A 54,520-nucleotide genomic window follows, 5' to 3' on the forward strand; every position below is an offset into this window, starting at 1 on the left:
ACGCTGGTTGTAGTCCGTCCCTCGAGGGCGGGGTCGTTTCGCGCTTCGCGCGAAAGCCCCCTTGGCGGGTGTCCCCAAGGGGATAGCGCCAAAAATTACAGCGCCCCCGCCCTACCTCTGCGCGAAAATCTCCAGTTGAAATAAATGAAACGGGGGTATGACGATTTCATCGGAAAGATGGAAACCAGTATCTCCAACTCCTTACGTTATCCATTTGAGATTCGATATGTGGTCGTATTTCGGTAGCAATTGTTTGTATCTCTCTGAATAATTCGAATCGCCCATCAAAACCATTCTCTTCTAACCATTCTTCTTCTGCTTCTTCAACTGAGTCCCAAATTTCGGTATAGTATTCTGACGGCCATGCTCGGAAATCACGTTTATCTGTGCGATTATTATCAACTGCAAATTTCTTGAGGTTTTCCTCAAGGTCTTCTGCCGTTTTTGACTTTAGAAGCACTGGTGCATATTGATTTACAAAGTTGTCAGCAAATATGTTTGAAGACCTACTTGGAACAGTGGGGAGTACAATCATTGAGTTATTATTTGTTTGTAAAAATACCTGGGTACCTTCCTTCTCCCCCTTTTGCCGGATTGATTTCCTCAAATAGTCCACCAATTTGTCATAGTCCGAGATATAGTCAGAATATTCTTTAAGATTCTTTCTTGTGTTTTCGTTCACACCATATTTTTTATGTGGATCTAAGTCTTCCCATTCCGACTTAAATTCGCCAGATTCGTATGGTAATTCCCCATCCACCACACGTACTATTTCGTCGTATATTGGATCAAAAACATCTTGTCGCAACGCTTGTTGACGCTCTTTGATTAGGTCAATATAGCTGCTTAAAATAGCTGTTAGAATCCCCCCACCAAGGAAGGCTAAACCTATTCTAAGAATCCCAACATATTCTGTATATTCCATATTATCGAACTATCTTATAAGTTGTTACATTTTGCTGATTATAGTCACAAGCATGACTCGCCGCATCTGTCCCTCATCATTCCCTAACCACCCTAGGATTGCACGCCGATAGAATCCGATTCCCGAATATGCACACGAGTCGCGACACCTCGTGTGCATCTCTCGAGTCGATCCATCGTTTGAACCATCGTTCGTCTCCGAGTGACCGATAGGTTCCGCTACTTTCGGGCCGGAAACGGGTCATTCAGTGCGTCGAACCCCAGTGGATTCTGGGGTCGTGTGTGCAACTATTCGAATGTGACCTGTATTGCCAACGGGTGTTCGTAATCAAATTCGAATATACAGTTGTACCTCGAACTCTGAGCCACGGCAATCTATTTATGTGCTGTGATATATGTTTACGCGCATGAGTATCGATCGTCTCCGCGATGACCTACTGGTCGCTGTGGCATTAGCGGAGTTTTCGTACCGCCATCAGGACATCGACTCCGAATTGGCGAGACAGGCGTGGGTTCTCGCGGCTGAAACGCTGGACACGTACGACCTGGATTCGTATCAGAGCATCGACGCCCTGAGAGCGGTAGCCGAACTCGAGCCTGCTGGTGTCTCCGAGCCACCGATCGACGTGGAGTGACACGATGTGTCTGTTCTCGTGGCCGCTCGGAGTCGGTGAGACTGAGAGCCGCGTCGATCTCGCTTAGAATCCGTCCTGCGTGTCGTCCAACAGTTCGTATTCGCCACCGGCCGGCCCGCATCCCGAGCCGGTATGAACCGCCCGACGACTGCAGGCACTGTCGTTATCACCGACACTCGGCTACCCTCGGCTGAGAAACATGAGCGACGCATCCGAAACCGAACGCCGGACCCGCACCGACTACAACTCGCTCAACACCGACGTGATGCAGTGGGTCAGCGCCCTCGCGGCGCTGCTTGGCCTGTATCTGGTCGCGTCGCCGTTCCTGCTCGAGTCGACGGACGCGGCGGTCTGGAACGATACGCTGGTCGGGACGGCGATCTTCCTGACGGCCGGCTACAACTTCTACCGGCTGTCGAAGGACCGACTGGCCAGCGTCGGGGTGGCGTCGCTAACGGTCCTGCTGGGGCTGTGGGCGCTCGTCTCGCCCTCGTTTATCGACATGGGCGGCAACGCGCTGGCGACCGGGACGGCGATCTCGGGGCTGCTCGTCGCGGCCCTCGCGGCGTACAACGCCTACGCCAACAATAAGGCCGACACGCCGGAGCGTGCGCGAGCCCGGGCCTGAGACGGTTCGTCTAACGGTTGTCGGGTGTAACCGCGCCCGTCCTGTGGGTGTCTCGGCAATGACTTCCGACGGTTCACGTGATCCGGTCGGTAACCGCCGTGGCTCCGCCGGATACCAGCGCTGCTCGAGTCCCCGTCGCGAGGAACCGCCGCTGCTCTCATATGCGTGGCTGTCAGTAGTACCGAATATGAGTACCCACCAAGCGGACGATGCGGCGGTACTGGTCGAACGAACGGCGGGACTGACCGCGGTCTTGGGGGCGTTCGTCATGGTTTCGACGGCGGTCTTTACCATCACCGACACGCTTGGTATCCACAACGTCCTCGTCGGTGCGCTCGTCGCCCTGCTGGCCTCGGTTCACGCCTACCGGACCGGCGAGCAGCGGTCGCCGAGCATCGTCCTCGCCGCGGTGCTGACGCTGCTCGGCGTCTGGATCGCGGCCGCTCCCTACGTGATCGATTCGTCACAGGCGCTTGCCGTCGGGATCAACGGACTGGCCGGCGTTTTCATCGCGATCCTGTCGCTGATCGGGATCTACGGGAGCGTCCGAACGACGAGCGCGTCGGCCGCGAGTGCGTAGCGTCGTCGCTGTCCCCACGGTCCGCCGTCGAGGTCAATGGGCCGACACTGATTTTTCGCCCGCTCGAGCGAGCGCCGACGCAGGCAGCCCGTTTCAGGCGACGAAGAAGACGGCGATGGCGACGAGGATGAACGCGGCCTTCAGCCCGACGTTGACGACGATCACTTTCGTCCCGAACGACGCGCCCCAGATCCCGAACTGGAACGGGATCGAGCGCTTGACGGTGCCGATCGTCAGCGACACCAGACCCCCGACCAGCAGCGTGATCACCGCCTGATCGGGCGTCAGGACGTCCCCGATCAGCGGCGCGACCGTGATCGCGCCGGTCGTCGGATCGACCAGCGAGACGAGGATCACCGGGACCGCCGCGCCCGGTAGGCCGAGCAGGCCGGCGATCGGGTCGACGGCCGCGGCCGGCTCGGTGATCCCGACCTCGGCAAGGGCTTCGAGGATCCGATCGGAGTACTCGAGCGCGAGAAAGACCAGCGAGTAGACGACGGCCAGCCGGGGCACGATCGAGCGGAGTCGCTCGAGCGTACTCGTGCCGGCGGCGCGGAACTTGTCGCGGGTCGTCCGGACCTCTTCCTCGGGCGTCTCGGGGTCGAGTGCGTGGGGGTCGTACTCGTAGCCACGGAGGAGGACGGCACCGGCAAGCAGGCCAACGAGCGAGATGCCCAGCGAGATTCCCGCACGCGCGCCGACGTACATGAGCCCGACCTGGACCCCCAGGATGGGGACGAGGACCGGGCCGTAGTAGGTGAAGATGTGCTGGACGAAGCCGAAGAACGTGTTGATGACGACGGCGATCAGCGTCGCGCGGTCGTCCAACAGCCCCTCCTCGCGGAACTCCGCGAGCATGCCGTAGCCCGCGGTCACCGAGACGGTGTTCGTGAGGACGGCGGTGCCCACCTCCGGCGGGAGGTTCGCCGGCTCCGTGAGATAGCGCCCGACCCGGGCGACGACCGTGACGAGACCGTACTCCACCGCGAGGTTCGCCAGCCCGACGCCCGCCCCGATCAACAGCGTGATCGTCACCACGCGCGGGAGCGCTTCCTCGAGGAGGACCGAGACGACTGTCTGCACGGCGGCCAGTTCGAAGCCCGGGAGCAAAGGGCCGTCGGATCGCGCGACGCTCTCCTGTCAACGAGCGTTTCTTTCGGATCGCTTTTCCCGCTGCCGGTCGTCCGACGATCCATGAGTGACGACGACGTTCGCGTGACCGCATTGTGTGGCAGCCTCCGTGACGGAAGCCACACCCGGACCGCGCTCGAGCGGGCGCTTGCAGCCGCCGAGGGGGCCGGCGCGAGTACCGAGTTGCTGGACCTCCGTGAGTACGAACTGCCGGTCTTCGATGCGGATCGGGACCGGGAAGACGCTGGCGACGCAGCGACACTGGCCGCGCGGGTCCGGGATGCGGACACGGTCCTGTTGGGGTCACCGATGTATCACGGCTCGTACTCGTCGCCGCTGAAAACGGCGCTCGACTACTGCGGGTTCGACGAGTTCGAGGACACGACGGTCGGCCTGCTCGCGGTGTCGGGCGGTGCCTTCCCCGTGACGGCCCTCGAGCATATGCGGTCGGTCTGTCGGGCGCTGAACGCGTGGGTGATCCCCCACGAGGCGGCGATTCCGAACGCCTACGACGCGTTCGACGGCGGCGAGTTCGTCGATCCGAAACTGGCCACGCGGGTCGAGACGCTGGGACGGCGGGCCGTCCAGTACGCGACGATCGAGCCGGATCCGGACTCCTTCGAGAGCGACCAGAACGTCGGTGCGGAGGGGAAGTGATCAGGAACCCAGGAGCCGCTGGAACCGGCGCTGGTGGGCGAGAACGGCCGCGAAGCCGAACGCCACCGCGCCGAGGTGGACGGCCTCGAGGCGGACGACGACCGTCGTGATCCCGAGCGAAATCGGCCCCGAGGAGAGGGTCCAGCCGGTAAACCAGGCGGAGGCCAACAGCGCGGCAGCCCCGAGCGCCAACAGCAGGCCCGGGCCGACGAGCCAGCCCGTCCGGTAGCGTGCGTAGCGATCGCAGACGCGTCGCTCGAGGCGACACTGTGCGGTGAGGACCGCGGTCAGGACGACCGTCGCGACGGCGACGCCGGCCACGTCGCCGACCAGTTCGGCCACGAGCAGCCAGCAGATCCAGCCGCCGGTGAGCAACAGCGGCGCGGCGAGTCGGTGCGGTTGCAGGAGATCGCCGAGGTCGCCGATCGTCGCGTCGACGACGACCGTCCTGAGGAGTGCGCCACAGAACAACACCCCGAGCCCCGCGAGCGCGGTCGTCGTCGTCCGCGAGCCGACGACTAACCCGAACCAGAGCCCGACCCCGAGCGTTTCCACGGCCGCGGCCGAGAGCGCGGCCGTCACCCCAACCACGCGTCGTCGCGTCGTCCGGCCGAGGACCTCCGTCCGGCGGATAACGCTCATGTCCGGTCGTCTTTCGGGGGAGCCCTTTCGTTATGGAACCCGTTCGACGCGGCGACCCGCGGGAAAGCGGCCGACGCAGTTTTATAGGTCGGGAAGGGTCGGCTTTCCCGCCCCTCGAGGGAGGCCGGATCGACGCGCGAGGATCGTACCGCCCTCGCTGGCCGTCGGGGCCGTCGTCCGTCTCCCTGCCCGGTCGAGACGCGGCCGCGCGATCGATGGGTGGGTCGGCGGCGGCGTTCGTGAGCCGTCTCGCCGGGTGGGAGTCTCGGCTCGCGTCCCGAGCCGATCGTGGTGGGTCGTCCGTCGCGGCCGCGCCCGCAACGCCGGTGGTCGGGCCGACGGTAGACGTCGGTTGTCCCCTCGCTCCGAACGGTTAGCCGGTGTCTAACGCGGGCGGACCGTATCCGAATCGAGGGAAACGGTGGATAGAACTATGTACGGCGGTGTGGTCGTGGCGGATTATGCCCGAGACGGAGCAACAGGACAGGACGCTATCGGAACTCGTCGTCAAGGAAGCGATCACCAAGGGGATGGACTCGCCGCTGCGCGAGTCGATCCTCGAGGCCGTCGAGGAGTCGGAGGGTGGACGCTCCGGCGGGCGGCTGCCGCTCGCGGGGGCCCTGTTCGGCCTCGGTGCGGCGCTTGGCTTTCTGGCGGGACGGAACTCACCGGAACTCGAGGAGTCGCCGATCGAGGACATCGAGGAACCCGAGATCATCGAGGACGTGATGGAGACGACGGCCGGAACGAGCGAAACGGGCGAGGAAACGACCGAGACGGACGAAACCGGGGGCGGCTCCTCGGTGCTGCCGCGGCTCCTGCTTGGCGTTGGACTGCTTGCTGGGGCCGCGATCCTCCGTCGTCGACTCGCCGGCGACGAGGAGGCCGAATGGGAGCCGATCGAGGAGTTCGAACCCGCCACTGGTGGCGAGGGCGACGAACCCGAGGAAGCCGAGGCCGAGTCGGGGGCGGACGAAGAGACCGAAGAGTAAGCGCGAGTCGCCTCCGGTCCCTTTTCGTCGCAGTCAGTTCGTGCCCGCAACCGGGCCGTCAACATCGCCGCAGTGGCCCGCGGTCGCGGCGGTGACGAAGGAGCTAAGGGTGCGACGCTGACAGTGTGTAGCCAATGGAAACGACCCACCGCGTGTTCGTCGGCGACGCCCGCGATCTCTCCGCGGTCGACGACGCGTCCGTCGAACTCGTCGTCACGTCTCCTCCCTATCCGATGATCGAGATGTGGGACGACCTCTTTACCGATCTCGATCCGGCCATCGGGGACGCGTTAGACGCCGGCGACGGGCGGGCGGCGTTCGAGGCGATGCACGCCCAGCTCGACCGGGTCTGGGACGAACTCGAGCGGGTGTTGGTCGACGGTGGGATCGCCTGTATCAACGTGGGTGACGCGACCCGATCGGTCGACGACAGCTTCCGGGTCTACCCGAACCACGCTCGCGTCCTCTCGGCGTTCGAGGAGCGGGGGTTCGATCCGCTGCCGGACGTCCTCTGGCGCAAGCCGGCAAACAGCGCGGCCAAGTTCATGGGCAGCGGGATGATCCCGCCAAACGCCTACGTCACGCTGGAACACGAGTACATCCTGGTCTTCCGGAAGGGCGGGCAACGCCGGTCGTTCGAACCGGGTGCCGACCGCCGGTACGAGGCCGCCTACTTCTGGGAGGAGCGCAACCGCTGGTTCTCCGACGTCTGGACGGAAGTCACCGGCGAGCTACAGGCCCTCGAGGACGACGAACTCCGGGAGCGGTCCGCGGCCTACCCCCTCGAGATCCCCTACCGGCTGATCTGTATGTATTCGGCCTACGAAGACACCGTTCTCGACCCCTTCTGGGGGACCGGGACGACGACGCTGGCGGCGATGTGTGCCGGCCGCAACTCCATCGGCGCGGAACTCGAGGCGGCGTTTCTCGAGACCTTCGACGACCACCTCGCGGAACTTCCGGCGTTGTCCCGGTCGGTCGGCCGGACGCGACTCGAACGTCACCGCGAGTTCGTCGAGCGCCGCCGCGAAGCGGGCGAGTCCCTCGAGTACGAGGCCGAACACTACGAGACGCCGGTCGTGACGGCGATGGAACGGGAGATTCGGTTGTGGGCGGTTTGCGAGGTCGTAGACACCGCCGATGGGTACCGGGCCGAACACGCCCCGCTCTCCCTCGAGTAGGCGAGCTGACCGGCGCGAGCGAGCCGACGCCGCAACCGACACGAGATTTTTACGCGCTGCGCTCCCAGCAGACGTATGACACGCGGTTTCACGGCGACCGAACCGACGCCGGTTCGCGCGCTCGTCGTCGGTTCGTCCGAGTGGGCCCGGTCGACGGCGGAGTTCGCCGACGAACGGCTGACGGTGACAGGGCCGGTCACGGGGGTCGACGACCTCGCCGACGATCGACTCGAGGCGGCCGACTGCGTCCTGACCGACGACCCGACCGTCGTCGACGACCTCGCCGGGTCGTGTCCGGTCGTCTACGCCCTCGACCCGACGGGAGACGAGTCGATCGACGACGTCCGTCGAGGGGCGACCGACGTGATCGCCGCGACGACCGCCCGGAACCCGGCGCTGCTGGCTCATCGGCTCGAGCGGGCGGTCGCCACCGACGCGCGGGCAGCGACGGCGGACGGACCGCCCGTTCGTGGGCCGGAGTGGTACCGGATCATTCTCGAGTACTCCTCGGAAGTGGTACTCACGATCGAGGCCGACGGGGAGATATCCTACGCCAGCCCGGCGGTCGAAGTCGCCGGTGGCTACGATCCCACCGCCCTCCGTGGCGATCACTATCTCGATCACGTCCACGAGGACGATACGGCGGCGGTCGCGGCCGAGTTCGAGGCGGTCCGCGAGGCCGACTTGGGCACCTCCCGGTCCGTCGAGTACACGTGCCAGCACGCCGACGGCGCGTGGTACGTCCACGAGGCCGTCCTCACCAACCGGCTCGGGGACGGCGTCGTCGACGGCGTCGTCGCGTCGATCCGGGATATCACCGAGTACCACCGCATCGAGCGGGAACTGAGCGAGTCGTTCAAACGCGTCACCGACGCCTTCTACGCCCTCGATTCGGACTGGGAATTCACCTACGTCAACGATCGTGCCCTCGAGATCCTCTCTACCGACCGCTCCGAGTTGCTCGGCCGACACATCCTCGAGGTGTTCCCGGAAATGACCGGGACGGCGTTTCAGTCCGCGGCCACCGAAGCGATGGCCGAGCAGGAGTCCCGGACCGTCGAGGGCTACCTCGACGCCTACGATGCGTGGATCGAGGCACGGATCTACCCGTCGCCGTCGGGGATGTCGGTCTACTGGCGGGACGTCACCGACCGCGTCCAGCGAAAGCGGGACCTGACCGAACGGACCGAGCGACTACAGACGTTGGTCGAGAACGCACCGATCGTCCTGTTCGTCCTCGACGAGGACGGGACGTTCACGCTCTCGGAGGGGCGCGGGCTCGCGAACCTCGGCACCGATGCCGGCGAGGTCGTCGGTGACTCCTTTTTCGACCAGCTCGGGGACTATCCGGACATCTGTGACGACGCGAGACGTGCCCTCGATGGCGCGGACGTCCACTCCCGGCGGGAACTCTCGGACCGGGTCTTCGAGATGTGGTACCGACCGATCACCGACGGCGGCGACGTCGACCGCGTGATCGGCGTCGCAAGCGACATCACCGAACGGGTACAGTATCAAGAGGCGCTCAACGGACTCCACGAGGCGAGCAGCCATCTGTTGAGCGTCGACTCGAAGGCAGCCGCCTGCGAGTCCATCGTCGAGGTCGCGACCGACGTTCTCGACCTCGACAGCGTCGTCTACCGGTTCGACGAGCGCGCGAACGAACTCCGGCCGGCGGCCCACGCGTCGGCGTTCGAGTCGACCTTCGGTTCGCCGCCACGGATCGAGCCGGACGGGAGCATCGTCTGGGAGACGTTCGTGAACGGCGAGACGGCGATCTACGACGACACTCGAGATTCGACCGCGGTGTCCGACGAGGAAACGGCCGCACGGAGCGTCCTCTCCGTCCCGCTGGGCGAACACGGCGTGGTCGTCGCGCTGTCGACCGACCCGGCCGCCTACGACGACGAGACGGTCGAACTCGCGGAACTGTTCGCTCGAGCCGCGGAGGCGGCGCTCGATCGGATCGGCCGAACGCGTCGGCTCCGCGACCGCGAACGCGAACTCGAGGCACAGAACCGCCACCTCGAGCGGCTTAACGACGCCAACGAGATCCGGCAGTCGATCGAGGAACTCCTGTTGAAAGCGGACTCCCGGGCCGAGATCGAACGCGGCGTCCCCCGGCGGCTGGCCGCCCTCGAGTCGTGTTCGCTGGCCTGGTTCGGGGAGCCCGACCCCGGCGGGAACCGCCTGCAGGTGCGGGCCCATGCGGGAGCCGACCGGGGGTATCTCGAGGCGGTGACGGCGACGGCGGTCGACGACTCGGCGGCCGAACCCGCGGGACGGGCGGCGCGAACGCAGGCCCCGGTCTACGTCGAGAACGTCGCCGACGCGGTCCATGACGGGGAGTGGCGACGGAAGGCGCTCTCCCGGAACTTCCAGTCGGTGTATGCGGTCCCGCTGGTCTACGACGGGTTCTGCTACGGTGTCGTCTCGATCTATGGCGAGGAGCGCGACGCCGTCGACGAGACGCTTCGCTCGATGCTGTCGGAACTCGGCGAGACGATCGCCTACGCGATCGACGCCGTCAAACGCAAGAACGCGCTGTTCGGCGACGACCGCACCGAGGTCGAACTCGCAGTCGCGGCCGACGCGACGCTGTGTCAGTTGGCGGCGCGTCTCGGATCGCCCGTGAGATACGAGGGGGCGACGGCACCGGACGAGGGGCCACAGCTCGTCTTCGCAGCGATCGAAGGGCCGATCGACGATCCCGCATCGGCCGTCGACCTCGCCGCGGTCGACGGGATTAGCGAGATCACGACGATCGCCGACCACGAGGGGGAGACGCTCGTCCAGCTCCGGATGACCGATTCGTTCCTCGGCTCGATCGCCGGGACCCACGGCGCGCGGCTGCGCGAGTTCTCGGTCGACGAGTCGGGCGGTCGCGCCGTCGTCGACGTTCCCGATGCCGTCGAGGTCCGTGAACTGCTTGCCGACATCACCCGCAGCGGTCCCTCGGTGTCGATGGTCGCGCGACGTGAGGCCCCGACCGACGACCCCGAGACGGTCGGCGGGGCCACGCGGACGGTCCTCCTCGAGTCCTTTACTGATCGCCAGCGAGAGGTCGTCCAGACGGCCTATCACGGCGGGTTCTTCGAGTGGCCGCGTCGAGCGACCGGCGAGGAGATTGCCGACTCGCTTGATATCTCTTCGCCCGCGTTTCACAAGCACGTTCGGTCGGCCGAGCGGAAGCTGTTCGCGGCGCTCTTCGACGGGACGACCACGGAGGGGGTTAACTGATTAACCACGTCGTGAAATATCCATTATACAGTTAACGATCAAGCTCTTTACAACGACTCGTGAATCGGGGGACGAGTTCCCATCGACCGCATTGGGGGTACGATACATGACTGAAACGAGTTCACCATCACAGTCGACCGCACACCGGGATCACTACGCCGTCCAATACGATAGGCTCGACGACGAACCGCTCAGCGTTACCGTCGCGGACGCCGTCGCAACGTACAAGGGGGTCGAGGTCATGGATCTCGAGCCGCTTCACTACTCGATCAACGCCGACGCGCTCGAGCGACTGTTCGAACCGCGGACGGACGGTCTCCGATCCAACGGCTCGGTGACGTTCGAGTACAGCGACTGTCTCGTCACGGTCACGGCGGACGGCGAGATCCGGGTTGCATCGGTCTGAGGCGCTGCCGAGTCCTTCTTCTCCGGGGCGGTCGTCCGATACCGACCGCGTCCGGGCCGGGATATCCCACAACGGTAAGCGGGTGGCGGCCCAAGCCAGCGCATGGCGAGTCGAATCCTCGTGCCGACCGACGGAAGCGACGCCGCGACGGCCGCCCTCGAACACGCGCTCGATATCGCGGCCGACCGGGAACTGACGGTCCACCTGCTTACGGTCGCGGACACGAACCAACCGAGCATCACGCGCCTCGGCACCGAGGTCGTCGACGCCCTCGAGCTGGAGGGCTCGGAGATCGTCTCGGACGCCGCCGATCGGGCCGACGAACGGGGCGTCTCGTACGTGAAGGACGTCACCCAGGGCGACCCGCGGGACGTGATCGTCGAGTACGCGACCGGCGACGAGTTCGACCGCGTGGCGATGGGCACCCACGGTCGGCGCGGGCTCGGGGAGTACGTCCTCGGGAACGTCACCGATCACGTCGTGAACCGAAGCGACGTGCCGGTCTTGACCGTTCGTGCGGCCGAGGACGCGAGGGCGACCTACCCCTACGAGAACGTGCTGGTACCGACCGACGGCAGCGACCACGCGACGGCCGCGCTCGAGGAAGCCGCGTCGATCGCCGCCGACTGCGGCGCGACCGTCCACCTGCTGTCTGTCGTCGACGAACTCCCGGAGGTCCTCGATACGGGGTCGGCCGCCCTCTCCGCGGGCGTCGAGGAGAACGTCCAGGCTGTCCTCGACGAGGCCGCGGCGACCGCACGGGACGCCGGCGTCGACGACGTGACGACGACGATCGCGTCGGGATCGGTCGCCCGGGAGATCACGGCCGCAGCCGACTCCACGGCCGCGGATCTCATCGTGATGGGGACCCACGGCCACACCGGTCTCGATCGACACCTGCTCGGCAGTTTCACCGAGCGGGTGATGCGTACCTCGCCGGTTCCGGTTCTCACGACACGCCTCGCTGCTGATCGGGACTGACTGCCCACGAGATACTGAAACGGGCTGAAATCACCGCCCTGAATCGGTTAGAAAAGGTACTAGTGTCTCGGCTCTGAACCGGAAGGCAATGGTTCCCCAGACAGTACCCGCAGTGGTGATCGAACCGTGACCGAGCGCTCGCTGCCGTCGGCCGGGGACGTCCGGTCGGGACTCGGTAGCGTCCGGGCCGCACTCTCCCGGAACCGGCTCCGAGTCGCGTTCGTCGTCCTGATTCTCGTCTCGGCGGCCGTCGTCGCAAGCGCCGCAGGAGAGGGCGTCTCGACGGCGTCGAAGGCAGACGTCCCGGACGCCCCGCCAACCGATAACCACACGGTCGTCACCGAGTCCGGTCGCGCCGGCACGATCACGGCGTACCAGCCCAACGGCGAGGTCCTCTACTACAACAACTCGCGGACGAAGTACTTCGACGCCGATCCCGTCGAGGGCGATCCGTTGACCGTCGAGTACGCCGCGACGGATACCCTCCACACCGAGGGGCCCAACTGCGGCGCACCGCCGTGTACGCGTAACGTCATCGAGCGCGCCGACCTCGAGACCGGCGAAGTCGAGGTCCTCTACGAGCGCTACGACTACAAGGAGTACGCCGGCGAGTGGCACGACGTCGACCGCATCAACGAGAGTCACTTCGTCGTCGCGGACATGGTCGCCGACCAGGTGTTCATCGTGAACACCGAAACCGAAGTCGTCGAGTGGCTCTGGGACGCACAAAGCGACTTCCCGCTCGAGGGCGGTCACTCCTGGCCCCGCGACTGGGCCCACATCAACGACGTCGAGTATATCGAGGAGGGCCAGATGGAAGGGCGCATCATGGCCAGCCTGCGTAACCAGGATCAGGTCGTCTTCCTCGACCGGGAGGAGGGCCTGCTCGAGGACTGGACGCTGGGGAGCGAGAACGACTACGACGTTCTCCACGAGCAGCACAACCCCGACTACATCCCGGAGAGTCAGGGTGGGCCGGCGATCCTCGTGGCCGACTCCGAGAACGCCCAGATCAAGGAGTTCCAGCGCGAGGACGGCGAGTGGACACAGACGTGGCTCTGGGAGGACGATCGGATCCAGTGGCCCCGTGACGCCGACCGACTGCCTAACGGCAACACGCTGATCTCCGACACCCACGGCAACCGCGTCATAGAGGTCAACCAGTCCGGCGACATCGTCTGGTCGGTGCAATCGTCGCTCCCCTACGAGTCCGAACGCCTCGAGCCGGGCGACGAAAGCGAGGGCGGACAGAGCGCCCAGTCGCTCGGCCTCGAGAACCGCACCGCAGCCGACACCGGCGGCGGAGGCGGCGGTGACGGCGGCGGCTTCGAGTTCAACCCGCTCGCCTTCCTCGGGGATCTCATCGAATCGATCCTGCCACACCGGATCTACAACGCCCTCCTGTTCGTGAGTCCGGTCTGGATGGGGTCGACCGAGTTCGCCGCCATCGGGGTCGCCCTCTTCTCGGGGCTTGCGTGGATCGCCCTCGAGATCAGATGGAAGCTCCGGGACGCCGGCGTTCGGTTCCGGCTGCCGTTCTACCGAACCCGAAGCGAGTAGTCGTCGGACGGCCACACGCGCTCAGAAACCCCCTTCTCGTCGATTTCATCCCGCTGTGTCACGCGCCGAGCGATCGGTCTCGTCGGCGACTACAGCGCCAGCAGATGCCCCCCGAGCAGGTACAGTGCCGCGAGGATCGATTGGAAGGACAGCGACCCGACCGCCGACAGGACGAGGAACGATTTCGCGTCCATCTCCGAGAGGCCCGCAGGGACAGTCAGCAATCCGCGAACGAACAGCATCGTGTTGCTTACGGGCACTGCGATCCCACCCCAGCGGTCGAACCAGCCGTCGAACCGCTCGAGGCGTGACTCGGTGATCGGGAACCACCGCTTCTGGATGACGTACTCCCGACCCGCTCGACGAACGAGGAGGAACAGAAGGAGTTGGCCGATCGTCGTTCCGACGACCGCGATCGCGACGATCGTGACCGCCTTCGAGACCGTCGACCCGATCAGCGCCAGCGCGGCCGGCACGACGAGTTCGCTCGGCATGAATCGCAACAGCATCGCTCCCTCGAGAACGCAGATCCCCAACAGGACAGCGAACGCGAGTTCCGACGTCAGCATCGACTCGAGCCAGGACGGCGTCCCCTCGAGTTGCAGCGGGATCATTAGCGGGTCGTATTCGACCCCGAATGTAAGTCCTGTTGGTTCGACCGATATAGTGATACATTGGCTATGGGAACTCTGTTCAGTGAACCGAAACCTATCTGAGGACGGCAATCCAAGGATCACCAGATGGAACTGGGACGGATCCTCTTTCTTACCGGTGCGTTCGCGACCCACGCGCTGGTTGGGTATGCCCTCGTTCGCGGGTTCACCGACGCCGATCCGCGTCTCGGGGTCGTCTTCGGACTCCTGCCGGACGTCGACTTCCTCTTTCCGGCGGCGGTCGGCTGGCCGTTCGTCCATCGCGGGATCACCCATACGCCGCTGTTCGCGGTGACCGTCGTCGTCGGCTGCTACGCGCTCGTCCGTGAACGGGCCGTCGCGGCCGCGGTCGCCCTCGCGCTCGGGTCGCATTTGGCGATCGACTCGCTCTCGCCGAAGGGGATCGAGTGGCTGTTCCCGCTACGAACCGACTGGAGCCCCGGTCTCGCGGTCCACGGGCCGACTGCGACGCTGTTGCTCTGGACCGTCTCGATCGGCCTCCTCCTGTGGCGCGTCGATGCCCGCCCATCGCTTCGGTGAGCGCTCGCGTCGTGGCACCGGAGCGACGGTCACCACACCGTGACCAGCAACGACGCCGATAGCGCGACCGTCCCCGCGAGCAGGAACCCACGGTTGATCCGCTCGTTCTTCGACTTGAACCACTCGAGGGTGACGTGGGCCCGCCACAGCGGCGCGAAGGGACTGATCCCCATCGGCGTCACGATGTCGCCCGCGAGGTGTGCGAGGATCCCGCAGGAGCCGACCAGAAAGCCGAACGCGAACGCGGCCGGCGTCGCGGGGACGGCGATCGCGGTTCCGACGCCGGCGACCAGCCCGACGAGAACCGCGAACCAGACGGTGTGGGTCGGCCCGCGGTGGCTGATCCGCGGCAGCGGTTGGTCGAGGTCAGGGAGGTTCGCGGCGGCGAGGGCGACGACTGCACCGACAAGCGCCAACTCGAGCGACCAGCGGCCGCTGACGACCGGGAAAAACGGGGCGTACAGCAAGGCGTTGAAGCCGGCGTGGCCGTCACGATACATTCGGACGCCAGTCGGCGACCGACGGCTATGACGCTGTCGGAGACGGGGCAGCCGTCGACGGTCTTTCCGGTCAGCGTAGCGCTCGGACGCCGAGAGACGACACCGACAGCCCGCCGATCAGGACGGGCATCCAGTAGATCGCGCCCCGGAAGATGAGGACGGCGGCGGTGATGACCGAGGCCGGGATCCCGGTCGTGGGGACGAGCAGGGTGACGAACGCGGCCTCGATCCCGCCGAGCCCGCCCGGCAGGGGCGCGGCCCCCGCGAGGTTCGCGAGCGGGATGACGAACAGCAACACGTACGGCGGGACGGAGTAGCCGAGCGCGGCAAAGGCCACCGTGAGCGCGGCCACCTGAAAGAGCCAGCCACACAGCGACAGGCCGACGACCGCCGCCAGCCGCCAGCGGTCCGTCGCCACGCGCTCGATGTTCTCGAAGAAGCGGTCGAGCCGGTCCGCGATGTCCGCCTCGAGCGTGTCCGACTGGAAGCGCTCGATACCGAGTTTCCCGAGGCGGGGCGCGATGATCCCGGGGAGGCGGTCGATGATCGTCTGGTGGTATCGCCAGACCAGTCCCATTGCGACGACGATGCCGGCGATCAGGACGATCGCGGAACTGACGGCCGTCTCGAGCGTCTCGCCGAGTGCGGCTGTCGTCGCGTAGTAGCCGACGCCGACGAGGATCAGCGAGATCGATGGGACCACGTTCAGGACGTCGACGCTGGCGATGCCGACCAGCCCCGTCTCGTAGCGGGCGTCGGAGACCTTCGAGATGAGCAGGGCGGCGACCGGCTCGCCGCCGGCCTGGCCGAACGGGGTGACGTTGTTGGCGAAGACGGCACCCGAGTAAACGAGGAAGGACTTGCCCACCGGCACGTCGACGCCCAGGGCGGCGAGTACCGTCCGGAGCATCAGGCTCCAGGCGACCAGCCATCCCAGCGCGAACGCGAAGGTCGCGACGACCAGCGACGGCTTCGCCGACAGCAGCGAATCGACGATATCCCGCGCACCGACGGCGAAAAACAGGACTGCGAAGATCGCGATCGTCCCGACGGCGCCGACGAGAAACGCGCGTCGATTTCGCTCGTCCATGGCTGGTATGAATCGTCATCGAACTTGAAACGTCTGATCGACGTTCGCGACCGCTCGCTGTCGCGCGAGCTACCGTTCAATCGATTTATTGGGATGGAGGGAGGTGTCCCGGGTAATGGATACGACCTCCCAGTCGAACGTCCTCTTCGTCGTGCTGGATACGGTCCGGAAGGACCACCTCGAGCCCTACGGCTACGAGCGGTCGACGACGCCGGCACTCTCCCGGTTCGCCGAGGAAGCGACCGTCTTCGAGTCGGCGGTCGCCCCCGCCCCGTGGACCCTCCCGGTACATGCCTCGCTGTTTACCGGGCTCTACCCGAGCGAACACGGGGCCGATCAGGGAAGTCCGTACCTCGACGACGCCACGACGCTCGCGTCGTCGCTGTCGGCGGCCGGCTACGATACGGCCTGTTACTCCTCGAACGCCTGGATCACGCCCTATACGAGCCTGACCGACGGCTTCGACCGGCAGGACTCCTTCTTCGAGGTCCTGCCCGGCGACGTCCTCTCGGGGCCGCTGGCCAGCGCGTGGCAGGCCGTCAACGACAACGCCTACCTCCGCGAACTGGCGTCGTCGATCGTCCACATCGGGGCCAAGGCCCACGCCAAACTGGCAAGCGGCGAGGGGGCCGACTCGAAGACGCCGTCGGTCATCGACCGGACGAAGTCCTTCATCGACGAGAGCGACAGCGACGAGGGCTGGTTCGGCTTTATCAATCTGATGGACGCTCACCTGCCGTACTACCCGCCCGCGGAGTACCGCGAGGAGTTTGCACCTGGGGTCGACCCCAGTGAGGTCTGCCAGAACTCGAAGGAGTACAACTCCGGAGCCCGCGAGATCGACGACGCGGAGTTCGACGACATTCGCGGGCTTTACGACGCCGAGATCGCCCACATGGACGCCGAACTCGGCCGACTGTTCGACTGGCTGCGCGAGACAGACCAATGGGACGACACGACAGTCGTGGTCTGTGCCGACCACGGCGAACTCCACGGCGAACACGACCTCTACGGCCACGAGTTCGCCCTCTACGACCAGCTGATCAACGTCCCGCTGCTGGTCAAACACCCCGACCTCGAGGCCGACCGACGCGACGACCTCGTCGAACTGCTGGACCTCTATCACACGGTCCTCGACGCCGCCGACGTCGATCCCGCAGCCACGGTCGGGACGACCGGCGACGATGCACCCGTTCCCCGCGACCCGACCCGGTCGCTGCTCTCGAGTGAGTACCGCACCTTCGAGGGCGCGAGCGAGCCCGACCCCGGCCAGCGGGCCGTCATCGAGGGCGACGCGGCGTCCGATGACGCCTCGAGCGACGACTACGCGTTCGTCGAGTACGCACAACCGGTCATCGAACTCCATCACTTGGAGGAGAAGGCCAGTGAGGCGGGGATCGAGCTACCGGACGATCATCGCGCGTACTCGCGCCTGCGTGCGGCCCGCAGCACCGACGCCAAGTACGTCCGCGCGGATCGGATCCCCGACGAAGGGTACCGGCTCGACGAGGACCCGGCCGAGGAGTCGCCCATCGATCCCGACGACGATGCGGTCGTCGCGGCGACCGAGCGGGCGCTGGCCCGCTTCGAGGACGCGGTCGGCGGCGCGTGGGACGATCCCAGCGAGGCCGATCCCGACGAGGCCGACGCGCTGGCCGAAGCCGACGAGGAGACTCAGGAGCGACTGCGCGAACTCGGCTACCTCGAGTGACCGCTTCGGTCGCCGTCCGCAGCGGCGGACGATCCGTGGACGTACAGTGACTGAAACACCGGAACTGACGGGTTACGGTGACTTTCCGGGAACCAATAAGAATACGTAGGTCGACTCGAAAGGTTGCCGCAACTAATGGAGGACCAGCACTTCCTCGAGTCCGATTGGGACTACTGTCTCGTGCTGGATGCGTGTCGGTACGACGTATTCAGCGAGGTATACGATGACTACCTCGACGGAACGCTGGAGAAACGATGGAGCGTCGGCTCGTCGACTCCGGAGTGGGCCTATCGGACCTTTCAGGACGATCACGACATCGCCTACTTCTCGGGGAACCCATTTATCAACGATCTGGGGATTCCGCTGAACGAACTCAAGTGGGGGGCCAGTTGCGACTACGAGTGGACGGCCTCCGACCACATCAGCGACATCCACGACGTCTGGAAGTCCGGCTGGGACGACGATCTCGGAACGGTGCCGCCGGACAGCCTCGCCGAGGCCTACTACGACAATCAGGACGCCGTCGAGCGGGCCGATCGAACGGTACTCCACTATATGCAGCCCCACGCGCCGTATCTCTCCCGTGGGAAGGGCCAGAAGCTCAAACAGATCCAGAAGGGCATCCGGAAACAGGAGGAAGCCGAACAGGGCGACGGCGACGCCGGCGGCGGCGCACTCTCGTCGCTCGGGGACACGATCCGACCGAAAGTCGAGGACAAACTCGAGGGCAGCGAACTCGCCCAGAAGGCGGGGCTCTGGCTCGAACTCGATCCGGCCGATCTCGTCAAGAACGGCACCCGGGAGGCGGCGCTGGAGCTGTACGAGGAGAACCTCCGTATCGCGCTGGAGTCGGTCGCCGAACTGATCCCGGAACTGGACGGTAAAGTCATCGTGACCGCCGACCACGGGGAAGCGTTCGGCGAGGAAGGCGTCTGGGAACACCACATCGAGACGCATATCCCGCCGCTGATGGAGGTCCCCTGGCTCGAGGTCGAGTAGTCAGTGGGGACGATCGGCGAATCGGATCGGGAAACGAAGGGGACGACAGCCACAGGGAGTCGGGCATGAAGATCAGCCACTACTTCGAACTCGAAGACCACGTCACCGGGGGCATCAGCGAGTCCGTCGCTCACCAGCGGGCGATGCTCGACCAGCTTGGGCTGCAGTACACGACCGAACCGACCCTCGAAGCCGACGTGTTTCACTGTAACCTCATGGGCCCGCGCTCGGTCTGGTACGCGAGACGGGCCCGCTCGAAGGGAATTCCGGTCGTCGCGAACACCCACGTCACCGCCGAGGACTTCGGCGACAGCTTTCGCTTTACGAACGCGCTCGCCAAACCGCTGAAACCGTACCTTCGGTGGGCCTACGGGCTGGCAGACGCTCTGGTCTGTCCCTCCGAGTACAATCAGGGGCTGATCGAAGGTTACACCGATACCCCGACGACCGTCATCTCGAACGGCGTCGACCGCGGGAAACTCGAGGGGTTCGAGTCCCTCGAAAGCGAGTACCGCGACCGGTACGACCTCGAGTCGCCGACCGTCTTCCTGGTCGGTCACGTCATCAAGCGCAAGGGCCTCGAGACGTTCGTCGAACTGGCGCGGCGGCTGCCCGACATGGACTTCGCGTGGTTCGGGCCGCTCGATCTCTCTCTCAAGGGCCGGGAGACGACGGCGCTGATCGAGAACGCACCGGACAACTGCACGTTCACTGGCTTCATCGACGACATCCGGGGGGCCTACGCGGCGGGCGATATCTTCTGTTTCCCGACCCACGAGGAAAACGAGGGGATCGCGCTGCTGGAGGCGATGGCCGCCGGCAAACCGGTGTTGGTCCGGGACATCGAGACGTTCTCGTGGCTCGAGGACGGTGAGGACTGTCTCAAGGCGTCGGGCGAGGGCGTCGCGCCGTTCGTCGACGCCCTCGAGCGGCTTCGGGATCCCGCCCTCCGGGACCGACTCGGATCGAACGCGGCCGACCGCAGCGAGGCGTTCTCGCTCGAGGCGGTCGCGAACCAGTACCAGTCGCTGTACACGGCGGTGACACCATGAAGATCGGATTTTTCACGGACAGCTACTTTCCCGAAATCGACGGCGTAACGTATACGATCAAACTGTGGCGCGAGGAGTTAGAACGCAAAGGTCACGAGGTCTACGTCATTTATCCCGATGGCGACTACAACCCCGGCGAGCGCGAGGTCCCCGTCAAATCGGTGTCGAACCCGTTCTACCCCGGCTATCGGATTCCCCTCACTCGGCGGCCGTCGATGCTGCCCGATCTCGACGTCGTCCACTGTCATGGGCCGGCCCCTATCGGTCTGTTGGGTCGGTACTACGCCCGCAAACACGACCTGCCGTCGATCTATACGCACCACACCCCTCTTGAGGAGTACTTCCACCAGAACGTCAAGTTCGAGTCGGTCGCAAACGCCCTCTCGAAACTGTACGTCCCCTTCGAGAACGCCTTCCTCGAGGGGTTCGACATCGTCACCGCCTCGACCGAGCGGATCGACCGGAACGTCGAACACGTCCAGCTCCCGGTCGGCATCGATATGGACTTTTTCCAGCGGACCGACGAGGACTGGTACCCCGACCGAACGGTGATCGGCTACAGCGGCCGGCTCAGTATGGAGAAAAACGTCAGCGAGATCCTCCGGGCCGCCGAGAAACTGCCCGAGTACGACTTCGTGATCGTCGGTGACGGGCCGTACCGGGCCCCCCTCGAGCGGGACGCCCCCGACAACGTCGAGGTCCGTGGATTCCTCCCGCGCGAGGACCTGCCGACCTTCTACTCCTCGATCGACGTCTTCCTGACCGCCTCGACCGCCGACACCCTCGGGCTCTCGACGCTCGAGGCCAACGCCTGTGGCACCCCCGTCGCGGCCACCGACGTGTTGCCGTTCGAGCAGACAATCGGCGCTGACAACGGCGAGCGGTTCGCGTACGGCGACCTCGAGGCGATGGTCGACGCCATCGAGACCTGTCTCGAGACCGACCGCGACACCCGTGCGGCGGTCGAACGCTACTCCGTCGAGTACACGATGGAACACTTAGAGCAGTTGTATCACAACGTGCCGCTGTCGAAAGACGAGTCGCCTGTCGACGCCGACGCGCCGTGGCGCTTCTCCGACGAAGAACGGAGCTAGCCGGGACACCCATCGCTTCGACCCGCACCCCTTTCGAGACCCGCCGAAATCGATCTCGGGCGGTCGGAGGACGTTCGGCCGATCCCAGACGGTACGTTCGATACGACCCGGTCGTGACCGGCGATGGAACGGCCGTGATCGACACGATACTCGATCGGTTTCTCGAGGCCCACGATCGGGAAGGCCGAAGTGGCTGCCGCCGGTAGTGTCGTCCATGTTTACCGACGACCGGGACCGACCCGAGACGGGTGGTCGACCGTGACCGACGGCAGACTCTCGCGCCTCCGACGCCGCCTCGACGCGGCGGTCCGGGAGCGACTCGAGGGGGTTCGCTGGTGGTACGCGCTGCGGTTCGGCGGTGCCCCGCGGTGTGCGGAATGTGGCGATGAGGCGGCCTGGATCGCCGAAACTGAGGGCGAGCCGCGCTGTTTCAAACACATCCCGAGCGAGGGGATGGCGGCCATCCGCGACGTCCGGCCGGCGGACTGTTTCACCGACTGGAGCGAGGATCACGGCGACGCCTGATCGCGATCGTCCCGGCGGCCGATAGCGACACCGTGTCTTTCCCGGACCATCAGACATCCGACACTATGGCGACCACGACGAGGACGAGAACCACGGTGCCGCCGACGATGTTCGCGCCGATACCGACGTCTGGAAACTGGGATGTCTGGTCAGAACCATCGTACAGGAGCGGACAGTCGCTCGAGACACTATTTGCTAGGGGCCGGATCGCGTCGAAAAGACCGCAGAACCCGCCCGGATGGGCACAGGGGGACGGCCGCCGGGCGGAAACGGGACAAGATCGGGGTGGATGCTGATTGGATCGTCACTGTCGCGCGGGGAACGCGACGGTGAAGATGTTCGGCGAACTGATTATCAATCTCGTTCCGATTCCAAGGAACTCGGAATCGTCCCAGTGGCCACTGCAACTATCGTCCCCGCTCAGCGGTCCAAAGGCGTCGGCCATCACACTCGAGAGCAGGGACTACTCCGGACCGAACGCGTCTTGCAGCGGGATCGCTCGGCTTCGACTCGTGTCTCCGTGAGAAGTATGTCCGGCTATCTGACGGCGTCGCTACTCACTCCGTTCGTGGCTCCGTTGTGAAAATGCCCGGGGAGGGCTCCGAACCCTCGATCTCCGCATGTCCCAGGTTCGAGGCTCGGCAGTCCTCTATGGGACACGGAGGCTTCCAAGGCGAAACCGCACCGAATCTCTGAACCCTATGAGTGCGGCGCTATGTCCAGCTAAGCCACCCGGGCTCAGTTACGGATAGTGCGGTCCGTTTCTTTAACCTTCTCATTCGAATCCGGCGTGCAACGTGGACCCACGGATTTATCACACGGTGTTACGAAGGGCGCGGCATGAGCGTTCCCGGCATCGTCGACGCTTCTCTCGATGGCGAGGAGATCGCGGCGCGAGTCTCTCTTGGCAGTGACGACGAACTCTTCATCACGCCGACGAGGACCATCGTCTACCGTGCCGACGGCCTCCTGAGCGACGAATCGGCCGACGAATACCCCCACGACGCCGACCGGCTGACCATCTCCGAGGGCCGGCGAAAAACCAAGTTCGCCCTCGAGTACGCCCTCGAGGGCGAGCGGGAATTCGCTGTTCCCGCGAAAAAGACCGACGACGTCCTCCACCCCGTCCTGGCGGGCGTGTTAAACGGCAACGGGATCACCGATCCCGGCGAGACGGTCGTCAAGACCTACCGTTTCAGTGAACTGACGCTGATCGTCACGAGCGATCGTCTGGTCAAACACATCGGCGGCGCGGTCTGGGACGGCGACTACGAGGAGTATCGTTTCGAGGACGTGACGAACCTGACCTTCGAGGACGGCAGCGTCGCCACTCAGATCGTCCTGACGGTTGACGGCCGCCCACAGCGGATCAAGGCCCCCAACGAGGAGGCAAACGACCTCCGGGAACGGCTCCAGCGGGCGCTGTTCGACTACCACGACGTCGAGTCGCTCGAGGAGTTCAACCTGACCGTCGGCGACGACGAGGACGAGGCGGCAACCGACGAGGGATCGATGGACTTCGGCGGCGGGGTCGATCCGCTGGACGCCGATCCGCCCGAACCGGAGGATCGCGAGACGGCGGGGACCAGTGACGCCGGCGGGACCGGGACGACGGATCCCCTCGCCGACGGGACGGCCAACGATACTGCCGCGAGCGGATCGGCGTCGGCGGGGACCGCGGCCGGCAGTGAATCGGCGGCCCAGTCGTCGACCCGCGGGACGACGGGCGACGCACGTGCCGATGTCGGCTCGTCGGAGCGGAGCCGTACGGAAACCGGATCGGTCTTCGAGTCGGCGAGCGATGACGAGTCGGCCGTCGAAGAGGCCGGACGGGCACAGCGAACGCCGGCCGAAACGGACCCCGAACTCTTAGAGCGGATCGAGTCCCTCGAGGCGGCGGTCGAACGACAGACCGAAATCATCGAGCGACAGGAGGAGACGATCGAGCAGTTGATCGCGGAACTCCGACAGGGCCGTTAGTCGTCCCGGCCGGTCACTTTGCGGATACACGAGGAGCCGAAGGGGCCGAGTTCGCCCGCCTCGAGGTCGATGAAGTAGCCGGTCTTCAGTCCCGAGCCACAGCGCCGGCAAGAGAAGTCCCCCTCTTTCGTGATGACGTCTCGATCGAAGCGGACGTACTGACGGCTCTTGGGGCGGATGACACCGTCCTCGCGGGCGATGATCCCGTGGAGTTCGGCCCGATCGAGGATCGTCCTGGTCACCGTCGGATCGGACGTGACCGTCTCGATCCGATCGACGGCGTCGGGGAGTGGCAGCTGTTCGTGTTCGAGACGGGCCAGCAGTGCGAGTCCCCGTTCGACGCGGTCGTCGTCGATCTCGATGTCCTCGAGCGGGTCCCCCTCGTTCGACATTCGTCCGTGGTGACGGCTTGCAGCGAATAAACGTTGTTCCTCTCGAATCCAGACCATGTGGCTGTGACGCAAGGGACGTGCGCCCCGTTCTCAGGCCGTGGGAATCCGCCGGTCGTTGATACTGTCCGTTCCCTCCATTCCAAGGGAAGACAGCATACGAACCGGGGGGTGACTCCGGCGATGATAGACATATGACTGGAACGAGCGTCGACGCGACCGACCAGCGGACGACCCGGAACGGCAAGCGTAACGCCGCTCCCGAGCGGGAGCGGTCGGAGTGTCCGGAGTGTACCGGCCGGATCGCCTACGACGAGGAACACGGTGAGCGAGCCTGTGCGGACTGTGGGCTCGTTCTCGACGCCGACGGAATCGATTACGGACCGGAGTGGCGACGCTTCGACGACGGCGACGACCGGTGTCGAGTCGGCGCGCCGGTTACGGCGCGCAAACACGACAAGGGCCTCAGCACGACGATCGGCTGGCAGGACGAGGATGCGTACGGGAACCGCATCTCGGGGCGGAAGCGCCGCCAACTCCAGCGGCTGCGGACCTGGAACGAACGCTTTACGTCGAAGAACGCCCGCGAACGGAACCTCAAGCAGGCACTCGGCGAGATCGAGCGCATGGCGTCGGCGCTTGGCCTCCCCGAGCCGTGTCGCGAGACGGCCGGCGTCATCTACCGCCGGGCCGTCGAGGAAGAGCTGTTGCCGGGCCGGTCGATCGAGGCGATGGCGACCGCCTGTCTGTACGCGGCCGCCCGCCAGCAGGGCACCCCGCGGACGCTCGTCGCGTTCGCGTCGGTCAGCCGGGTCGAGAAGCTCCCCGTCCAGCGGGCGTATCGCTATCTGTCGAGCGAGCTGGGGCTCAAAATCGAGCCCGCCGACCCGATCCACTACCTCCCGCAGTACGCCTCCGAACTGGGCGTCGGCGACGAGACCGAACGCCTCGCCCGGAAGATCCTCGAGGCGGCAAAGGACCGGGACCTCCACAGCGGGCGGAGCCCGGCCGGACTGGCTGCGGCGGCGATCTACGGGGCGGGTCGGCTGACTGACGAGGGACTCACACAGGAACGGATCGGCGAGGAAACCGGTGTCAGCGGTGTCACGGTTCGGAACCGCTACCGCGAACTACTGGACGCCTACGGGGCGACCCGTGATCGATAGATGACCGGGAACGACCGCCCGGTTCTCGAGGTGCTGGCTGCAGACGGGCCGCTCGCTGTCGTCGATCTCGCCGCGGCGATCGACGCCCATCCGGTGACGGTCGATCACGTCTGTGACCGACTCTACGAGCGGGACGAGGTTCGACTGATCGGCGGCCAGCGGTACGAGATCACGGCTGCGGGTCGGCGGCGGCTCGCGGACGAGACGCCGGTTGCGACCGACCCGGACGTTCGGACCGGAACGGAAAGTCGTCCCTGACTGCTCGCGACAGCGGCCCGCGGTTGCAGTGGGTTCTCAGCGGACTCGAGCGGGCGGTGCACAGCGCCGCGCGTCGGGTCCGCGGTTGCGGTCGGTCGTCGGCGTCGGAACAAAAAACCGAGTCTCGATCTCGAATGGGAGTGTCACGGCCTCGAGACCGGCGGGACGGCTGCGATCGCTTCGGGTCAGCCCTCGTAGCCCGCGTAGGACATGAGGTCGGCGAAGACGTCGGTGTCCATCGCGTCCCGGTAGACGATGCCGTTGACCATGCCGCCGGGGTAGGCGTCGCCGTTCATCGCGTGATTGACCTTGTGGCAGTGCATGAGGTAGATGCCGGGGTCGGCATTGGCCTCGAACTCGACGGTGTGACGTTCTGCAGGCGCGATGTTGGTGACGTCCTGTTCGTACTGAGCCGCCTCGGGGAGCTGGCCGCCGTCTTTCTCGATCAGCCGGAAGCGGTGATTGTGCGTGTGCATCGGGTGAGACATGTAGCCCGCGTTGACCATGTGGAGGCGGACGGTGTCGCCGTGGTCGACGATGATCGGGGAGCCCTCCTCGGGGTGGAGCGTCCGCGGGAGGCTCTTGCCGTTGATCGTGAACACGTCGGGGTTGCGGTTCCGGGGACTGTAGTCGACGTCCTCGCCGGCGAACTGGCGGTTGACTCGCGAATCCCAGTCTTTCAGCGTGAAGAAGTACTCCTTGTCGGCGGGCTCGTACCCCTTCGGATCGACGCGGAAGATACCGTACATCCCCATGTCGATGTGGCGATGGGTCTGGTAGTGGCAGTGATAGAGGTGTGTTCCCGGAACGTTCGCCGGAATCGTGTAGGTGTGTTTCTCGCCGGGGTTGACCGTGATCCCCGTCGTCGTCGGGACGCCGTCGTTCTCCCAGGTCTTCTGTGCCCCGTGAAAGTGCAGCGTGTGCGGGTGATCGTTGCCCGTGTTGTCGAGGGTTACTTCGATGTCGTTGCCCTCCGTCGTCCGGAGGATCGGGCCGGGAACGCTGGGTTCGCCGTCGTCGGCCTTGAAGGCCCAGACCCGCGGCAGTTCTACCGGTCCGCCCATCGAGTCCATCGGGTGGACCGCGTGTTGGGCCGATACCGACTGTAGCGTCACGCTCCCGCCCTGCTCGTCGACCTGGACGACCTCCGGGGAACTCGTCCACGGCAGATCGGGTTCCGACCCCGCGGACTTCGCGGACGGCTCCTCGGAGCCGGCGTCTCCCTGAGAGCCCCGGCCCACACAGCCGGCCATGCCGGTCAGTGCCGCCACGCCACCGGTCGCAGCAACGAATTCGCGTCGCGATAGCCCCAGTCCGGGTGCGCCGATTCGATCACTCATGACAGCTCGTGCTAAGAATAGCCGGCGTATAACGGGGTCAATCGGTTCTTACCGGCCGAGAAGACCCAGGAACATGTTCTCGTATGGTACTTAAATGGCGGTCCGTGCCTACCCGCGGGCCACGGCCGGCCGAGAACCGGGACACGGCACGGGCCCGTCCCGCTATCGGTACGGCCCGCGACGCGCGGGACGGGTCCCGAGTTCGAGCGAGACGGACCGTTCGGTGCCGTCGCGGCGGACGGTCAACTCGACGGTATCGCCCGGCCGCGTCTCGAGCGCGAGATAGCTCTCGAGGTCCTCTTTCGTTGCCAGTGCCGTCCCGTCGACGGCGAGAAGAACGTCACCGCCGACGGGCACGCGTCCCCGACCGGTGTACTCCGTTCCGGGACTCGGCTCGAGGACGCCGGCCGCCGGCCCGCCGCCGACGATATCGACGACGAGTAGCCCACCGCGGTCCGCGAGGTCGTTCGCGGACGCGACGGCGGGCGTGACGTCGGTGAACGACGCGCCGAGAAACGAGTGGTCGTACGCCCCTTCTTCGACGAGGTCGGGGACGACGCGTTCGGTCAGTGCCGCGGAGATGCCGAAGCCGACGTTGTCCCCGCCGCCGGAGTTGATGACCGCGGCGACCGCGCCCTCAAGCGTCAGCAGCGGGCCGCCGCTGTTGCCCGGGTTGACCGCGGCGTCGGTCTGGATCGCGTCGGGGATGCTGTAGCCGGTCGGTGCCGGGATCGACCGGTCGACGCCGCTGACGATCCCCGTCGTGATCGTTCCCTCGAGATCGAAGGGGTTGCCGATCGCGACGACCTCCCGACCGACGGCCGGCGGGTCGTCGACGAAGGGAAGCGGCGTCGCCGACGACGGCGGGTCCTCGACCGCGACGGCGGCCAGATCACTGTGGGCGTCCGCGCCCGCGACCGACCCGGACCGCCACTGTCCGTCGGCGAATCGGACCTCGACGACACTCGCGGTTCCGACCACGTGGGCGTTCGTGACGACGTGGCTCTCGTCGAACGCGAACCCGGTCCCGCTCCCCTTCGGAGTCCGGATCTCGACGACCGAGTCGATCGCGTCCTCGTAGACGGTCCCGTACGCGTTGTCGGCTGCGGTCGCGGCCATCGATTCGGTCGGATCCGGCGGCTCCGAATCCGCCGATCGGGCGAGACAGCCGGCGGTTCCTGCGACGACTGCACCACACGTTGCCGTGAGAAGCCGCCTGCGGGAGACGCTCGGCGTCATGGCTCCGTTCGAATCTTTTGGCTCGAGCCACGTATATGTTGACCGACGGTAGAGTACGAAAACCGAACAGGACCGGTGAGCCGGTCCGAACGGGGTGTCTCAGCTGCTCACTCGACCCAGACCGTCTTCCGATTGACGAACTCGAGCATGCCGTCGCGCGCGAGTTCGCGGCCGTAGCCCGACTCCCCGACGCCGCCGAAGGGCACCCGCGGATCGGATTTGACGAGTTGGTTGACGTAGACACAGCCCGCGTCGATCTCGCGGGCGAGCCGTCGGCCGCGCTCGCGGTCTTCCGTCCAGATGGTCGCCCCGAGGCCGAACTCGGTGTCGTTGGCTTTGGCGACGAGGGCGTCCTCGTCGTCGATCTCGTAGACCGCGGCGACCGGCCCGAACGTCTCCTCGCTGTCGGCCGGACAGCCCTCCGGAACGTCCGCGAGGATGGTCGGCGGATAGAACGCGCCCTCGCGGTCCAGCGGTTCGCCACCGGTGAGTAGCTCCGCACCGGCCGCGACGCTCGCTGCCACCTGTTCGTGGAGTTCGTCCATGAGGTCCGCCCGGGCCTGCGGACCGATATCCGTCTCCTCGGCCGTCGGATCGCCGACGGTCAGCGACTCGACCTCGTCGACGAAGGCCTCGAGGAACTCGTCGTAGACGTCGGTGTGGACGAGGAATCGCTTGCCGGCGATGCAGGACTGACCGCCGTTCTGGTTGCGCGCCCACGCGCCGGTCTCGGCCGCGGCCTCGATATCGGCGTCGTCGAGAACGACGAACGGGTCGCTCCCGCCCAGCTCGAGGACGGACGTTTTGAGCTGGTCGCCCGCCGTCGAAGCCACGGCGCGACCGGCCGGACCGCTGCCGGTGACCGTCGCGGCTTTCACCCGGTCGTCCTCGATGACGTCGTCGACAAGATCCGAGGAAATCAGCAGCGTCTGGAAGACGTCCTCGGGGTAGCCCGCCTTTCGGAACACGTCCTCGATCGCTTGCGCGCAGCCGGGGACGTTCGAAGCGTGCTTGAGCAGCCCGACGTTCCCCGACGTGAGATGGGGTGCCGCGAACCGGAACACCTGCCAGAACGGGAAGTTCCACGGCATCACCGCCAGGATCGGGCCGAGCGGATCGTAGACCGTCTCGACCGACGAGCCCGGCGGGCTCGGGTGGCCGTCCGCCGAGAGGTAGGCGCTGCCGTGTTCGGCGTAGTGGTCACAGACCCAGGCACACTTCTCGACCTCGGCGACCGCCTGGGATATCGGCTTCCCCATCTCCCGGGTCATCGTCTCAGCGTACTCGTGCTTGTTCTCACGAAGCACGTCCCCTGCGGCCGCGAGCAGTTCCTCACGCTCGCGGATCGGTCGGTCACGCCACTCCTCGTAGGCCGCCGTCGCCCGCTCGAGGGCGTCGTCGACGTCGGATTCGGTATGCTCCTCGACCGTCCGCTCTCGCTTGCCGGTGGCCGGATTGATGACCTCCATACGAAACTCCATCATTACGCATCCAGTTTAACTTTTCGTAGGAAACAGGGATTCAGTTCAAAGAGAGGGTCCTGGAATGTCATGGGTTCGACTGCCGATCCGATCCACCGCCGACAGCGCGCCGGCCACGTCGTCGATCGGGTCGAACCGATTCGTCCGGAGGTATAAGTCCACGACCCGTTTCGATTCGTATATGCCCGAAGTCACGTCGCTCGAGCGCCTCGACGATGCGCCCCACGCAGAAGTCTTCGACGGACAGACGCCACGAACCGTCCGTCTCGAGTTGACCGAGGATCAGCGTGTTCCCGAACACCGCCATCCGGAGTCGAACGTCGTCCTTCACCTGCTCGAGGGAGCCGTGGAACTCACCCTCGGCGACGAGGTCTACGACCTCGAGCCGGGCGATATCGCTCGGTTCGACGGTGATCAGGACATTTCTCCGTACGCGCGCGAGGCGAGTACGGCACTGCTCGTTTTCGCCCCGAAGACCGATTAGCCCACCGTCGTCGCGACTCCTTTCGTCTGCCGGTAATCGCTCGCGAGCAACGCCTCGAGCCGTGCGACGATCGCCTCGCGGTCGCCGTCGGCCCACTCGCTTGGCTCCCTGATCGGAACGACCAGCACCCCTCGTCCGCGGATCTCGCTCGCGTGGAGCGCGTCCATCTCGAGAGGGTCGTCGTACCGACGGCGTTGGGTCGTGTACTCCCGGAGGACCCGGTCGGTCGCACGGGCACCGACCGGCAGGAGGATATGTGCGTTGATCGCGCGGAGTTCGGCGTCGAAAAACCGCTCGAGGTCGGCGTAGTCGTCGTCGGTCGGCGCTTCGTCCGCGGGCAGGCTACAGAGGTAGACGTAGCTCCAGAAACAGTTCTCGAGGACGGGGTCGTCCCGCGGGCCGCTCGCGAACCCGACCGCGCGAGCGACGTCCTGGACGGCGAGTCCGGCCGCAGTTTCGGTGAACGGGACCCCGGTCGTTTCGCCGCCATGGACGCCGGGGTAGTCGCCGATCACGTGGAAGTCGGCGTTGGCGTCGCCGTAGCCGAAGACGGCGGCCCGGTCCTCGGGATCGGAGCGGTCGACCGGCGCACGCAGTCCGAACGGGTTGCTCGTCCTGTCCGTAACGTTTCGCACAGCCGTTCGGAGGCGGTTCGCGATCAAAACCGCGTCGGTCGCGGCGAACGGGGCCGCCCGCCACCGGTCCCGTTCGCTACTGGGTACTCTCCTGGCCGGTATCGCCCTGTCCGCCGTTCGCGGGCGGATGGCGGTGGCTTTATGCCCCGTTGGCCGATCATGTCGCACATGTATCAGGTGGGCCACTACGGCGGTGCGCTCACGGCGTACGCACCGCTTGGCACCATCATCGCCGTGGGCGGCTACGGCGAGGTCGCGATCGTCGGCGGCCTCGTCTGTGTCGCGCTCTCGACGCTGCCGGACTACGATCACCGGCTCCCGCTGATCGACCACCGCGGACCGACCCATACGATCCCGTTCGCGCTGTTGGTCGGCATCGGCCTCGCGACGATCACCGGCGTCCTCGTCGATGCGTCCTCGGCCTTTGCCGACGTCGGCTTCGTGACCTTCGCCTTCCTCGTCGGTTTCGTCTCGGTCGGCTCCCATCTGTTCGTCGACGCGCTGACGCCGATGGGCGTCCGCCCGTTCTGGCCCCTCTCGCGGCGACGGTACTCCCTCGAGGTGACGACCGCGGCGAACCCGGTCGCGAACTACGGACTGTTCGGACTGGGCCTCGGCTCGATTCTCACGGGGGCCGCGATCGTCGTGGGTATGGGCTGATCGGAATCGGAAGAACGGCGACGGGTCCGGTCCGTACCCGGTCAGGGCGAGAGCGCGTCGGCGTCACCCTCGGTCGCGTTCGCGGAGCGGGTAAGCACCAGTCCGGCGAGGAAGGTGACCAGCGAGACGGCCACCGCGACGAGGTACGGCACCTCGATCGCGGGGTTGATCGCCTGCCGGCCGAAGAAGAGGACGGCGATCACGATCGGCGGTGCCGCGAGCAGCGGGACGACGGCGCGACCCGTCAGGCGGCGACGACCGACCATCGCGGCGACGATCGCCGCACCCAGCAGGACGAGCGTCACGCCGTACTGGGCCATCTGCATCGTCGGCGAGTAACTCGAGAGCTCCGAGCCGACGACGGGGCTGAGCGTGACGTGGACGGGTAGGGCGACGAGCCCCAGTACGAGCGCGGCGACGACGTGGCGGCTGGTCAGTCGGTGTGCCCACACGAGGACGGTCGCGACCAGAAACAGGGTGAAGATGGTGACGGCCGTCCAGAAGTGCAGCGAGAGGATGTCCATCGTGTACGTGGTGACCGTCTCGCGACCGAGCGCGACCTGGACCGGCGTCAGGACCATCCCGAGGACGACCAGTCCGGCGACGTTTCGGTCGATATCGGGTAGTCGCCAGGCGGCGATCGCGGAGCCGATGATGGCGAAGCCGGCGAACATCGAGACGAAGCGGTGGAACCACTCGTAGAAACTCGGTAGGTTCGCTGGGAACAGGTTAAACGGTCCGGCGTCACACTGCGGCCAGTTGGCCTCGCAGGCCAGCCCGGAGCCCGTCGCCTTCGCGGCGATCCCCAGCAGGATCGTCGTCGCGACCAGCGCGAGCGTTACCGTCAGCAGGTGCGGGAAGCCGAACCGATCGATCAACGATCGAAACCTCGAGTCGGGCGTGTGATTATCGTACGACACGGTCTCTAGCGGCCGTTAGGACGGCCCCTACTTAGGTTGACCGAGTCGTCCGATTCGCTGGGAATCGGGGCGGGATACCGTTCTTGCGGCTCCCTCACGGGACCCCGCAGACCGGCGTTCGCCGCATTCAAGACGCGGCCTCGCAAGCACCCGATATGGACAAACACGACCGGCTCGAGGCCCACCTCGAGTCCACCGGACTCGATTCGGTCTGGTTCGCTCGGCCGAACGCATTTGCATGGCTCACCGGCGGGAACAACGTCGTCGACCGCGAGGGCGACGCCGGCGTCGCCGCCGTCGGGTACGACGGGACCGAGATTACGCTCGTGGCGAACAACATCGAGGCCGATCGCATCGTCGCCGAGGAACTCCCCGACCTCGATGCCGACGCGGTGTCGGTCGTCGAGTTCCCCTGGCACGCGTCGTCGCTGGCCGCGGCGATCGCCGATCGCGTCGGCCCGGACGAACGGGCGGCCGCGGACATCGAGGTCCCGGGCCTCGAGCGCGTCGATCCGACCGCGCTGCGCCAGCCGTTGACCGATCGCGACCGGGAGCGCTACCGCGACCTCGGCGAGGAGACGGCGGCCGCCGTCGAATCGGTCTGTCGGGAGCTACAGCGCGACGATACGGAACACGAAGTCGCCTCGGCCCTGCGGGTCGCGCTGTCGGCCCGGAACATCGAGACGCCGGTGGTCCTCGTCGGCGGTGCCGAACGCGTCCAGCGCTACCGCCACTACACCCCGACCGAGGCCGAACTCGGCGACTACGTCCTCGTCTCCGTGACCGCCGAACGGGGCGGTCTCCACGCGAGCTGTACCCGAACCGTCGCGTTCGATCCACCGGCCTGGCTCGAGGAGCGCCACAGAGCGGCCGCTCGCGTGGAGACGACGGCGCTGGCGGCGACGCAGGCGGCGGCCATCGATGGTGAGACCGACGGCAGCGGAACCACCGGCGGTACCGCAGGTGCCGTGTTCGCGGCCATACAGGACGCGTACGACGCGGTCGGCTACGAGGGCGAGTGGCGACATCACCACCAGGGCGGGGCCGCCGGCTTCGCCGGTCGGGAGTGGATCGCCACGCCCGGCCACGATGCGCCCGTCGAAGCGCCGATGGCCTACGCGTGGAACCCCACAGTACAGGGCGCGAAAAGCGAGGATACGGCGCTCGTCACCGACGACGGGATCGACATCCTGACGGCGACGGATCGCTGGCCAACCATGACCGCGACGGCGGTCGATCGGGATCTCGAACTCGAGCGGCCGGTCCCGCTCGTCCGCGAGGCGTAAGTCGGATCCCGGCTACTCGTCGCCGTCCGCCGGGTTGTCGGCGTCCGTCCCGATGGGTTCCGTGTCCGTCTCATCCTCGAACTCGATGACGTCGGCGTCGTCCGACTCGTCGGACTCGCGGGTCGGTGCCGTGTCGTCGATCGTGATCGTCACCGGTTCGGTCTCGTCCTCGAGATCGGACGGCGTCCCGCGGTCGACTTCCCGATCGACGATACGATCGAGCGTGAAGATCGTGTTCAGTTCCGCCTGGACCTGGTCGACGACGCCGCCGACGAGTTCGCTGGGCTGGATCGCAGTGTACTCGTAGGGGTTGTTGCCGGCCCCCTCGTTCTCCCGTTTCTCCCGCGTGACCCGTTCTTCCTCGTGGAGTTCCGCCAGCGCCTCGCGGACGGTGCTGGGATAGAGACCGGTCCCCTTCGCGACCTCCTCGGACGTACTCCCCGGGTTCGCGAGCAGGAACACGTAGATCTTCGCGCGGGTCTCCGTGTCGAGGATCCACGAGAGCAGGTCGATCAGCCGCTGGTCGAGTTCCTCGACCGTCGGATTGCGGCGCTCTCCACCCGGCTCGACGACGTCGTGGTCCTCGAGCGGTTCGTTTCCCTCGCCGTCGACCGGACCCTCGTCAGTGTCGTCGAAACTCATGTGTTTTCTCGTACAGGTGGAGGCTTCCCGCGGAGTTAAACCTTTGTGGGGGTCGTCACTCGGTCTGCAGAAACAGCGAGTTACACAGCGCGTCCGGCCCCTCGTCCTCGAGCAGCCGGCGCTGGCGGTCAGCGCCGCTCTCGCGCTCGTAGACCCGTTTGATACCGTCGATTCCGAGTCGTTCACACTCCCGGTCGACGAGTTCGCCCAGTTCGACGGTCCCCTCGAGGTCGCGGTCGATGAAGGCGGCGTCCTGTCCGTACCGGATCGCGCGCCACTTGTTCTCGTCGAGCAGTTCCCGCCGGTGGTCGTGACCGGTCGCGCCGTCCTCGTACTCCTCGGCCAGGGCACAGACGAGTGCGTAGGCGTACTCGACGAACGCCAGCACGACCTCGGGGTCGGCCTGGCCGTCGGGCGTCCGCAATTCGACGGTGCCGTGGGCGGTGTGGGGTCGCACGTCGTACCAGAGTTCGCCCCGATCGTTGATCGAATCGGTCTCGAGCATCCGGCGCTCGAACCGGTCGAAGGCCTCGAAGTCCTCGAAGTGGGTCGGCATGCCGGTGTTTGGCAACGCCTCGAAGATCTTCGCGCGGGCCGACTGGAGCCCGGTGTCGAACCCGTTCCAGTACGGCGAGTTCGCGGACAGCGCGAGCATGATCGGCACGTACCACCGCAGTTCGTTCGCGATCCAGACCGCCTTGTCGGCGTCGTCGACGCCGACGTGGACGTGGACCCCCGCCGTCGTGTTCCGGTGCTGTGGGTACTGGATCCGGTCGAGCTGTGCCCGATAGCGGGGTTTCTCGGCGTGTTCGAGTTCCTGCCACTTCGCCAGCGGGTGGAGGCCGGCAGCGGCGATCCGGTAGCCGTGAGCTTCGGCGTGGTCGACTAACGCCTGCCGGATCGCAAGCAGCGAGTCGCGGGCGTCGTCGGGGTCCTCGATCAGCGGCGTCTGGGTCTCGATGACGAACTTGAACAGTTCGTGATCGAGTCGGCCCGCGAGGATCTCGGGCGGGTCGTGTTCGTAGACGAGGTCGTCGGTCCCGCTGGTGGGGCGACCGTCCTCGTCGACGACGAAACACTCCTCCTCGATCCCCAACGTACCCATGCGCGTAAACGACTCTCGGGACCCGCGTTCCATCGTATCGCCTTTTCGACGCCGACAGTAAATACGGTTTGGAGTCGGAGCGTTCGGCCGGAACGTCGGCCGGCCGTCCCGCTCGTGCGATCAGGACGTGACGGTCTCGGGTTCGGGCTCGAGGTCCGCCTCGTCCTCGCGGAGCTTGAACTTCTGGACCTTCCCGCTGGGGTTCTTGGGGAGTTCGTCGACGAAGTAGTAGGTCCGGGGGCGCTTGAAGTCGGCCAGCTGGTCGCTCTCGCGAACGAACGCGTCGAGGTCGGCCGCTTCGACGCCGTCGGCGACGACGTAGGCGGCGACCCGCTCGCCCCACTCGTCGTCGGGTTCGCCCACGACGGCCGCCTCCTCGACGGCGTCGTGGGCAAAGAGAGCGTCCTCGACCTCGGCCGGATAGACGTTCTCGCCGCCGGAGACGATCATGTCGTCCTTGCGGTCGACGACGTAGAGGTAGCCGTCGTCGTCGCGATAGCCCAGATCGCCTGTGTAGTACCACGTCGTGCCGTCGGCCTCGCGCAGCGACTCCGCAGTCGCCTCCGGTCGGTTCCAGTACTCGCGCATCGTACAGGGACTGGCGATCAGGATCTCGCCGATCTCGCCCGGCTCGACTTCGGCGTCCGGATCGGCGTCGGGTTCGACGATCCGCAGCCGGTGGTTGAGCGCCGGCAGGCCGGCCGACCCCTGTTTCGAAAGCTGGTCCTCGGGTGGCTGGAAAACGCCGGCCGGGCCGATCTCGGTCATCCCGTACGCTTGGAGGTAGTCGTCACAGAGGTACTCCCGGCAGTTCGCGAGGACCTGCTCGGGCATCGGGGCCGCGCCGTAGAGGCCGAGTCGGAGCGAGGAGACGTCGACGTCCGCTTCGGCGGCGGTCATCGACAGCGCGTTCCAGGCCGTCGGGGCCGCAAAGAGGAGCGTGACGCCGTGTTCCTCGACCGCCTCGAGCGTCGCCTTCGGATCGAACTCGTGGTGGATGACGCTGGTCGCGCCGCGGTGGATCCGCGGGAAGAGGTTACAGTGGAGTTCGGCGCAGTGATACAGCGGCATCACCGACAGTCCCACGTCGTCGCGGGTCATCTTCCCCTCCGCGATACACAGGAGGTTGTGTTCGACCATGCTGCGGTGTTCGTGGACGACGCCCTTCGGCCGGCCCGTCGTCCCCGACGTATAGATGAAGGCGTAGACGTCGTCTTCGGCGACGCGGACGTCGGGCTTCTCCGGAGAGCCCGACTCGAGCAGGTCGTAGAACCCGCGGGCGTAGTCGGGGACCGCCTCGCGGTCGTCGTCGATGAACACGTACTCCGAGACGGTCTCGAGGTCGGGTTTGGCACCTTCGACGGCCTCCCGGGTGGCAGCCTCGAACAGTACCAGTTCGGCTTCGGCGTCGGTGACGATGTACTCGATCTCCCCCGCCGGCAGCCGGAAGTTCAGCGGGGTAAAGACCGCGCCGATCTTCGCGCAGGCGTAGACGGTCAGGGCCATCTCGGAGCCGTTGTACAGCACCGTCGCTACTCGATCCCCTTTCTCGATGCCGGCCTCGAGCAAGGCGTTGGCTAGCCGATTTACCCGCTCGTCGAACTCGGCGTAGGTCCAGCGCTGGTCCTTGCGCGGATAGACGATCGCGTCCCGGTCGGGGTGGCGCTCGACCGTCCCCTCGAGCGTGTCGTCGATAGTGGGGTGTTCTGACATACCACGCTCGCGTACCACGACCGATCATATAGTAGTTAGTATGCGGCCGTTCGTCCGTGGCTCGACGGATTTGTCTCGTCGGAGTCGGGTGCCGCGACAACAGGGCCGGGGTGGCCCGGGTGGGACTCGGTAACTCAGTGACTAGTTGAAGCCGCTCCCACGAACGGCTGCGTTAACACCCCACACGAACGGGCATGAGTGTACCGGCTGGGTTCGACGGTCGGTGGGAGAAAGAAACCTCGAAACCCGTCTTCGAATCGCTCTCGAGTGGCGAGAGTCCCTTACAGACCGTTACTTCGGTCGTGCGACGATCCCGAGGTGATCCGTATGATACCGCTCGAGCCGTTCCGCTTCCACGATCTCGTATCCCTCCTCCAACTCCCCCTGAACGTCCTCGAACACCGCCGTTGGCTCTCGAGTCACGTCTTCGCTCCGGGCCTTCACGGCCAGCAGCAATCGCCCGTCGTCGGCCAGGAACTGCCGGTTCTCGAGCGCGACCCGCGCCTGCCCGCGCGTCGCCACGTCCTGGACGATCACGTCGACGTCGGACTCGACGACGTGGGCGTAGCTCTCGGGCTTCCGGGCGTCTTTCAGCAGCGGGAAGAGCCGATCGCGCGATTCCGCGGCCTCGAGCAGGTCCCGGGCCGGCCGCGCGGCGAACTCGACGGCGTAGGTCGGCCCAGCGAAATCGGCCACGTGGCTCACGGTCGTCCCGCTGGCGGCCCCCAGATAGAGGACCGTCTCGCCGCCCGCGAGGCCGGTGTCCATGCCCAGCTCGAGCATCGCTCCGAGCTTGGATCGGTTCGGGTTCCACGCGCGCCACTCGCCGTCCTCAGAACTCTCCGAGTTCTGATGGGCTGCAGCAGACTCCGTCTGCTGAACGTCGGTTGGTTCGCCGTAGACCGGTTCGCCCTGTGTCGCGAGTCGCTCGGTCCCGTCGAACTCGCGGCGCTGGACCCCCGTCGGCAGCTCACTCATCGTCGACACCCCCGTCGGTCGCCGCCTCGTCTCCACTGTCTCCGTCCGCGTTTCGCGCCTGGATCGTCTCGATCCGCTCGGTCAGTTCCGCCTCGAGTTCCGGCTTCAGGTCGCCCGAGTAGTGATCGACGCGGGCGGCGATGGCGAGTTTCCCCGCGACCGCACGCGCCGCGGAGCCGCGCTCGTCGGGGTGGGTCCCCCGCACCGCGTCGTGGGTGTAGATGATCCCGTGTTTGGGCGAGGGCGCGTGGCCCCGCAGGTGGGCGAATAACGCGTCCTCCGCGCCCAACACCTGCACCGTGCCGCTGGGTTTCTTCGCGAGTTCCTCGAGGCCGCCGGCCAGCGAGATCAGCCGGGCCGCCAGCACGGGGTCGGCCAGCGCCGCAAGGTTTGGCGCGACGGCCGGCGTCCGCCGTTGGACGAATTCACGGAGGTCATCGGCCTCGTCGGCCAGTCCAGCCACCCGTTCGGCCAGCGAGCGCACGGCTGGCTCACCGAGGGCGTCGCCGGCCTCGCCGCTGGCCACCTCCCGCGCGTACTCGACGCCGGTCCCGGCGTCGGGGTCGATCGTCCCGGCCCACTCGGCCAGCCGCTCGGCGAGTTCGTTGGCCGTTCGCTCGCAGTCGTCCATCGCCCGCACCGCGTGGACGAGCTGGCGGTCGTCGGCCCGCTCGCGCTCGGTCACCGCAGCCCGGGTGGCCTCGGTCGTCACCTCGCGGAGGGCGTCGTAGTACTCGTCGGTGTCGTCCGCGAACCCGTCTTCGACCGCGAGACGCGGCCAGTCGCGGGGCTCGTCGGCGCTTCCCTCGCGGACCGCGGCCGCCGTCGCGTCGGGATCGTCGCGGTCCCCGGCCGCGAACCACCCGTCCGTATCACTCATGGCGAGTCGTTCCGGGCGCGGGCGATTAAAGCCCCCGTTCGCGGTCGCGTCGATCGCCGCGGCTATGGCGACGGGCTCGAGGTCACACTCTCGGATTCGAACGACAATCAGCGGACCGTCAGACGCCGAACGTCGCGCGAAGCATGTCGCGGGTCCCGGGGCCGAGGCCGACGGCGACGACGGTGATCATGAGCAAGACGGCATAGCGCGGGCTGTCCTCGAAGACCGTCTCGTCGAAGATCCAGATGACGAAGACGGCGGCGGCGAGTTTCACCAGCAGGAACGGCCACGCGGAGCCGGTCGCCGACACCACATCGGCGGGCAACACGTCCGCAGTCGTGTTGGCGATGGCACGGTTGATCGGGTGTTTCGGGACGAGGTTGGCCGGGAGCCCGAGCGTCGTCGCCCAGTCGAGGCCGATCACGTTCGCGACCCCGTCGACCGCGTGGGCCCAGATGACCACGATCCCCATGTATCGGGTCCCGCGGTTCAGTTCCGGCGCGTATCGCTCGAGGCCGAACCAGGTGATCGCCGTCGCGACGGTCGCCCCGACGAGGACGACCAGCGGGATCAGCGGATAGAACTCCGAAAACGGCTCCGTCGCTGCCGTGTAAGCCAGATACGCGATCGTGACCGTCAGTACAGCAGTCCCGATGCCGGCCAGCGGATACTCGTAGCCCGAGACGTAGTCGTTGCGCTCGAGCCAGATCGAAGTCACGACCGCAAAGAGCGCGATGAAGAAGACGGTGAAGTAGATCAGCGGGCTGATGATGAATCCCGACCACGGGAGCTGAATGGCCATCTCGCCGGTGTACTCGTAGGCGGCGGCGTTGGCGTCCTCGACGACACGCAGGGCGCCGCCAAAGAGCATGAACGGGAACAGGGCGAAAAAGCCCGCACGATACCGCTCAATCTCGAGCCGGCGCACGAGGAAGATGATCCCGATCAGTAACAGGACCAGCGTGGGGATGTAGCCGGCGTAGGAGACGAACGTGTAGCCGGGTTCGGCCGTCGGTCCGGCGTTGGTGGCCGCTTCGGTGCAGGGAACCTGTTCGCCGCCGGCCCAGGCGACGCAGTTCCAGCTGTGTGCGTCGGCGACGACGGGGCCCCAGAAGTACTGCCAGATGAACTCGACGTACACCCGCTGGGGGAAGATCACCGCCCCGAGGGCAACGACGACCGCGAGCGTGGCGACGGTCGCGGCCCAGACGCGCTCGGCCCCGAACCGGTCGATGAAATCGTCCATACCGGAATCCCGTAGTGGGGGGCGCTTACCGTTTCCGATTTCAGCCCGCCTGACACTCACGATTGCCCGCTGACGAGCGCCGTCAGACGGACCGTCTCAGCCGTCGATCTCCCGGGCTGCCGCGAGGACGACATCGTGAATCTCGCCGTTCGAGGCGACCAGTCCCTCGCTGTCGTGTCGCCAGCGATCCCCCGAGAGGTCGGTGACGACGCCGCCGGCCTCGCGGACCATGCCGACGCCGGCGACGGTGTCCCAGGGGTTGGCCCGCACGTTGGTCAGCGTCCCCTCGAGCGCGCCCGAGGCGACCATCGCCAGCTCGAGCTGGGCACAACCGTACCGACGCATGTCGTCGAACCGCCGGACGATCGCCCGGGTCGCGGCGGCGTACTCGTCGCGCCGGTCGCGGCCCCACCAGAACGTCGGGCAGACGGTGGCGGCCGCGGGATCGTCGCAGTCACTGACTGACAGCGGCTCGTCGTTACGGGAGATGCCGTCGGGGCCGAACCGGTAGACGTCCCCGAGCGCGGGGCAGTCGAACGCGGCGGCGACCGGCTCGCCGTCGATCACGGCCGCGACGGCGGTGCCGAACGCCCGGGACCCGTCGACGTAGTTGTTCGTTCCGTCGATGGGATCGACGATCCAGGCCGGCCCCGATTCGGGAACCCGCTTCAACGCGTCCTCCTCCTCGCCGACGACGGGATCGTCCGGGAACGTCTCCCGAATCGTCTCGATGACTCGCTCTTGGGCGTCGCGATCGACTTGCGTGACGACGTCGGTTTCCCGGTCTTTCGACTCGATCTCGAGGTCGGTCCGGAACGAGTCGGCCGCGACGGCGGCTCCCGCCGCAGCCGCACGAACCGCGACGGCCTCGCGGCGGGACGTGGCTTCGCTCATGTCCGTTCTCGGTGGCCGGGCCGGAAAAGTGGTCGTGATATCCACAGATCGGAACCACGTTCCATCGTAGCGTTCGCGTTACTCGAGCGGACACAGCGTTTGCTGTCCGGTTCGTCGGTCGGCAGAAGTTTGCGAGGGCAAGACGCTCCGTCTTGCCGCGCACTATGGTGAGTGCGAGGGGAGGGGATCGAACCCACGAACTCCTACGAGAGCGGATCTTGAGTCCGCCGCCGTTGACCGCTTGGCTACCCTCGCACGCGTCTCCCTCTGGGGCCGCCCGGAGGTTAAATCGTCCGATTCGGATCGGCGGTGGCCCGAAAACGGATCCGTTCCGTCCCGTCACCGTCGGGGATGGCGGCGGGCCACGAGTGACGCCTGACTCAGACGGCCCGCGTCTCGAGGTCGGCCTCGGTGTAGCGCCGGTCGCAGTTCACACACTGGTAGTCGCCCTCGATGTGGGCGTAGAGGCGTTCCCCGCAGTGCTGGCAGCGGCCGTACGGATGCTCCATACCGCGACGTAAGGGATCACATCCGAATAAAGGCGGTGCTTACACACTCGCCGTCTGAAGTGACCGACGGAGGTTTCCGGCGCTCGACCGTTCGGTCGGGTATGGACGACCACACCCGGGACCCGACGGTCGAGCCGCCCGCCGGAACCCCGACCGGATGGGATCCCGAGGCCGGTCGCTGGGACCACGCGACGCTCCGCCGGGCGACGGTCCACGGCGTCGCGTGCTACAACGCGGGCGCGTACCACGAGTCACACGACTGCTTCGAAGCGGAATGGTACAATTATGGACGGGGTTCCACCGAGAGCGCCTTCTGTCACGGACTCGTGCAGGTCGCAGCCGGAGCCTACAAGCACTTCGATTTCGGGAACGACGACGGAATGCGGAGCCTGTTCGAGACCGCGCTGCAGTACCTCCGGGGTGTACCCAACGACTACTACGGCGTCGACCTCCTCGCCGTCCGGACGACGCTGACCAACGCCCTCGCAGACCCCGCGGTTCTCGAGGGCTGGCAAATCGAAATCGACGGGGAGGCCCCGGTCGCCACCGACGCCGACTTCGCGTACGCCGCGGGACTCGAGGAGTAGCTGTGCCCCGCCAATCGTTTCTTGACGATCCATGCCGCCGAAACCCGAGCTAACATATATCACGGACGGTGTCGTTCACCCGGTATGTCATCCGAAACGGAACTCACGCAACTCTCCGCGACGGCTCTCGCGGCTCGCATTCGGAACGGCGACGTCACCGCAACCGAGGCGGTCGAGGCCCACCTCGAGCGGATCGACGAGCGCGACGACGAGATCAACGCCTTCGTCACGGTCTGTGCGGACGAGGCACGCGAGGCGGCCGCGGAGGCCGACGCCGCGCTCGAGGACGGCGCGGACGTGGGTCCGCTCCACGGGGTCCCGCTCGCGCTGAAGGACCTGGGCGCGCTGAAGGCCGGCGTCCGACACACGTACGGCTCGGCGCTGTTCGCCGACCACGTCGCGGATCGGACCTCGGCGATCGTCCAGCGGCTCGAGGACGCCGGCGCGATCGTGATCGGAAAGACGAACACGCCGGAGTTAGGCCACAAGGGGACGACCGACAACGAACTGATCGGGGCGACCGCGTCGCCGATCGATCCCGACCTGAACGCCGGCGGCTCTTCGGGCGGCTCAGCGGCGGCGCTGGCGGCCGGGATGGCCCCGATCGCGACCGGCAGCGACGCGGGCGGGTCGCTTCGGATTCCGGCGGCGGCCTGCGGCGTCTACGGGTTCAAACCGACGTTCGGGCTGGTGCCCGACGACGGCCGACCGAGCGCGTTCGGGCGGGAACTCCAGCACACGACGAAGGGGCCGATGACCCGGACCGTCGCCGACGCCGCCCTGTTGCTGTCGATCATGGCCGATCCCCACCCCGATGATCCCAACAGCGTTCCCGTCGAGATCGACTATCGGGGGGCCGTCGAGCGCCCGATCGACGACTTCCGGATCGCCTACAGCCCCGATCTCGACGTCTTTCCCGTCGCCGACGAGGTGCGTGCGGTCGTCGACGACGCGGTGACCGCCTTCGCTGACGCGGGCGCGACCGTCGAGGAGATCGGCGTCGATCACGGCTACTCGATGGCCGAACTGAGCGAGGCCGCGATGCCGGCGTATACGACCTCCGTCCTCGAGAGTGCCACGGTCATGGAGGAGGCCCACGGCGTCGACTTTCGGGCACAATCCGACGAGGTCTCGGACAGCCTGCTTGCGATGCTCCACGTCGCCGACGATCACGGGCCCGCGGACGTCGCCCGGTCGGGGATCGTCCGAACGGGAGTGTACGACGCCGTTCAGGATGTACTGGCCGACTACGACCTGCTCGTGGCCCCGACGCTGTCGGCGGCCGATGTCTCCCTCCACGCCGATCTCGAGGCCGAGGCTTGGGAGTGGCCCATGACCTGGCCGTTCAACTGGACCGGCCACCCCGTCGCCTCGGCCCCCGCCGGGCTGACCGAGCGCGGCGGTCCCGTCGGCCTGCAACTGGTCGGTCGCCGCTTTGCCGACGACGACGTCCTCGCGGCGAGTGCGGCCCTCGAGCGCGAGCGGCCATGGGACGGGCTCTACGAATAGTCTCACCGGTCAGATCCGACGCCCTCAGATCGACTCGAACCGCTGTGCCGTCGGCAGCGCCCAGCCGTACGTGACCGCGGCCAGCCGCGTGCCGACCGTGATCGCGGCGCAGGCGGCCGCGGCGGTGGTTCCCGACGCGCCGACGATCGCCACGATCCAGTAGGTCGTCCCGCCTAGCACGGCACAGCTCGCGTAGAAGTCCTCGAACAGGATGAACGGCGGCCGGTCCAGCAGGACGTCGGCGATCGCGCCGCCGCCGACGGCGTTGATCGTCGCGATGACGACGACACCGAAACTCGAGACGCCGGCCCCGGACGCCACGATGGCCCCGGCCGTGGTGAACGCGGCGAGGCCGACGGCGTCCGAGACGAGCGTGACCGGGTGATCGTCCGGCGACTCGAGGGCGATGCTGAGTCCGATCGCCAGGGCGATGCCGAGGAGTCCGAGGCCGATCTCCGTGGGATCGCTCAGCGCGAGCGGGACGCGGTTGACGAGGAGATCGCGCGTCGCGCCGCCGGCGAAGGCCGTGGCGAGGCCGACGACCGCGATCCCGAACAGATCGTACTCCTCGCGGATCGCCTTGCTCGCGCCGACGAGCGCGAACGCGACCAACCCGATCGCGTTCATCGCGACGAACGGGTCGGCGAGTACTGCGGTAGCGACGTCCCGTATCACGAGGGAGTCTCCGACCGGAACGGCCTTGAGCGCTACGCATCGCTCGGTCCGGCGCGCGGCGTTCCCGTTCCGATCACCAGCGGACACCCGACTCGCTCTCCGCAACCCAAACCCATTTTCGCTCGCTGGCCCACTTCCTGCACATGGGAACGAACGACGCCGAGACAGTCGCACCCGAAACGTGTCCGACAGCGAACGGCATGCCGATGCTCGGTCTGGGCACCTGGCAGAACGACGATCCCGAGCAGTGTGCCGAGAGCGTCCGTACGGCCCTCGAGACGGGCTATCGCCACATCGACACCGCCCAGGCCTACGACAACGAGGAAGCGGTCGGCGAGGGGATCGCCGCCGCCGACGTCGATCGCGAGGAGATCTTCCTCGCGACCAAGGTCTGGATCTCGAACCTCGACCACGACGACGTCCTCGAGACGGCCCGGGCGAGCCTCGACCGACTCGGCGTCGACTACGTCGATCTGCTCTACGTCCACTGGCCGGCCGGCGAGTACGATCCCGAGGGAACCCTCTCGGCGCTCTCGGAACTGTACGACGAGGGCCTGATCGAGAACGTCGGCGTGAGCAACTTCCGCCCCGAGGACCTCGAGGTAGCCGTCGACGTCTGTGACGCGCCGATCTTTGCGAACCAGGTCGAACTCCACCCGCTGCTTCCCCAGGCGGAGATCCGTGAGGCCTGCGAGAACGACGACATCGAGGTCGTCGGCTACTCGCCGCTGGCCCGCGGGCAGGTCTTCGACCAGCCGGAGATTCAGGAGATCGCCGAGAAACACGGCGTCACCGAAGCACAGGTCAGCCTCGCCTGGGCCCGCGAGAAAGGCGTCACGGCGATCCCGAAGGCGACCGGCGAGGACCACATCGGCGATAACTGGGCCTCGCTGACGGTCGACCTCGAGCAGGAGGATATCGACGCGATCGACGCGATCGACGAGACGAGCCGCGAAGTCGACCCCGACTTCGCACCCTGGAACTGAGCGGAGCCACAGTCGCGAGTCGCGTTTTTCCGTCCGGTATCGACCTGTCGTTCGCAAAGAAAGAGAAGGAAAGTTTACGGTACGCCGGCTTTTTGGCTCGCGTATGTCTACCCGCTCACGAAGCGGTGGCGGCGGTGGGTTCGTCGGCGCGGTCAGAGCCGACGTCCAGCGGTTACACGGGGCCTGGATGGAGATCGTCTTCCCCAGGCAACGCGGCCGCGGCCACTCCGTCATGGGCAAGTGGCAACCCGAGAGCCTCCCGCAGAAGGTAGCCTATCGTGGCTGGAGCGCGCTCGGTATCGTCGGCTTGCTCCTTCTCTACCCGCTTACCGTCCTCGGTCTCGCGACCCGCTACTACGCGGCGAAACTCGACTCGACACGGACCCGGCTGGGCATCGTCGGCGTCACCGGCATCGCCCTGCTCGGCTGGGGCCTCCTGACGATCGCCTGGGGGGCGATGTCGTACATGGAACAGGTCGACATCCCCCTCGAGGCGGTGCTTGCAGTCGCGGCGGCAAGCGGCGTCGCGACGGTCGCGACCGCGCTCGCCGCGTCGGCGACGAAGGTCGGCGGCCGCGGGACGACGGTCGTCTTCGCCTACCCCTTCGCGATGACGGCGTTGTTCCTGCCGCCGGTCGTCGCCGCCCTGGTCACGCCATCGCTGCATCCGTACATCCTCGACCCCAGCTACGAGTTCGCCGCTTGGGCACTGGACAACGTGTTGGTCGTCGGCGGCCTCAACGAGTTCCTCCGGAGCAACTTCACGCTCGAGGGGGCGGCCTACGCCGGGATGTGGCTCGGGATTTCGTTCCCGCTGGGCTGGTTCTTCGGAATCGTCGTCGCGCTGGCGAACCTCGTTCGGCCGTCGCAGTAACTGCCGCTCGCTTTCGATCAACCGACGTGAACGGACTGCCGATTCCCGATACCATTAGGGGCCCCTGTCCTAACGGTCGCCCATGGAGTTCAACCAGACGACGACGGCGGCCGCGTTCCTCGCGATAATCGTGATCGGCGTCGGCGGCCTCGTCGCCGCGCCGATGATGGCGACGGAGACCGTCCTGATGATGGTCGCACCGTCGATGATCGCCTTCGGACTGATCATGCTCGCCATCGGCGTCAAACACGGCGAGTACCGCGCAACGGGTCGATAACGAACGGGTTCGACCCGGACTGCGTTCTCTCCTGAAGACCGGTGATCACGACGTTATCACCGTCGGCACTCCTCGAGACGCTGAAACCGGAAGAAACGGGTAGTTAGCTGGCGAACGAGCGTCGGCGCCGACGGCCTACATGTAGCCGAGGTCGCGCAGGCGCTCCATCAGGTCTTCCTTGTCCTGGGCGCGGCCGGCGCGTTCGGTCGTCCCCTCGAGGTCCTGCAGCCACGCGGGGTCCTCGTCGGACTTCTCGGTACTGACTTCGCTGCCCAGCGAGCGGAAGCCGGCGAAGTACTTCGGCGAGATCGGGATGTCTTCCTGGTCGACGCCCTCGGGGAGGTCGTCGTCGGCCTCGGGGACGTAGCCCTCCTCGGGGAAGTCCTCGACCGTGTCCGGCACGACGAAGTTCCAGAAGGCGTCCCAGACGGCGGCCTCGTCGAACTGCAGGATGGGCTGGATGCGGTCGTGGGGCGGGTAGATGTCGGGATCGTGTCGCGGCGAGAAGAACGTCTCGTCGGCGCGGGCCTCCTGTTCGTCCCAGCGGACGCCGGAGATGACGCCGTCGATGTCGTACTCCTCTAAGGCGTCGTTGAGCGCGACCGTCTTCAGCAGGTGGTTGCCGACGTAGGTGTCCAGCAGGAACGGGAAGGTGTCTTCCTCGTACTCGAGGATCTCCCGGACGTGGTGCTGGTTGTGGTCGGAGAGTTCCGAAATGTCGATGTCGTCGCCGGGTTCGAGGCCGTGTTCGTCGACGTACTCGCCGACGTCCTCGTTGCGCGCGTAAATGACCTCGAGGTCCCACTCGTCGGCCCAGTGGTCGACGAAGTCGTGGATCCCGTCGAAGTGCTGGTAGTGGTCGATGAAGACCGCGGGCGGTACCTCGAGGTCGAAGCGGTCGGCGACCTCCTTGATGAAATACAGTGTCAGCGTCGAGTCCTTGCCGCCGGTCCACATCACGGCCGGGTTCTCGTAGGACTCGAGCCCCTCGCGGGTGACCTCGATGGCCTTCTCGATCTTGTCCTGAATGTGCTGGTAGTCCTCGGGGTCTTCGCCGTTGCCGTCGTCGTAATCGACGTCGACGTAGTCGGGGAAGTTCTCGGTCATCTCGTGTAATTAGATGTAATTAGGAACTGTAAATCCTTTGGGTCGGCGGAAACGCCTGTCGGGACTTCGGACCGCGAGCGGCCGACCCGACGAGCCGTGCGGCGAATATTTCCCGTCACGAAAGGTTCTTGCCATCGTTCGAGAGAGATTCTCACATCGAGTGTTAGCATAGGTCTGTGGCCGAGGCGGCGTCGCTCGGCCGCTCGAGCCGTGATCGCGACTACCAACCGTGTCAGCACACGAATCCACGCCGATACGACGGAGCATCGAGGTCGAGTACTGGGTCGTCGACGACCGGGGCCGGCTCGTCGAACCGGGTGATCTCGTCGAGGCGTCGCCGGGTGCCGAACGGGAGTTCGTCGAGCCGTTGCTCGAGATCAAGACGACGCCCTGTGAGTCGACCGCCGAGTTGCGCGAGGAACTGTACGAGCGGCTCGAGGCCGTCCTCGAGCGAGCGGACGAACGCGGGCTGGGACTGGTCCCGCTCGCGACGCCGATCAACCACGGCGAGATTGCGGATCGGCCCAGCGACAGGACCCGCGTTCAGGAGCGGGTCATCGGCGAGGACTTCGAGTACGTCCGCCACTGCGCGGGGACGCACATCCACGTCGAGCAACAGCCGGGACGGGCGGTCGATCAGTTGAACACGTTCATCGCGCTCGATCCGGCGCTGGCGCTGGTCAACTCCGCGCCGTACTTCCGCGGCCGGAACCTGGCAACGGGCGCGCGGTCGAAGCTCTACCGCTGGATGGCCTACGACGACGTCCCCCATCAGGGACGGCTCTGGCCCTACGTCGACGACACCGAGGAGTGGACGCGCCGGCTCGAGCGGCGATACGAGGACTTCGTGACGGCCGCCGTCGACGCGGGGATCGATCGGTCCACGATCCGGGCGCAGTTCGATCCCGAAAGCGCCGTCTGGACGCCGGTCCAGATCCGGGAGTCGTTCGAAACCGTCGAGTGGCGCTCGCCCGACACCGCCCTCCCGAGTCAGGTCGTCCGACTGGCGGACCGGCTGGCCACCGTCGTCGACCGCCTCCGCGGGGCCGAGGTCCGAATCGAGGGTGACACCGGCCGGGTGACCGACGAGGAGATCGTCCTGCCGACCTTCGACGCCGTCATCGAACACGTCAACGCCGCGATCCGGGACGGGCTGGACGCGGACGCGGTGCGGTCCTACCTCGAGCGAATGGGGTTCGAGGTCGCGACCTACGAGCCGATCGCCCACGACATCGGTGGCCGCGGCCCGGTCGACCGCGAGGCGGCGCGCCGACTCCGGCTCGAGTACGCCGAACGCCTCGCGAACGATGTTCGACGGGCCGGCCGCATACCCAGTGACTGACCGCTCGACGATCGAACCGCGACTCGATCGCCGCGGCCGAACGTATTACTCGATGGGCCCGTAACTGATCGGTCAGATGACCACACTCAACGACGAGACAATCATCGTCACCGGTGCGAGCAAGGGACTCGGACGCTCGATGGCGCTTGCCCTCTCCGAACGGGGCGCGAACGTCGTCCTCACGGCCCGCAGCGAGGACGAACTCGAGACCGTCGCCGACGAGGCGGCCGGCGAGACGCTGGTCGCCCCGGCCGACGTCCGCGAGGCCGACGATGTCGACCGCGTCGTCGACGCGACCCTCGAGCGGTTCGGGCACGTCGACACGCTCATCAACAACGCCGGCGTTTCCGGGCTCAGCTTCGGCGAGGAGCGTCGCTCGCTCGTCGAGACCGACGAGGAGGAGTGGGATACGATCATGGACGTCAACGTCAAGGGCGTCTACCTGTTCACGAGGCGGGTCCTCGAGGCGATGCTCGAGGCCGACCAAGGCTCGGGCAACGTCGTCAACGTCTCCTCGGGACTGGGTCGGTACGCGATCCCCGACGCCGCGGCCTACATCACCTCGAAGTGGGGGCTCGAGGGCTTTACCCAGGCCGTCGCACTCGAGGTGGAGGACGAGGGAATCAACGTCAACGCGATCGACCCCGGCGGCCGCGTCAACACGCGGATCTGGGAACACCTGCCCGACGACGAGCGCGGGGAGATCCTCCAGCCCGACGTGATGGACGACGCGGCCGCCCTGCTCGCGGCGCAGGGACCCGACGGCGTCACCGGCGAGTCGATGACCGCCGAGGAGTGGGAGGACCGACTCGCGTAGCGGTCCCGGTGCAGTCATGCGGGCCGGCCGCCCCCGTCACGACGAGCCGAGCCGGTTTTGACAGCCCCGGCAGAACGTCACCCCAGGCCGGTTCGCCGTCCCGCACACCGGACACCGGACGCTCGAGCCCCCCTCGGTATCGACGCCCATCTCCCCCGCCAGCGCGGTCAGTACCTCGTCTTCTGTCCTCACGTCTCGTTTCGCACCGTGACGTCGGGCCCACTCGGCGATCAGATCGTCGTCGCGCAGCCGCTCGAGACCCCGGAGTAGCCCGAGAAAGCAAAGCGTCGGCGCGATCGTGACGGCGGCCGCGACGGCGAGGCGACCGGCGAGTTCGTACGGTCCCGGATCGTCCATACGCGTCGTTCGCCGCCGGGCTTACAAACGTCTATCGGCGATATCAGCCACTCGGGCTCGAGGAACAGTCGCGGCTGCTCGGTCGAGAATCGACGACAGGAAGGGGACGTCGGTCAGTCCGTGATGAACTTGTTGTCCCGCCAGTTGACGCCGCCTTGCCCCGAGCCGGTATCGCGGGGCCCTTCGACGACTTCGATGTCCGCGGGACGGGGTTCGCCGTCGACGATCCGGGTCGCATCGAGGTCGCCGTCGCGTTCCGAGATGGCCGTCAGCGTCCCCTTCTCGGCGGCCTCAGCGATCTCACAGAGGACGAGGAACATCTCGTATTGCAACAGCGAGTTCTGGAGGACCGTCTCGCGGTCGCCCTTGAACGCGGCGAACTCGACGAGTTCGGACTCGATCTCCTCTTCCTCTTCCTCGTCCCAGCTGAACGATTTCTGCCGCCGCTCGTCGGGGTCTTCCTCGTAGACCCGGTTTTCCGTGACGCTGGCTTTGAGTTGGGCCGTCGGCGTGTACTTGCTGACCGACTGATCCTCGGCGACCGCCTTGAGGATCAGCGTGTTGTTGCGCCGCGTGATCTCGACGTCGTCGATCCCGTCGGGATATCTCGCCTCGTCGATGTGTTCTCGAAGGTCTTCGAGGGGCAGTTCAAGGGTCGAATGCAGCCGATATACGTGTCTGGATTCCTCTGTTGACATTGTGGGAAGGTGTGTACGGCGATAGTCGTGATCTGTTACTACGAGGGCGTGACTTATATGAGCTGCTATTAAATGCGTGAGATATCAACTCGAGTATATGGGTCACGCCAGTGGGCCGGCCCTACGCGGTCTCGAGCGTCTCCGCGAGTTCGTCCCGTTCCTCGAGTTCCTCGAGGACGTCGGAGCCGCCGACGAACTCGCCGTCGACGAACGTTTGGGGGATCGTCTCCCAGCCGCTGTGTTCCGACAGCGCCTGTCGGTACTCGTCGAGCGAGTCGAGGACGTCGACGGTCTCGAACTCGTCGCGGTGCTGGTCGATCAGGCCAAGCGCCTTGCGGGAGTAGCCACACTGGGGCATCAGTTCGGTCCCTTTCATGAAGAGGACGACCTCGTTTTCCTCGAGCGCCTCGGCGACCTGTTCGTCGACTTCGTCCTGATCGAGACCCTGGTTCGGTGGGAACTCCATACTCGTCCGTAGGGCGGTAAGGGGGATATGCCTTGCGTCATCGGCACTCACGCCGGTCGGTCGCGACCGCCGGCCGGACACACCGTTGGCACAGGGAACCCGGGCGATCTAGTCGGCCGACGCCGGCGTCTCGAGGACGTCGAGTTTCTCGGCGGCGTAGCCGAAGACGTCCCGGTAGCCGTTCGGGGACATCAAGACGGGATAGAACGACTCGTCGGCGACCTGCTCGTCGCCGTCGGCGGCGGCGAAGGAATCGCCGGCCTCGACCTCGGTGAAGTTCTCGACGAACACCTCGTAGGAGTCGGCCTGCTCCTTGCTGATGACGTCCGTGAGCCGATAGATCGGGAGGTCGCGTCGGACCGTATCGCCGGGCAACACGCCGACGGCGGTCAGAAACGCCCGCGTCAGCCGGTCGGCGTTTTCGGCGGCCGTCTCCGAGCCCTGGAGTCCACACTCGACCTCGACCGTGTCGATCTCGGCGAACAGTCGCCCTTCCGCGAAGTTGCTCGTCTCGACCATCGCCGTCACGGGCAGCTGTGGCACGATCTCCTCGGCCGTCTCGCTGACGCCGTTGACGACGGCGAACGGTTCGGCGTGGCTCTGGGTCGAGTGCATCGAGAAGGTCAGACAGCCCTCGAGTTCGTCGACCAGTTCGGTTGCGAGGCGGCCCTCGTGGGTCGTCGCGTCCGGATCGCCGGGGAACGCACGGTTGAGGTCCTCGTCGATGAATCGAACCCGTCGCTCGAGCGCTTCCTCGTTGGCGACGATGAGCTTGACGGGCCGTTCGACGGTCGGGCGCTCGTCGAGCAGCCGTTCGACGGCCCGGACGCCACAGGGTTCATCCCCGTGAACGCCCGCGACGACTGCGATCTCCGGCTCCCCCGACCCGAGCTGTGCGACTCTCATTACTAGTTAGTTCGGCTGAAGAGCCAAAGGCGATTCGGTCTCTTATCCGGCAGACGTGGTGGCATGTCCCACGACTGAGCCGTCTCTCCGCCTCGGTCGGCGATCGACGCTACTGATACATCCGCAACGGCTGGGCCTGCGAACTCTCCTCCTGTGCGATCGCCTGCATCTGCTGGGCCAACTGCTCCCGTTTCGCCCGGATCTCCTCGGCGCGGTCGACCAGTTCGCTCACGTCGATCTCGAGGCCGGCGACGGGGGCGACCCCCTCCTCGAGCAGGACGCTCGCGGCCTCGGGGTCGGGGAACCGGTGGTTGCACTCGACGACGAAGCCGAGGCTGCCGTAGTCCTCGTGGGCGGCGCGGTTGATCAACGCGCCCGTCGGCCCGGTGATGACGCCGTCCTCCGGTGGGGTCGCCACGTCAGTGTCCTCGAGTCGCTCCCCGGCGTCCCCGGTCGCGATCCCGTAGAGATCGGGTCGCTCCCCGTTCTCGCGTTCCGCGGGGAGGCCGCTGAGATACAGCGGCGTCGCCTCCTGCTCGACGATCCAGCCGGTCAGACAGTCCGCGACGGTCTCGACGGCCTTGGCGCTGATCGGCGCGTCGCTTCGCAGCGCCAGCAGATCGTGTTCCTCGTCGACGTAGAGCCGGACCGGCGGTCGAGCGGTCCGATCGCCCTCGCGGTAGACGCCGATCCGCGGCAGTCCCTCGCAGCCGACGCTCGCGTAGTACTCCATTTCCAGTTGCTCGATGAGGTGGTCGGTCGCGATCTTGCCCACGAGACCAACGCCCGGAAACCCTTCGACGAGCGTTGGATCCTCGAGCGCGACCGATTCGCCGTGGACGCGGATTCCTGCCATGCTCGGACCGACGGACGTCACCGGCTTAAAATCGGGGGCAGGGTGTGCCGACACCGTCGCCGGATTCGTCCCCGTCGACCGTGTATTTATATCAATCACCGCCGATCGTTCGTCCAGCGATGACGACGACCGATCCGGAGTCGGAGAAGACACGGGAGGACCGCGACGCAGTCGTCCGCTCCGCAGTCGCGGACGCGATTTTCGACGCCGTCGGGACCCTCTCGCTGCTGGGATTCTCGCTGCTGTTTCTGGCCGTCGGCGTGCGGGGCCTTCTCATCGACGGTTCGACGGGGCTCGCGGTCGCTTCGCTCGCGGTCAGCATTGCGGTCGCCGGGGCGGCGTTCGAACTGGTCCCGCCGTTCCGGGACTGAGCCGGACGGGCCGCGCTTCGAAACCCACAAACGCCAGTCGCGCGAACCCGCAGTCGATGGAGCCACTCGAGCGGTATCGACCGATCATCGACGACTTCGAGGACTTTCTGGCGGCCTGTCGGCGGCCGCTTGGCAACGCCGTCCGCGTAAATACGATCAAGGCCTCGGTCGACCGGGCCCTCGCGACCCTCGAGGCGGAGGGACTCGCGTACGAACAGGCCGACTGGAACCCCCGGGTACTGGACCTCGAGACCGACTCGCCAGGCTCGACGTGGGCCTCGTTTCACGGCTTTACCCACGGGCAGGAGGAGGTTTCGGCGGTGCCGCCGGTCGTCCTCGATCCCGAACCCGGCGAGCGGGTCTGGGACTGCTGTGCCGCACCGGGTGGAAAGGCGACCCAGATCGCCGCACTGATGGACGACCGGGGAACCGTCGTCGCGAACGACAACAACCTCGGGCGGATCTCGGCGCTGCGATTTAACGCCGAACGACTGGGCGCGACCAGCCTCGCGGTCACGAACGCGGACGCCCGCAACTACTCGCTACAGCGGTTCGACTTCGACGAGTTTGATCGGACCCTCGTCGACGCCCCCTGTTCCTGCGAGGGGACGATCCGGAAGAACCCCGACGCGCTCGATAACTGGTCGGAGGGCCACATCTCCTCGGTCGCAGGGATTCAGAAGGGCATTATCCGCCGGGCGATCCAGGCCACCCGCGAGGGCGGGACGGTCGTCTACTCGACCTGTACGTTCGCCCCCGAGGAGAACGAAGCGGTCGTCCAACACGCCCTCGAGGCGGAGGACTGTCGCGTCGTCGACTTCGATCTCGGGCTGGAACACGCGCCCGGCCTGACCGAGTGGGACGGCGAGACGTTCGACTCGAGCCTCGAGAAGGCGGCCCGGATCTACCCGCATCACAACGACACCGGCGGCTTCTTCGTCGCGAAACTGGAGGTGACCGCGTGATGAGCGACAACGACGGCCAGCGGTTCGACCGGCTGCCCGCGACCGAAGCGGAACGGGACGTCGAGGGCCGGGCCACCCGCGAGGAGGTCGTCGACTACTTCGCCGACCGGTTCGGGATTCCGTCCGAAGCGTTCGACGACTACACCTTCTGGGAGAAGGGCGCGGGCAAGATCTGGGTCTACGGCGGCGAGGCGTCGACGC

59 protein-coding genes and 2 tRNA genes (1 of these 61 cut by a window edge) are annotated in these 54,520 nt (G+C 66.4%); 32 read left to right on the forward strand and 29 right to left on the reverse strand.

What is annotated here, in order from left to right; all coding sequences use genetic code 11:
• Positions 1-166 precede the first annotated feature (166 nt).
• Positions 167-925 carry a hypothetical protein gene (locus ACERIM_RS11415; RefSeq protein ID WP_373632669.1) on the reverse strand — a complete coding sequence of 253 codons (759 nt, stop codon included), beginning with the start codon at positions 923-925 and terminating at the stop codon, positions 167-169.
• 406 nt (positions 926-1,331) lie between these two features.
• Here ACERIM_RS11415 and ACERIM_RS11420 point away from each other — a divergent pair, with 406 nt between their 5' ends.
• From ACERIM_RS11420 to ACERIM_RS11430, 3 genes are all read left to right on the forward strand, one after another.
• A complete protein-coding gene (locus ACERIM_RS11420; protein WP_373632671.1) occupies positions 1,332-1,559 on the forward strand; it encodes a hypothetical protein in 228 nt (75 codons plus the stop codon).
• Between the two features lie 199 nt (positions 1,560-1,758).
• A complete protein-coding gene (locus ACERIM_RS11425; RefSeq protein ID WP_373632673.1) occupies positions 1,759-2,187 on the forward strand; it encodes a hypothetical protein in 429 nt (142 codons plus the stop codon).
• A 187-nt stretch (positions 2,188-2,374) separates the two neighbouring features.
• Positions 2,375-2,767 (forward strand): hypothetical protein, encoded by a 393-nt coding sequence (locus ACERIM_RS11430; protein ID WP_049966835.1) that lies wholly within the window; start codon positions 2,375-2,377, stop codon positions 2,765-2,767.
• Between the two features lie 93 nt (positions 2,768-2,860).
• Here the strand turns inward: ACERIM_RS11430 and ACERIM_RS11435 are convergent, their stop codons facing one another.
• Positions 2,861-3,850 (reverse strand): nucleoside recognition protein, encoded by a 990-nt coding sequence (locus ACERIM_RS11435; RefSeq protein ID WP_049906057.1) that lies wholly within the window; start codon positions 3,848-3,850, stop codon positions 2,861-2,863.
• 111 nt (positions 3,851-3,961) lie between these two features.
• Here ACERIM_RS11435 and ACERIM_RS11440 point away from each other — a divergent pair, with 111 nt between their 5' ends.
• Complete coding sequence (locus ACERIM_RS11440) at positions 3,962-4,555, forward strand: NADPH-dependent FMN reductase (protein WP_006651216.1); 594 nt, start codon at positions 3,962-3,964, stop codon at positions 4,553-4,555.
• On the opposite strand, the gene ACERIM_RS11445 is transcribed toward ACERIM_RS11440, so the two are convergent.
• Positions 4,556-5,197, reverse strand: a complete 642-nt coding sequence (locus ACERIM_RS11445) for a hypothetical protein (protein WP_006651215.1) — start codon at positions 5,195-5,197, stop codon at positions 4,556-4,558.
• Positions 5,198-5,658: 461 nt separating this feature from the next.
• Between ACERIM_RS11445 and ACERIM_RS11450 the strand changes: the two genes are divergently transcribed.
• From ACERIM_RS11450 to ACERIM_RS11475, 6 genes are all read left to right on the forward strand, one after another.
• Positions 5,659-6,189 carry a hypothetical protein gene (locus ACERIM_RS11450; RefSeq protein ID WP_373632675.1) on the forward strand — a complete coding sequence of 177 codons (531 nt, stop codon included), beginning with the start codon at positions 5,659-5,661 and terminating at the stop codon, positions 6,187-6,189.
• Between the two features lie 134 nt (positions 6,190-6,323).
• On the forward strand, positions 6,324-7,370 hold the full coding sequence (locus ACERIM_RS11455) for a site-specific DNA-methyltransferase (protein ID WP_373632676.1): 1,047 nt from the start codon (positions 6,324-6,326) through the stop codon (positions 7,368-7,370).
• Positions 7,371-7,445: 75 nt separating this feature from the next.
• The gene (locus ACERIM_RS11460) at positions 7,446-10,610 is read left to right on the forward strand and encodes a PAS domain S-box protein (protein ID WP_373632677.1); all 3,165 of its coding nucleotides are present in this window, start codon (positions 7,446-7,448) and stop codon (positions 10,608-10,610) included.
• Positions 10,611-10,716: 106 nt separating this feature from the next.
• The gene (locus ACERIM_RS11465; protein WP_373632679.1) at positions 10,717-11,016 is read left to right on the forward strand and encodes a HalOD1 output domain-containing protein; all 300 of its coding nucleotides are present in this window, start codon (positions 10,717-10,719) and stop codon (positions 11,014-11,016) included.
• A 102-nt stretch (positions 11,017-11,118) separates the two neighbouring features.
• The gene (locus ACERIM_RS11470; protein WP_373632681.1) at positions 11,119-11,997 is read left to right on the forward strand and encodes a universal stress protein; all 879 of its coding nucleotides are present in this window, start codon (positions 11,119-11,121) and stop codon (positions 11,995-11,997) included.
• Positions 11,998-12,123: 126 nt separating this feature from the next.
• Positions 12,124-13,557, forward strand: coding sequence for an aryl-sulfate sulfotransferase (locus ACERIM_RS11475; protein ID WP_373632683.1), 1,434 nt, complete (start codon positions 12,124-12,126; stop codon positions 13,555-13,557).
• An 89-nt stretch (positions 13,558-13,646) separates the two neighbouring features.
• On the opposite strand, the gene ACERIM_RS11480 is transcribed toward ACERIM_RS11475, so the two are convergent.
• Entirely contained in the window at positions 13,647-14,171 is a 525-nt protein-coding gene (locus ACERIM_RS11480; protein WP_373632685.1) for a DedA family protein, read from the reverse strand.
• Positions 14,172-14,297: 126 nt separating this feature from the next.
• Here ACERIM_RS11480 and ACERIM_RS11485 point away from each other — a divergent pair, with 126 nt between their 5' ends.
• Positions 14,298-14,750 (forward strand): metal-dependent hydrolase, encoded by a 453-nt coding sequence (locus ACERIM_RS11485; RefSeq protein WP_373632687.1) that lies wholly within the window; start codon positions 14,298-14,300, stop codon positions 14,748-14,750.
• Between the two features lie 29 nt (positions 14,751-14,779).
• On the opposite strand, the gene ACERIM_RS11490 is transcribed toward ACERIM_RS11485, so the two are convergent.
• Positions 14,780-15,250: a metal-dependent hydrolase gene (locus ACERIM_RS11490; protein WP_373632689.1), complete on the reverse strand. Its 471-nt coding sequence runs from the start codon at positions 15,248-15,250 to the stop codon at positions 14,780-14,782.
• Positions 15,251-15,320: 70 nt separating this feature from the next.
• Positions 15,321-16,340: a YbhN family protein gene (locus ACERIM_RS11495; protein ID WP_373632691.1), complete on the reverse strand. Its 1,020-nt coding sequence runs from the start codon at positions 16,338-16,340 to the stop codon at positions 15,321-15,323.
• A 115-nt stretch (positions 16,341-16,455) separates the two neighbouring features.
• On the opposite strand from ACERIM_RS11495, the gene ACERIM_RS11500 reads away from it, so the two are divergent.
• The 5 genes from ACERIM_RS11500 to ACERIM_RS11520 all read left to right on the forward strand — a co-directional run bounded on the left by ACERIM_RS11500 (position 16,456) and on the right by ACERIM_RS11520 (position 21,721).
• Positions 16,456-18,051 (forward strand): sulfatase, encoded by a 1,596-nt coding sequence (locus tag ACERIM_RS11500; RefSeq protein ID WP_373632692.1) that lies wholly within the window; start codon positions 16,456-16,458, stop codon positions 18,049-18,051.
• Between the two features lie 135 nt (positions 18,052-18,186).
• On the forward strand, positions 18,187-19,050 hold the full coding sequence (locus ACERIM_RS11505) for a hypothetical protein (RefSeq protein WP_006651203.1): 864 nt from the start codon (positions 18,187-18,189) through the stop codon (positions 19,048-19,050).
• A 65-nt stretch (positions 19,051-19,115) separates the two neighbouring features.
• Positions 19,116-20,102 carry a glycosyltransferase family 4 protein gene (locus ACERIM_RS11510; protein ID WP_373632694.1) on the forward strand — a complete coding sequence of 329 codons (987 nt, stop codon included), beginning with the start codon at positions 19,116-19,118 and terminating at the stop codon, positions 20,100-20,102.
• Entirely contained in the window at positions 20,099-21,196 is a 1,098-nt protein-coding gene (locus tag ACERIM_RS11515) for a glycosyltransferase (protein WP_373632696.1), read from the forward strand. The genes ACERIM_RS11510 and ACERIM_RS11515 overlap by 4 nt, the downstream gene beginning before the upstream one ends.
• Positions 21,197-21,454: 258 nt before the next feature.
• Positions 21,455-21,721, forward strand: coding sequence for a hypothetical protein (locus ACERIM_RS11520; RefSeq protein ID WP_006651200.1), 267 nt, complete (start codon positions 21,455-21,457; stop codon positions 21,719-21,721).
• Positions 21,722-22,307: 586 nt separating this feature from the next.
• On the opposite strand, the gene ACERIM_RS11525 is transcribed toward ACERIM_RS11520, so the two are convergent.
• Positions 22,308-22,459: transfer RNA gene (locus ACERIM_RS11525), tRNA-Met, on the reverse strand.
• A 102-nt stretch (positions 22,460-22,561) separates the two neighbouring features.
• On the opposite strand from ACERIM_RS11525, the gene ACERIM_RS11530 reads away from it, so the two are divergent.
• Positions 22,562-23,701: a hypothetical protein gene (locus ACERIM_RS11530; RefSeq protein ID WP_373632697.1), complete on the forward strand. Its 1,140-nt coding sequence runs from the start codon at positions 22,562-22,564 to the stop codon at positions 23,699-23,701.
• On the opposite strand, the gene ACERIM_RS11535 is transcribed toward ACERIM_RS11530, so the two are convergent.
• Positions 23,698-24,093 carry a DUF5830 family protein gene (locus tag ACERIM_RS11535; RefSeq protein ID WP_373632699.1) on the reverse strand — a complete coding sequence of 132 codons (396 nt, stop codon included), beginning with the start codon at positions 24,091-24,093 and terminating at the stop codon, positions 23,698-23,700. The two genes, ACERIM_RS11530 and ACERIM_RS11535, sit on opposite strands and share 4 nt — an antisense overlap.
• A gap of 191 nt (positions 24,094-24,284) precedes the next feature.
• On the opposite strand from ACERIM_RS11535, the gene ACERIM_RS11540 reads away from it, so the two are divergent.
• The gene (locus tag ACERIM_RS11540) at positions 24,285-25,256 is read left to right on the forward strand and encodes a transcription initiation factor IIB family protein (protein ID WP_373632701.1); all 972 of its coding nucleotides are present in this window, start codon (positions 24,285-24,287) and stop codon (positions 25,254-25,256) included.
• Positions 25,257-25,514 carry a hypothetical protein gene (locus ACERIM_RS11545; protein ID WP_049966817.1) on the forward strand — a complete coding sequence of 86 codons (258 nt, stop codon included), beginning with the start codon at positions 25,257-25,259 and terminating at the stop codon, positions 25,512-25,514.
• A 185-nt stretch (positions 25,515-25,699) separates the two neighbouring features.
• On the opposite strand, the gene ACERIM_RS11550 is transcribed toward ACERIM_RS11545, so the two are convergent.
• From ACERIM_RS11550 to ACERIM_RS11560, 3 genes are all read right to left on the reverse strand, one after another.
• Positions 25,700-26,854, reverse strand: a complete 1,155-nt coding sequence (locus ACERIM_RS11550; protein ID WP_373632703.1) for a multicopper oxidase domain-containing protein — start codon at positions 26,852-26,854, stop codon at positions 25,700-25,702.
• Between the two features lie 162 nt (positions 26,855-27,016).
• Positions 27,017-28,093 carry a S1C family serine protease gene (locus tag ACERIM_RS11555; RefSeq protein ID WP_373632704.1) on the reverse strand — a complete coding sequence of 359 codons (1,077 nt, stop codon included), beginning with the start codon at positions 28,091-28,093 and terminating at the stop codon, positions 27,017-27,019.
• 107 nt (positions 28,094-28,200) lie between these two features.
• Positions 28,201-29,562, reverse strand: coding sequence for an NAD-dependent succinate-semialdehyde dehydrogenase (locus tag ACERIM_RS11560; protein WP_373632706.1), 1,362 nt, complete (start codon positions 29,560-29,562; stop codon positions 28,201-28,203).
• A gap of 193 nt (positions 29,563-29,755) precedes the next feature.
• On the opposite strand from ACERIM_RS11560, the gene ACERIM_RS11565 reads away from it, so the two are divergent.
• On the forward strand, positions 29,756-30,058 hold the full coding sequence (locus tag ACERIM_RS11565) for a cupin domain-containing protein (RefSeq protein ID WP_373632707.1): 303 nt from the start codon (positions 29,756-29,758) through the stop codon (positions 30,056-30,058).
• Here the strand turns inward: ACERIM_RS11565 and ACERIM_RS11570 are convergent.
• On the reverse strand, positions 30,055-30,693 hold the full coding sequence (locus tag ACERIM_RS11570; RefSeq protein WP_373632709.1) for a uracil-DNA glycosylase family protein: 639 nt from the start codon (positions 30,691-30,693) through the stop codon (positions 30,055-30,057). The genes ACERIM_RS11565 and ACERIM_RS11570 overlap by 4 nt on opposite strands.
• A gap of 168 nt (positions 30,694-30,861) precedes the next feature.
• Here ACERIM_RS11570 and ACERIM_RS11575 point away from each other — a divergent pair, with 168 nt between their 5' ends.
• Positions 30,862-31,353: a metal-dependent hydrolase gene (locus ACERIM_RS11575; RefSeq protein WP_006651190.1), complete on the forward strand. Its 492-nt coding sequence runs from the start codon at positions 30,862-30,864 to the stop codon at positions 31,351-31,353.
• Between the two features lie 41 nt (positions 31,354-31,394).
• Here ACERIM_RS11575 and ACERIM_RS11580 read toward each other — a convergent pair whose 3' ends face one another.
• A complete protein-coding gene (locus ACERIM_RS11580) occupies positions 31,395-32,273 on the reverse strand; it encodes a cytochrome oxidase assembly protein (protein ID WP_373632711.1) in 879 nt (292 codons plus the stop codon).
• 155 nt (positions 32,274-32,428) lie between these two features.
• Here ACERIM_RS11580 and ACERIM_RS11585 point away from each other — a divergent pair, with 155 nt between their 5' ends.
• Positions 32,429-33,559 carry a M24 family metallopeptidase gene (locus tag ACERIM_RS11585; protein ID WP_373632712.1) on the forward strand — a complete coding sequence of 377 codons (1,131 nt, stop codon included), beginning with the start codon at positions 32,429-32,431 and terminating at the stop codon, positions 33,557-33,559.
• Positions 33,560-33,571: 12 nt separating this feature from the next.
• Here ACERIM_RS11585 and ACERIM_RS11590 read toward each other — a convergent pair whose 3' ends face one another.
• The 9 genes from ACERIM_RS11590 to ACERIM_RS11630 form a co-directional block, all read right to left on the reverse strand.
• The gene (locus ACERIM_RS11590) at positions 33,572-34,201 is read right to left on the reverse strand and encodes a helix-turn-helix domain-containing protein (protein ID WP_373632714.1); all 630 of its coding nucleotides are present in this window, start codon (positions 34,199-34,201) and stop codon (positions 33,572-33,574) included.
• A gap of 55 nt (positions 34,202-34,256) precedes the next feature.
• Positions 34,257-35,339: a glutamate--cysteine ligase gene (locus tag ACERIM_RS11595; protein WP_373632715.1), complete on the reverse strand. Its 1,083-nt coding sequence runs from the start codon at positions 35,337-35,339 to the stop codon at positions 34,257-34,259.
• Between the two features lie 87 nt (positions 35,340-35,426).
• Positions 35,427-37,019 (reverse strand): fatty acid--CoA ligase, encoded by a 1,593-nt coding sequence (locus ACERIM_RS11600; RefSeq protein ID WP_373632716.1) that lies wholly within the window; start codon positions 37,017-37,019, stop codon positions 35,427-35,429.
• Positions 37,020-37,310: 291 nt separating this feature from the next.
• Complete coding sequence (locus ACERIM_RS11605; RefSeq protein WP_373632718.1) at positions 37,311-37,997, reverse strand: fibrillarin-like rRNA/tRNA 2'-O-methyltransferase; 687 nt, start codon at positions 37,995-37,997, stop codon at positions 37,311-37,313.
• Positions 37,990-38,877, reverse strand: a complete 888-nt coding sequence (locus tag ACERIM_RS11610; RefSeq protein ID WP_373632720.1) for an NOP5/NOP56 family protein — start codon at positions 38,875-38,877, stop codon at positions 37,990-37,992. The genes ACERIM_RS11605 and ACERIM_RS11610 overlap by 8 nt, the downstream gene beginning before the upstream one ends.
• Before the next feature lie 118 nt (positions 38,878-38,995).
• Positions 38,996-40,123 (reverse strand): DUF63 family protein, encoded by a 1,128-nt coding sequence (locus ACERIM_RS11615; protein ID WP_373632721.1) that lies wholly within the window; start codon positions 40,121-40,123, stop codon positions 38,996-38,998.
• A 96-nt stretch (positions 40,124-40,219) separates the two neighbouring features.
• Positions 40,220-41,017, reverse strand: coding sequence for an inositol monophosphatase (locus ACERIM_RS11620; protein WP_373632723.1), 798 nt, complete (start codon positions 41,015-41,017; stop codon positions 40,220-40,222).
• A gap of 172 nt (positions 41,018-41,189) precedes the next feature.
• A tRNA-Leu gene (locus tag ACERIM_RS11625) sits at positions 41,190-41,272 on the reverse strand.
• 125 nt (positions 41,273-41,397) lie between these two features.
• Complete coding sequence (locus ACERIM_RS11630; RefSeq protein ID WP_006180568.1) at positions 41,398-41,526, reverse strand: hypothetical protein; 129 nt, start codon at positions 41,524-41,526, stop codon at positions 41,398-41,400.
• A 101-nt stretch (positions 41,527-41,627) separates the two neighbouring features.
• On the opposite strand from ACERIM_RS11630, the gene ACERIM_RS11635 reads away from it, so the two are divergent.
• Positions 41,628-42,113 carry a DUF309 domain-containing protein gene (locus ACERIM_RS11635; RefSeq protein WP_006650863.1) on the forward strand — a complete coding sequence of 162 codons (486 nt, stop codon included), beginning with the start codon at positions 41,628-41,630 and terminating at the stop codon, positions 42,111-42,113.
• Between the two features lie 84 nt (positions 42,114-42,197).
• Complete coding sequence (locus ACERIM_RS11640; RefSeq protein ID WP_373632725.1) at positions 42,198-43,622, forward strand: amidase; 1,425 nt, start codon at positions 42,198-42,200, stop codon at positions 43,620-43,622.
• A gap of 24 nt (positions 43,623-43,646) precedes the next feature.
• On the opposite strand, the gene ACERIM_RS11645 is transcribed toward ACERIM_RS11640, so the two are convergent.
• Positions 43,647-44,249, reverse strand: coding sequence for a trimeric intracellular cation channel family protein (locus ACERIM_RS11645; RefSeq protein ID WP_371827954.1), 603 nt, complete (start codon positions 44,247-44,249; stop codon positions 43,647-43,649).
• 191 nt (positions 44,250-44,440) lie between these two features.
• Here ACERIM_RS11645 and ACERIM_RS11650 point away from each other — a divergent pair, with 191 nt between their 5' ends.
• From ACERIM_RS11650 to ACERIM_RS11660, 3 genes are all read left to right on the forward strand, one after another.
• Entirely contained in the window at positions 44,441-45,283 is an 843-nt protein-coding gene (locus ACERIM_RS11650) for an aldo/keto reductase (RefSeq protein WP_373632726.1), read from the forward strand.
• Positions 45,284-45,386: 103 nt separating this feature from the next.
• Positions 45,387-46,157 carry a hypothetical protein gene (locus ACERIM_RS11655; protein WP_373632727.1) on the forward strand — a complete coding sequence of 257 codons (771 nt, stop codon included), beginning with the start codon at positions 45,387-45,389 and terminating at the stop codon, positions 46,155-46,157.
• 82 nt (positions 46,158-46,239) lie between these two features.
• A complete protein-coding gene (locus ACERIM_RS11660; RefSeq protein ID WP_006180574.1) occupies positions 46,240-46,434 on the forward strand; it encodes a hypothetical protein in 195 nt (64 codons plus the stop codon).
• A gap of 135 nt (positions 46,435-46,569) precedes the next feature.
• Here the strand turns inward: ACERIM_RS11660 and ACERIM_RS11665 are convergent, their stop codons facing one another.
• Positions 46,570-47,541, reverse strand: a complete 972-nt coding sequence (locus ACERIM_RS11665; protein ID WP_006650858.1) for a phosphoadenosine phosphosulfate reductase family protein — start codon at positions 47,539-47,541, stop codon at positions 46,570-46,572.
• A 229-nt stretch (positions 47,542-47,770) separates the two neighbouring features.
• Here ACERIM_RS11665 and ACERIM_RS11670 point away from each other — a divergent pair, with 229 nt between their 5' ends.
• Together ACERIM_RS11670 and ACERIM_RS11675 are read left to right on the forward strand one after the other, a co-directional pair.
• Complete coding sequence (locus ACERIM_RS11670; RefSeq protein ID WP_049966798.1) at positions 47,771-48,883, forward strand: glutamate-cysteine ligase family protein; 1,113 nt, start codon at positions 47,771-47,773, stop codon at positions 48,881-48,883.
• A gap of 76 nt (positions 48,884-48,959) precedes the next feature.
• Positions 48,960-49,700, forward strand: a complete 741-nt coding sequence (locus tag ACERIM_RS11675; RefSeq protein WP_373632729.1) for an SDR family NAD(P)-dependent oxidoreductase — start codon at positions 48,960-48,962, stop codon at positions 49,698-49,700.
• A gap of 36 nt (positions 49,701-49,736) precedes the next feature.
• Here the strand turns inward: ACERIM_RS11675 and ACERIM_RS11680 are convergent, their stop codons facing one another.
• The 5 genes from ACERIM_RS11680 to ACERIM_RS11700 form a co-directional block, all read right to left on the reverse strand.
• Complete coding sequence (locus tag ACERIM_RS11680) at positions 49,737-50,057, reverse strand: zinc ribbon domain-containing protein (protein ID WP_373632730.1); 321 nt, start codon at positions 50,055-50,057, stop codon at positions 49,737-49,739.
• Positions 50,058-50,170: 113 nt separating this feature from the next.
• On the reverse strand, positions 50,171-50,755 hold the full coding sequence (locus tag ACERIM_RS11685) for a hypothetical protein (protein ID WP_006180580.1): 585 nt from the start codon (positions 50,753-50,755) through the stop codon (positions 50,171-50,173).
• A gap of 121 nt (positions 50,756-50,876) precedes the next feature.
• Positions 50,877-51,221 carry a glutaredoxin gene (locus tag ACERIM_RS11690; RefSeq protein WP_006180581.1) on the reverse strand — a complete coding sequence of 115 codons (345 nt, stop codon included), beginning with the start codon at positions 51,219-51,221 and terminating at the stop codon, positions 50,877-50,879.
• 108 nt (positions 51,222-51,329) lie between these two features.
• A complete protein-coding gene (locus ACERIM_RS11695; RefSeq protein WP_006180583.1) occupies positions 51,330-52,127 on the reverse strand; it encodes a succinylglutamate desuccinylase/aspartoacylase family protein in 798 nt (265 codons plus the stop codon).
• A gap of 109 nt (positions 52,128-52,236) precedes the next feature.
• Positions 52,237-52,983 carry a proteasome assembly chaperone family protein gene (locus ACERIM_RS11700; protein WP_006650854.1) on the reverse strand — a complete coding sequence of 249 codons (747 nt, stop codon included), beginning with the start codon at positions 52,981-52,983 and terminating at the stop codon, positions 52,237-52,239.
• 119 nt (positions 52,984-53,102) lie between these two features.
• Here ACERIM_RS11700 and ACERIM_RS11705 point away from each other — a divergent pair, with 119 nt between their 5' ends.
• The 3 genes in view from ACERIM_RS11705 to ACERIM_RS11715 are tightly spaced (at most 56 nt apart) and all read left to right on the forward strand, a layout consistent with a single transcriptional unit that may run on beyond the window.
• The gene (locus tag ACERIM_RS11705; protein WP_006650853.1) at positions 53,103-53,354 is read left to right on the forward strand and encodes a hypothetical protein; all 252 of its coding nucleotides are present in this window, start codon (positions 53,103-53,105) and stop codon (positions 53,352-53,354) included.
• A gap of 56 nt (positions 53,355-53,410) precedes the next feature.
• Complete coding sequence (locus ACERIM_RS11710; RefSeq protein ID WP_006650852.1) at positions 53,411-54,319, forward strand: RsmB/NOP family class I SAM-dependent RNA methyltransferase; 909 nt, start codon at positions 53,411-53,413, stop codon at positions 54,317-54,319.
• Positions 54,319-54,520, forward strand: partial view of a hypothetical protein gene (locus ACERIM_RS11715; protein WP_373632733.1) — the 5' portion only. 359 nt of this gene lie beyond the right edge of the window; only the first 202 of its 561 coding nucleotides appear in the window; its start codon is at positions 54,319-54,321; the stop codon falls past the right edge of the window. The genes ACERIM_RS11710 and ACERIM_RS11715 overlap by 1 nt, the downstream gene beginning before the upstream one ends.

It is taken from the genome of Natrinema sp. H-ect1, from assembly GCF_041821105.1.
GTDB lineage: Archaea > Halobacteriota > Halobacteria > Halobacteriales > Natrialbaceae > Natrinema > Natrinema thermotolerans.

Bases quoted from the DNA above. Each gene is read 5' to 3' on its own strand.
- ACERIM_RS11710 (WP_006650852.1), top strand. From the start codon at position 53,411: ATGGAGCCACTCGAGCGGTATCGACCGATCATCGACGACTTCGAGGAC.
- ACERIM_RS11550 (WP_373632703.1), bottom strand. From the start codon at position 26,854: ATGAGTGATCGAATCGGCGCACCCGGACTGGGGCTATCGCGACGCGAA.
- ACERIM_RS11630 (WP_006180568.1), bottom strand. From the start codon at position 41,526: ATGGAGCATCCGTACGGCCGCTGCCAGCACTGCGGGGAACGCCTCTAC.
- ACERIM_RS11420 (WP_373632671.1), top strand. From the start codon at position 1,332: ATGAGTATCGATCGTCTCCGCGATGACCTACTGGTCGCTGTGGCATTA.
- ACERIM_RS11705 (WP_006650853.1), top strand. From the start codon at position 53,103: ATGACGACGACCGATCCGGAGTCGGAGAAGACACGGGAGGACCGCGAC.
- ACERIM_RS11495 (WP_373632691.1), bottom strand. From the start codon at position 16,340: ATGGACGAGCGAAATCGACGCGCGTTTCTCGTCGGCGCCGTCGGGACG.
- ACERIM_RS11465 (WP_373632679.1), top strand. From the start codon at position 10,717: ATGACTGAAACGAGTTCACCATCACAGTCGACCGCACACCGGGATCAC.
- ACERIM_RS11615 (WP_373632721.1), bottom strand. From the start codon at position 40,123: ATGGACGATTTCATCGACCGGTTCGGGGCCGAGCGCGTCTGGGCCGCG.
- ACERIM_RS11555 (WP_373632704.1), bottom strand. From the start codon at position 28,093: ATGACGCCGAGCGTCTCCCGCAGGCGGCTTCTCACGGCAACGTGTGGT.
- ACERIM_RS11635 (WP_006650863.1), top strand. From the start codon at position 41,628: ATGGACGACCACACCCGGGACCCGACGGTCGAGCCGCCCGCCGGAACC.
- ACERIM_RS11700 (WP_006650854.1), bottom strand. From the start codon at position 52,983: ATGGCAGGAATCCGCGTCCACGGCGAATCGGTCGCGCTCGAGGATCCA.
- ACERIM_RS11500 (WP_373632692.1), top strand. From the start codon at position 16,456: ATGGATACGACCTCCCAGTCGAACGTCCTCTTCGTCGTGCTGGATACG.
- ACERIM_RS11640 (WP_373632725.1), top strand. From the start codon at position 42,198: ATGTCATCCGAAACGGAACTCACGCAACTCTCCGCGACGGCTCTCGCG.
- ACERIM_RS11685 (WP_006180580.1), bottom strand. From the start codon at position 50,755: ATGTCAACAGAGGAATCCAGACACGTATATCGGCTGCATTCGACCCTT.
- ACERIM_RS11490 (WP_373632689.1), bottom strand. From the start codon at position 15,250: ATGTATCGTGACGGCCACGCCGGCTTCAACGCCTTGCTGTACGCCCCG.
- ACERIM_RS11510 (WP_373632694.1), top strand. From the start codon at position 19,116: ATGAAGATCAGCCACTACTTCGAACTCGAAGACCACGTCACCGGGGGC.
- ACERIM_RS11545 (WP_049966817.1), top strand. From the start codon at position 25,257: ATGACCGGGAACGACCGCCCGGTTCTCGAGGTGCTGGCTGCAGACGGG.
- ACERIM_RS11515 (WP_373632696.1), top strand. From the start codon at position 20,099: ATGAAGATCGGATTTTTCACGGACAGCTACTTTCCCGAAATCGACGGC.
- ACERIM_RS11430 (WP_049966835.1), top strand. From the start codon at position 2,375: ATGAGTACCCACCAAGCGGACGATGCGGCGGTACTGGTCGAACGAACG.
- ACERIM_RS11530 (WP_373632697.1), top strand. From the start codon at position 22,562: ATGAGCGTTCCCGGCATCGTCGACGCTTCTCTCGATGGCGAGGAGATC.
- ACERIM_RS11445 (WP_006651215.1), bottom strand. From the start codon at position 5,197: ATGAGCGTTATCCGCCGGACGGAGGTCCTCGGCCGGACGACGCGACGA.
- ACERIM_RS11415 (WP_373632669.1), bottom strand. From the start codon at position 925: ATGGAATATACAGAATATGTTGGGATTCTTAGAATAGGTTTAGCCTTC.
- ACERIM_RS11575 (WP_006651190.1), top strand. From the start codon at position 30,862: ATGTATCAGGTGGGCCACTACGGCGGTGCGCTCACGGCGTACGCACCG.
- ACERIM_RS11595 (WP_373632715.1), bottom strand. From the start codon at position 35,339: ATGGAACGCGGGTCCCGAGAGTCGTTTACGCGCATGGGTACGTTGGGG.
- ACERIM_RS11645 (WP_371827954.1), bottom strand. From the start codon at position 44,249: ATGAACGCGATCGGGTTGGTCGCGTTCGCGCTCGTCGGCGCGAGCAAG.
- ACERIM_RS11505 (WP_006651203.1), top strand. From the start codon at position 18,187: ATGGAGGACCAGCACTTCCTCGAGTCCGATTGGGACTACTGTCTCGTG.
- ACERIM_RS11535 (WP_373632699.1), bottom strand. From the start codon at position 24,093: ATGTCGAACGAGGGGGACCCGCTCGAGGACATCGAGATCGACGACGAC.
- ACERIM_RS11680 (WP_373632730.1), bottom strand. From the start codon at position 50,057: ATGGACGATCCGGGACCGTACGAACTCGCCGGTCGCCTCGCCGTCGCG.
- ACERIM_RS11440 (WP_006651216.1), top strand. From the start codon at position 3,962: ATGAGTGACGACGACGTTCGCGTGACCGCATTGTGTGGCAGCCTCCGT.
- ACERIM_RS11480 (WP_373632685.1), bottom strand. From the start codon at position 14,171: ATGATCCCGCTGCAACTCGAGGGGACGCCGTCCTGGCTCGAGTCGATG.
- ACERIM_RS11450 (WP_373632675.1), top strand. From the start codon at position 5,659: ATGCCCGAGACGGAGCAACAGGACAGGACGCTATCGGAACTCGTCGTC.
- ACERIM_RS11690 (WP_006180581.1), bottom strand. From the start codon at position 51,221: ATGGAGTTCCCACCGAACCAGGGTCTCGATCAGGACGAAGTCGACGAA.
- ACERIM_RS11655 (WP_373632727.1), top strand. From the start codon at position 45,387: ATGTCTACCCGCTCACGAAGCGGTGGCGGCGGTGGGTTCGTCGGCGCG.
- ACERIM_RS11455 (WP_373632676.1), top strand. From the start codon at position 6,324: ATGGAAACGACCCACCGCGTGTTCGTCGGCGACGCCCGCGATCTCTCC.
- ACERIM_RS11540 (WP_373632701.1), top strand. From the start codon at position 24,285: ATGACTGGAACGAGCGTCGACGCGACCGACCAGCGGACGACCCGGAAC.
- ACERIM_RS11665 (WP_006650858.1), bottom strand. From the start codon at position 47,541: ATGACCGAGAACTTCCCCGACTACGTCGACGTCGATTACGACGACGGC.
- ACERIM_RS11650 (WP_373632726.1), top strand. From the start codon at position 44,441: ATGGGAACGAACGACGCCGAGACAGTCGCACCCGAAACGTGTCCGACA.
- ACERIM_RS11675 (WP_373632729.1), top strand. From the start codon at position 48,960: ATGACCACACTCAACGACGAGACAATCATCGTCACCGGTGCGAGCAAG.
- ACERIM_RS11460 (WP_373632677.1), top strand. From the start codon at position 7,446: ATGACACGCGGTTTCACGGCGACCGAACCGACGCCGGTTCGCGCGCTC.
- ACERIM_RS11610 (WP_373632720.1), bottom strand. From the start codon at position 38,877: ATGAGTGATACGGACGGGTGGTTCGCGGCCGGGGACCGCGACGATCCC.
- ACERIM_RS11560 (WP_373632706.1), bottom strand. From the start codon at position 29,562: ATGGAGGTCATCAATCCGGCCACCGGCAAGCGAGAGCGGACGGTCGAG.
- ACERIM_RS11600 (WP_373632716.1), bottom strand. From the start codon at position 37,019: ATGTCAGAACACCCCACTATCGACGACACGCTCGAGGGGACGGTCGAG.
- ACERIM_RS11605 (WP_373632718.1), bottom strand. From the start codon at position 37,997: ATGAGTGAGCTGCCGACGGGGGTCCAGCGCCGCGAGTTCGACGGGACC.
- ACERIM_RS11585 (WP_373632712.1), top strand. From the start codon at position 32,429: ATGGACAAACACGACCGGCTCGAGGCCCACCTCGAGTCCACCGGACTC.
- ACERIM_RS11660 (WP_006180574.1), top strand. From the start codon at position 46,240: ATGGAGTTCAACCAGACGACGACGGCGGCCGCGTTCCTCGCGATAATC.
- ACERIM_RS11695 (WP_006180583.1), bottom strand. From the start codon at position 52,127: ATGAGAGTCGCACAGCTCGGGTCGGGGGAGCCGGAGATCGCAGTCGTC.
- ACERIM_RS11470 (WP_373632681.1), top strand. From the start codon at position 11,119: ATGGCGAGTCGAATCCTCGTGCCGACCGACGGAAGCGACGCCGCGACG.
- ACERIM_RS11590 (WP_373632714.1), bottom strand. From the start codon at position 34,201: ATGAGTTTCGACGACACTGACGAGGGTCCGGTCGACGGCGAGGGAAAC.
- ACERIM_RS11565 (WP_373632707.1), top strand. From the start codon at position 29,756: ATGCCCGAAGTCACGTCGCTCGAGCGCCTCGACGATGCGCCCCACGCA.
- ACERIM_RS11485 (WP_373632687.1), top strand. From the start codon at position 14,298: ATGGAACTGGGACGGATCCTCTTTCTTACCGGTGCGTTCGCGACCCAC.
- ACERIM_RS11425 (WP_373632673.1), top strand. From the start codon at position 1,759: ATGAGCGACGCATCCGAAACCGAACGCCGGACCCGCACCGACTACAAC.
- ACERIM_RS11620 (WP_373632723.1), bottom strand. From the start codon at position 41,017: ATGAGCGAAGCCACGTCCCGCCGCGAGGCCGTCGCGGTTCGTGCGGCT.